The 57671-nt window shown below is 42.7% G+C and carries 44 protein-coding genes and 5 tRNA genes (1 of these 49 only partly in view); 30 read left to right on the top strand and 19 right to left on the bottom strand.

Annotated features, from left to right (window positions below; all coding sequences use genetic code 11):
• The 4 genes in view from PHC76_RS06725 to rlmN are tightly spaced (each overlapping or abutting the next) and all read left to right on the top strand, a layout consistent with a single transcriptional unit that may run on beyond the window.
• Positions 1-992: the 3' portion of a DUF4357 domain-containing protein gene (locus tag PHC76_RS06725; protein ID WP_299971012.1), read on the top strand. It extends 1009 nt beyond the left edge of the window; the window shows 992 of its 2001 coding nt (coding positions 1010-2001); the start codon falls outside the window, past its left edge; the stop codon is at positions 990-992.
• A complete protein-coding gene (locus tag PHC76_RS06720; protein ID WP_299971010.1) occupies positions 989-2233 on the top strand; it encodes an McrC family protein in 1245 nt (414 codons plus the stop codon). Before PHC76_RS06725 ends, PHC76_RS06720 begins: the two co-directional genes overlap by 4 nt.
• Entirely contained in the window at positions 2211-2747 is a 537-nt protein-coding gene (locus PHC76_RS06715) for a purine-nucleoside phosphorylase (RefSeq protein ID WP_299971009.1), read from the top strand. The genes PHC76_RS06720 and PHC76_RS06715 overlap by 23 nt, the downstream gene beginning before the upstream one ends.
• Positions 2740-3834: a 23S rRNA (adenine(2503)-C(2))-methyltransferase RlmN gene (gene rlmN, locus PHC76_RS06710; RefSeq protein ID WP_299971007.1), complete on the top strand. Its 1095-nt coding sequence runs from the start codon at positions 2740-2742 to the stop codon at positions 3832-3834. The genes PHC76_RS06715 and rlmN overlap by 8 nt, the downstream gene beginning before the upstream one ends.
• 170 nt (positions 3835-4004) lie before the next feature.
• Here the strand turns inward: rlmN and PHC76_RS06705 are convergent, their stop codons facing one another.
• Positions 4005-4829, bottom strand: a complete 825-nt coding sequence (locus tag PHC76_RS06705) for a M23 family metallopeptidase (RefSeq protein ID WP_299971005.1) — start codon at positions 4827-4829, stop codon at positions 4005-4007.
• Positions 4830-5013: 184 nt separating this feature from the next.
• Here PHC76_RS06705 and PHC76_RS06700 point away from each other — a divergent pair, with 184 nt between their 5' ends.
• The 16 genes from PHC76_RS06700 (at position 5014) to PHC76_RS06625 (ending at position 19357) form a co-directional block, all read left to right on the top strand.
• Entirely contained in the window at positions 5014-5442 is a 429-nt protein-coding gene (locus tag PHC76_RS06700; protein ID WP_299971002.1) for a PAS domain-containing protein, read from the top strand.
• 79 nt (positions 5443-5521) lie between these two features.
• Positions 5522-7408 (top strand): methyl-accepting chemotaxis protein, encoded by a 1887-nt coding sequence (locus PHC76_RS06695; protein WP_299970999.1) that lies wholly within the window; start codon positions 5522-5524, stop codon positions 7406-7408.
• 6 nt (positions 7409-7414) lie between these two features.
• Positions 7415-8776: a chemotaxis protein CheW gene (locus PHC76_RS06690; RefSeq protein ID WP_299970996.1), complete on the top strand. Its 1362-nt coding sequence runs from the start codon at positions 7415-7417 to the stop codon at positions 8774-8776.
• Complete coding sequence (gene cheB / locus PHC76_RS06685) at positions 8773-9831, top strand: chemotaxis-specific protein-glutamate methyltransferase CheB (RefSeq protein ID WP_299970993.1); 1059 nt, start codon at positions 8773-8775, stop codon at positions 9829-9831. The genes PHC76_RS06690 and cheB overlap by 4 nt, the downstream gene beginning before the upstream one ends.
• A gap of 11 nt (positions 9832-9842) precedes the next feature.
• On the top strand, positions 9843-10469 hold the full coding sequence (locus tag PHC76_RS06680) for a HEAT repeat domain-containing protein (RefSeq protein WP_299970990.1): 627 nt from the start codon (positions 9843-9845) through the stop codon (positions 10467-10469).
• Between the two features lie 4 nt (positions 10470-10473).
• Positions 10474-11304, top strand: a complete 831-nt coding sequence (locus PHC76_RS06675) for a protein-glutamate O-methyltransferase CheR (protein WP_299970987.1) — start codon at positions 10474-10476, stop codon at positions 11302-11304.
• A gap of 11 nt (positions 11305-11315) precedes the next feature.
• Complete coding sequence (locus PHC76_RS06670) at positions 11316-11687, top strand: response regulator (RefSeq protein ID WP_299970984.1); 372 nt, start codon at positions 11316-11318, stop codon at positions 11685-11687.
• A gap of 10 nt (positions 11688-11697) precedes the next feature.
• On the top strand, positions 11698-12072 hold the full coding sequence (locus tag PHC76_RS06665) for a hypothetical protein (RefSeq protein WP_299970981.1): 375 nt from the start codon (positions 11698-11700) through the stop codon (positions 12070-12072).
• A 10-nt stretch (positions 12073-12082) separates the two neighbouring features.
• On the top strand, positions 12083-12454 hold the full coding sequence (locus PHC76_RS06660) for a response regulator (protein ID WP_299970978.1): 372 nt from the start codon (positions 12083-12085) through the stop codon (positions 12452-12454).
• Between the two features lie 10 nt (positions 12455-12464).
• The gene (locus PHC76_RS06655) at positions 12465-15182 is read left to right on the top strand and encodes a chemotaxis protein CheA (protein WP_299970973.1); all 2718 of its coding nucleotides are present in this window, start codon (positions 12465-12467) and stop codon (positions 15180-15182) included.
• Between the two features lie 10 nt (positions 15183-15192).
• Positions 15193-15969 (top strand): chemotaxis protein CheW, encoded by a 777-nt coding sequence (locus tag PHC76_RS06650; protein ID WP_299970970.1) that lies wholly within the window; start codon positions 15193-15195, stop codon positions 15967-15969.
• A gap of 1 nt (position 15970) precedes the next feature.
• Complete coding sequence (locus PHC76_RS06645; protein WP_299970967.1) at positions 15971-16240, top strand: hypothetical protein; 270 nt, start codon at positions 15971-15973, stop codon at positions 16238-16240.
• Positions 16241-16249: 9 nt separating this feature from the next.
• Positions 16250-17023, top strand: coding sequence for a chemotaxis protein CheW (locus tag PHC76_RS06640; RefSeq protein ID WP_299970964.1), 774 nt, complete (start codon positions 16250-16252; stop codon positions 17021-17023).
• Positions 17020-17760 carry a ParA family protein gene (locus PHC76_RS06635; RefSeq protein WP_299970961.1) on the top strand — a complete coding sequence of 247 codons (741 nt, stop codon included), beginning with the start codon at positions 17020-17022 and terminating at the stop codon, positions 17758-17760. Before PHC76_RS06640 ends, PHC76_RS06635 begins: the two co-directional genes overlap by 4 nt.
• A gap of 72 nt (positions 17761-17832) precedes the next feature.
• A complete protein-coding gene (locus tag PHC76_RS06630) occupies positions 17833-18954 on the top strand; it encodes a methyl-accepting chemotaxis protein (RefSeq protein WP_299970958.1) in 1122 nt (373 codons plus the stop codon).
• A 25-nt stretch (positions 18955-18979) separates the two neighbouring features.
• Positions 18980-19357, top strand: a complete 378-nt coding sequence (locus PHC76_RS06625) for a thioredoxin family protein (RefSeq protein WP_299970957.1) — start codon at positions 18980-18982, stop codon at positions 19355-19357.
• A gap of 35 nt (positions 19358-19392) precedes the next feature.
• On the opposite strand, the gene PHC76_RS06620 is transcribed toward PHC76_RS06625, so the two are convergent.
• The 7 genes from PHC76_RS06620 to PHC76_RS06590 form a co-directional block, all read right to left on the bottom strand.
• Complete coding sequence (locus PHC76_RS06620) at positions 19393-20370, bottom strand: cytochrome c peroxidase (RefSeq protein ID WP_299970954.1); 978 nt, start codon at positions 20368-20370, stop codon at positions 19393-19395.
• A 17-nt stretch (positions 20371-20387) separates the two neighbouring features.
• A complete protein-coding gene (locus PHC76_RS06615) occupies positions 20388-20867 on the bottom strand; it encodes a hypothetical protein (protein WP_299970951.1) in 480 nt (159 codons plus the stop codon).
• A 196-nt stretch (positions 20868-21063) separates the two neighbouring features.
• A tRNA-Leu gene (locus tag PHC76_RS06610) sits at positions 21064-21147 on the bottom strand.
• 17 nt (positions 21148-21164) lie between these two features.
• A tRNA-Arg gene (locus PHC76_RS06605) sits at positions 21165-21241 on the bottom strand.
• An 11-nt stretch (positions 21242-21252) separates the two neighbouring features.
• Positions 21253-21329 (bottom strand) — tRNA-Arg (locus tag PHC76_RS06600).
• A gap of 53 nt (positions 21330-21382) precedes the next feature.
• Positions 21383-21459: transfer RNA gene (locus PHC76_RS06595), tRNA-His, on the bottom strand.
• 40 nt (positions 21460-21499) lie between these two features.
• Positions 21500-21577, bottom strand: a tRNA-Pro gene (locus tag PHC76_RS06590).
• Positions 21578-21722: 145 nt separating this feature from the next.
• On the opposite strand from PHC76_RS06590, the gene PHC76_RS06585 reads away from it, so the two are divergent.
• Positions 21723-23111: an amino acid permease gene (locus tag PHC76_RS06585; protein WP_299970948.1), complete on the top strand. Its 1389-nt coding sequence runs from the start codon at positions 21723-21725 to the stop codon at positions 23109-23111.
• Between the two features lie 68 nt (positions 23112-23179).
• Here the strand turns inward: PHC76_RS06585 and PHC76_RS06580 are convergent, their stop codons facing one another.
• The 3 genes from PHC76_RS06580 to PHC76_RS06570 are packed head-to-tail and all read right to left on the bottom strand — an operon-like array spanning position 23180 to position 25918.
• On the bottom strand, positions 23180-23956 hold the full coding sequence (locus tag PHC76_RS06580) for a thiazole synthase (protein ID WP_299970945.1): 777 nt from the start codon (positions 23954-23956) through the stop codon (positions 23180-23182).
• Between the two features lie 19 nt (positions 23957-23975).
• Positions 23976-24530: a phosphoribosylglycinamide formyltransferase gene (purN, locus tag PHC76_RS06575; protein WP_299970942.1), complete on the bottom strand. Its 555-nt coding sequence runs from the start codon at positions 24528-24530 to the stop codon at positions 23976-23978.
• A complete protein-coding gene (locus PHC76_RS06570; RefSeq protein WP_299970939.1) occupies positions 24527-25918 on the bottom strand; it encodes an NAD(P)H-hydrate dehydratase in 1392 nt (463 codons plus the stop codon). The genes purN and PHC76_RS06570 overlap by 4 nt, the downstream gene beginning before the upstream one ends.
• Positions 25919-25961: 43 nt before the next feature.
• Here PHC76_RS06570 and PHC76_RS06565 point away from each other — a divergent pair, with 43 nt between their 5' ends.
• The 3 genes from PHC76_RS06565 to PHC76_RS06555 all read left to right on the top strand — a co-directional run bounded on the left by PHC76_RS06565 (position 25962) and on the right by PHC76_RS06555 (position 29173).
• Complete coding sequence (locus PHC76_RS06565; protein WP_299970936.1) at positions 25962-26930, top strand: KpsF/GutQ family sugar-phosphate isomerase; 969 nt, start codon at positions 25962-25964, stop codon at positions 26928-26930.
• Positions 26927-27907: a pseudouridine synthase gene (locus tag PHC76_RS06560; RefSeq protein ID WP_299970933.1), complete on the top strand. Its 981-nt coding sequence runs from the start codon at positions 26927-26929 to the stop codon at positions 27905-27907. Before PHC76_RS06565 ends, PHC76_RS06560 begins: the two co-directional genes overlap by 4 nt.
• Before the next feature lie 93 nt (positions 27908-28000).
• Positions 28001-29173, top strand: coding sequence for a replication-associated recombination protein A (locus PHC76_RS06555; RefSeq protein ID WP_299970930.1), 1173 nt, complete (start codon positions 28001-28003; stop codon positions 29171-29173).
• A gap of 159 nt (positions 29174-29332) precedes the next feature.
• Here PHC76_RS06555 and PHC76_RS06550 read toward each other — a convergent pair whose 3' ends face one another.
• The 3 genes from PHC76_RS06550 to PHC76_RS06540 form a co-directional block, all read right to left on the bottom strand.
• Positions 29333-30280: a Hint domain-containing protein gene (locus PHC76_RS06550; RefSeq protein WP_300209890.1), complete on the bottom strand. Its 948-nt coding sequence runs from the start codon at positions 30278-30280 to the stop codon at positions 29333-29335.
• Between the two features lie 98 nt (positions 30281-30378).
• Positions 30379-31038, bottom strand: coding sequence for a response regulator (locus PHC76_RS06545; RefSeq protein WP_299970926.1), 660 nt, complete (start codon positions 31036-31038; stop codon positions 30379-30381).
• A complete protein-coding gene (locus PHC76_RS06540; protein WP_299970923.1) occupies positions 31035-32267 on the bottom strand; it encodes a sensor histidine kinase in 1233 nt (410 codons plus the stop codon). Before PHC76_RS06540 ends, PHC76_RS06545 begins: the two co-directional genes overlap by 4 nt.
• A 122-nt stretch (positions 32268-32389) precedes the next feature.
• On the opposite strand from PHC76_RS06540, the gene PHC76_RS06535 reads away from it, so the two are divergent.
• Complete coding sequence (locus tag PHC76_RS06535; protein ID WP_299970920.1) at positions 32390-34894, top strand: DUF4347 domain-containing protein; 2505 nt, start codon at positions 32390-32392, stop codon at positions 34892-34894.
• A gap of 141 nt (positions 34895-35035) precedes the next feature.
• On the opposite strand, the gene metH is transcribed toward PHC76_RS06535, so the two are convergent.
• Complete coding sequence (gene metH, locus PHC76_RS06530) at positions 35036-38533, bottom strand: methionine synthase (protein ID WP_299970917.1); 3498 nt, start codon at positions 38531-38533, stop codon at positions 35036-35038.
• A gap of 100 nt (positions 38534-38633) precedes the next feature.
• Between metH and PHC76_RS06525 the strand changes: the two genes are divergently transcribed.
• Together PHC76_RS06525 and msrA are read left to right on the top strand one after the other, a co-directional pair.
• Entirely contained in the window at positions 38634-41171 is a 2538-nt protein-coding gene (locus PHC76_RS06525; protein WP_299970914.1) for an ABC transporter substrate-binding protein, read from the top strand.
• 153 nt (positions 41172-41324) lie between these two features.
• Complete coding sequence (msrA, locus tag PHC76_RS06520) at positions 41325-41864, top strand: peptide-methionine (S)-S-oxide reductase MsrA (protein ID WP_299970911.1); 540 nt, start codon at positions 41325-41327, stop codon at positions 41862-41864.
• A 31-nt stretch (positions 41865-41895) separates the two neighbouring features.
• On the opposite strand, the gene PHC76_RS06515 is transcribed toward msrA, so the two are convergent.
• A complete protein-coding gene (locus tag PHC76_RS06515; RefSeq protein ID WP_299970908.1) occupies positions 41896-43029 on the bottom strand; it encodes an OmpA family protein in 1134 nt (377 codons plus the stop codon).
• A gap of 164 nt (positions 43030-43193) precedes the next feature.
• Here PHC76_RS06515 and PHC76_RS06510 point away from each other — a divergent pair, with 164 nt between their 5' ends.
• Entirely contained in the window at positions 43194-44141 is a 948-nt protein-coding gene (locus tag PHC76_RS06510; protein WP_299970905.1) for an NAD(P)-binding domain-containing protein, read from the top strand.
• Positions 44142-44637: 496 nt separating this feature from the next.
• Here PHC76_RS06510 and PHC76_RS06505 read toward each other — a convergent pair whose 3' ends face one another.
• Genes PHC76_RS06505 through topA form a run of 3 tightly spaced genes read right to left on the bottom strand, consistent with a single transcriptional unit; the run spans position 44638 to position 48226 of the window.
• The gene (locus tag PHC76_RS06505; RefSeq protein WP_299970903.1) at positions 44638-45489 is read right to left on the bottom strand and encodes a biotin synthase; all 852 of its coding nucleotides are present in this window, start codon (positions 45487-45489) and stop codon (positions 44638-44640) included.
• Positions 45486-46007, bottom strand: a complete 522-nt coding sequence (locus PHC76_RS06500) for a metallophosphoesterase (protein WP_299970900.1) — start codon at positions 46005-46007, stop codon at positions 45486-45488. The genes PHC76_RS06505 and PHC76_RS06500 overlap by 4 nt, the downstream gene beginning before the upstream one ends.
• The gene (gene topA / locus PHC76_RS06495) at positions 46004-48226 is read right to left on the bottom strand and encodes a type I DNA topoisomerase (RefSeq protein ID WP_299970896.1); all 2223 of its coding nucleotides are present in this window, start codon (positions 48224-48226) and stop codon (positions 46004-46006) included. Before topA ends, PHC76_RS06500 begins: the two co-directional genes overlap by 4 nt.
• Positions 48227-48464: 238 nt before the next feature.
• On the opposite strand from topA, the gene PHC76_RS06490 reads away from it, so the two are divergent.
• The gene (locus PHC76_RS06490; RefSeq protein ID WP_300209887.1) at positions 48465-49886 is read left to right on the top strand and encodes a flagellin B; all 1422 of its coding nucleotides are present in this window, start codon (positions 48465-48467) and stop codon (positions 49884-49886) included.
• 389 nt (positions 49887-50275) lie between these two features.
• Positions 50276-57671, top strand: a 7396-nt coding sequence (locus PHC76_RS06485) for a calcium-binding protein (protein ID WP_300209885.1), incomplete at its 3' end; no start/stop codon positions are given.

Here is a 57671-nt window from a genome sequence, read left to right as displayed (position 1 = left end):
TGGAAAATTACACCAAACACAGTAATCCTGTTGCTAACAAACGAAAATTTTCTCTTCATGCTAAAACATTGAATATTCAAGCCGAAATGATCGAAGAAGATGCTAGCACCTACAGAGTATTAAAAGGCTCAAAAATCCGTAAAGGTCAAGCCGCATCATTTGAAAATTACAACTACGTTGCACTGAAAAACAAACTGTTAGAACATGCTAAATTAAAAGAAGAAGCAGAGTTTTATATCATGGAAGAGGATTATATTTTCCAAAGTATGAGTGCAGCATCTTCGGTGATTCTTGGAAGACAATCAAACGGTTATACCGATTGGAAAGAGATTAGCGATGAAAGTAATTTGTTTAAGAAAGATCAAGAAAAACGAAACTATATTCTTATCATCGACGAAATCAATCGCGGGAATATTTCCAAAATCTTCGGAGAACTTATCACTCTGATCGAACCGAGTAAGCGTATCGGTGCGGATGAAGCGATCAAGCTCCAACTCCCTTATAGTAATGAAGAGTTTGGTGTTCCTCAAAACCTCTATATCATTGGAACTATGAATACGGCTGATCGTAGTATCGCACTGATGGATACGGCATTACGCCGACGGTTTCATTTCGAAGAGATGATGCCCGACTTGGAAACGCTAAATGACAGCATGATCGAGGGGATTGAGTTGAAAAAAATTCTCTCAAAAATCAATCAACGTGTCGAATATCTCTATGATCGGGATCACACGATAGGACACGCTTACTTTATTGATGTTAAGAGCAAAGTCGATTTAGACAATGTGATGCGTAACAAGATTTTCCCTCTTTTACAGGAATATTTTTACGACGATTGGGAAAAAATTCGCATGGTGTTAGGGGATGGATTTATTGATAAAATCGAAGTGAAATCGGATATTTTCGATTACAAACCCGATGAATATCTTGAAGATGAAAAACGCATCTATTCGATTAAAGAGAGTTTTGATTACACAAAACTTCAATCATGATAATAAAAGAGTATGACTTCTTACAATACAAAGATGAACTAAAACCTCACTATATCACACCCCAAAATTTTGAAGCGATTGAAAAATTCGTACTCGAAAACGAGCCAACCGCCGAATATCTCAAACTCACCACCAAAAAAGGGTTTGGAAAAGTTTTGCAGGCTCAAAATTTTGTCGGAGTGATCCAAACCAAAGACGGTACAACTATCGAAATTCTCCCTAAAATTTTCCAAAATGATGACCCTAAACAAGCAAAAGAGATTTTATTTAAAATGCTTCGGACACTCAGAAACTCACCTTTTCGGAGTTTTAATTCGGCACATTTGCAGAGTGCTAAAATGCCTCTGTTTGAGATATTTATCACAATGTTTTTGGATGAGCTTGCCAAACTTATCCAGCGTGGGATTAAGAGTGACTATCTAGCCCGTGAAGAGAATCTCCCCTTTCTTAAAGGGAAGCTCAAAATGGGAGAGCATATTAAACAAAACTTTATCCACAAAGAGCGATTTTTTGTTGAATATGAAGAGTTTAGCAGTGATCGTGTCGAAAATCGGCTAATTAAAAGCTCATTGCAATACCTCTACAAGCGATCCACATCCAATCGTAATCAACAACGGATTCGAGAATTTTTGTTTGTATTCGATTCTATTGCGCCGTCAGTGGATTTTAAAACCGATTTCTCTAAAGTAAAACTCAATCGGCAGATGAGGGATTATGAGCAAGTTTTGATTTGGTGCAAAACATTTTTAGAAAACAATAGCTTTAGTCCCTACAAAGGGAATGATCTTTCATTCGCACTTTTATTTGATATGAATTTACTATTTGAAAGCTATGTAGCGGCGTATTTGCGCCGACAGTATGAGCACATCACTACTCAGGATAAAACACACCATTTGGCATATGAAAACGGTTCGGGGAAATTCAGACTCAAACCCGACATCGTTATTTATCACGATGGACAGATGATTATCGCCGATACAAAATGGAAAATTTTAGACGAGGTAAAAACCAATAACGGTGTGAGTCAAAGTGATATGTATCAGCTTTATGCTTATGGCACAAAATACGAGCAATGCAAAGATATGTATCTGATCTATCCAAAAAACAAAGAAGTGAGTGGAAACCATTTCCATTACTTTAACCAATCAACTTGTGAATCAAATCAAGGTCTAAATCTAAAAGTAGTATTCTTCGATTTACTAAATAATAAGGTGTGTGATGATTCTCTGTGCCGGCAATAACGAAACGTTTGATTTTGCGATACCGATAGGGGTGGGGCTGATTGACAGTGCGATCAATCTCACGCGACACTGTTTGGTTCACAAACCCGAATTTCTCCTCTTCGTCGGGAGTGCGGGGAGTTATGGTGAACATAAAATCAACGACATTATCGAGTCTAAAACAGCGGCTAACATCGAGTTAGGATTTTTGGACAAAAGTGCCTATACCCCTATCGATAACGTCGTTTCTGCGCAAACTGAAAACGTCAAAGATGTTATCGTCAACTGCTCCAACTACATCACCACGAGTGAGAGGGCGATGGAGCAAATGAGAGCATTGGGGATGGGGATTGAAAACATGGAGTTTTTTAGTGTTATGCGGGTGGCTCAGGTTTTCGGTATCCCTGCTGGGGGTGTTTTTTGTATCACCAACTATTGCGATGCCAATGCTCATCGGGACTTTATCGCCAATCACGGGTTTGCGAAAGTATTGCTTCGTGAACATCTCAAAGAAAAAGGGTTAATCCATGGCTAAAAAATCTATTTTGGATTACACCAAAGCGGAACTCGCACATCTAGTGAAACCGTCGTTTCGCGCCAAACAGATTTGGGGATGGATTTATCATCAGTATGCGACGAGTTTTGAGACAATGGCAAATCTCCCCAAAGCGATGCGTGAAGAGTTGGAATCTGAGTATGAGATTATGCCCCTCAAAATCGCCCGTAAAGAGTGTTCAACCGATGGGACGATTAAATATCTTTTCGAACTCAGTGATGGCAAAACCATCGAGACGGTGTGGCTCAAGATGAAAGACGAGTCCATCGACGATGAAGGGAACATCGAACATGAAGCTCGCTTTACGGTGTGTGTCTCGACGCAGGTAGGGTGCAAGGTGGGATGTTCATTTTGTCTCACCGCCAAGGGGGGGTTTACTCGTGATTTGAGTGCGGGAGAGATTGTGGCGCAAGTGTTAGCGGTGAAGATGGATAATAATCTCGCTGCTCATCGACGGCTCAATATCGTCTACATGGGGATGGGGGAACCGCTCGATAATCTGGACAATCTCGCGAAAGCGATTACGATTCTCAAAGATGAAGAGGGACTCTCTATTTCAGGGAAACGGCAAACCGTTTCGACGAGCGGATTAAGTACTAAAATCGATAAACTGGGTCAGATGGATTTAGGGGTTCATATCGCCATCTCGCTCCATGCGGTCGATGATGAACTCCGTAGTGAGCTGATACCGATGAACAAAGCGTATAACATCGCTTCGATTATCGAGGCGGTGAAGCGGTTTCCTATCGATACCCGTAAACGGGTGATGTTTGAGTATTTGGTTATCAAAAATAAAAATGATGATCTGACTTCGGCAAAAAAACTGGTTAAGCTGTTGCACGGAATTAAGTCCAAAGTAAATCTAATCTTTTTTAATCCGTATGAAGGGTCGCCTTATCAACGCCCGACGCGTGCCGATATGGTGGCATTTCAGGAGTATCTGATCAAACACGGAGTATTGTGTACTATCCGTGATTCCAAAGGGTTGGATATCAGTGCCGCATGTGGGCAGTTGAAAGAAAAAGAGCTTACCGCAGAGTCATTGCGGACTTCACGTGCCCTTTAGGGTAGATCCGCAATCTAAGATCCTGAATCAAGTTCAGGATGACAGAAAAAATGTTTAAAGGAAAAATATGACCGCAATGGACTGGTTTCAAGTGGGATTTTTGGTGATTGTTGTGGGTGTTGGTCTCGGCGGATTTGTGTGGGCGGTGATGAAAAAGGATTGAACCCTTTTTAAAACACTCTGTTTGGATCAAATAATTTATTGATTTGTGTTAGTAAATCGATTGGGTCAGTTTGAACTCCGTAAATCATAATGCCAAAATGTAAATGGGGACCGGTAATCCGTCCTGTTGCTCCTGTTAGCCCGATTGTTTGAGCTCTCTCTATCCTATCTCCCACTTTGACATCAAATCGGCTCATGTGAAAATAACAACTGTATAACCCCTCTCCATGATCGATGATAACCGTCCCCCCTGCATAGTAACGATCTTTTGCCAATACGACAACTCCAGCATTGGTTGCAAGAATCGGCAAAGGGGTGCGTGCCCTAAAATCAACCCCTCCGTGATAGCTTTTTAGTGTGCCGTTATAGGTGCGTGCAGAGCCGTATTCGCTCGTTGTATTCGAATCTAGCGGGCGGATGAAAGGTTTATTCCAATAACGCGCGGATGTTATCGTGTTATAGATTTTTTCGGCTTCAGCTTTCTCTTCGGCAATTCGTTGAAGCACTTCAGTGGGCGGGGAGACTTTTGAGTTATCTACGGTGAGAACTTCAATAGGATAGGGGGCATTAATGATATTCAGTTCGATAGAGAGATTATCATCAGAGGTTACCCATGTGAGGGTATCAAGTGTCGGATGGGTATAGTAATCGATGGGGACTATAGCAAATCCTTGGGTAAGAGAGAGTGGATGAGGGAGAAGTGGAAAGGTAGAATTTCCCTCTTGTATGTAACCAATGGCGGCAGTAGTGGGGATAAGGATACTTTTCCCGTTTCCGACTTCGAGGGCTAGCAGAGAAGCGATAGAGAGATAAAGAGAGAATAATAGTTTCATACAAGGGTACTTTAGTTAAGAGAATACGGGTTCAAATTTTTGAGTTGACATTATGACAAATCAGACCTTTATCCCCGTTGGCGTTTAAAATGACAATAAGAATAAATAATGTTCTATTCAGTGTATATTTAGAAATCTAACGTTAAGCTACATATGGCTAAGTCTCTTAATGGAGGGAAAAATAATGGTTAAACCCGAGGAAAAAACTCAGAACAATAGGTTAATGTTTATGGATGATGGAGAGGTGATGTATGATGAGCTCTATCTTTTGAGTGAAACCGATGAGAAAGGGATCATCACTTATGCAAACGACTCGTTCTACAACGTTGCGGGATGGGGTAAGGATGATTTGGTAGGGCAACCGCATAACGTGATTCGTCATCCTGATATGCCACGAGCTGCGTTTAGATCATTGTGGCACGATATCCAAGAAAAAGGGTTTTGGACCGGTATGGTTAAAAATGCCCGTAAAGGGGGAGGATTTTATTGGGTATATGCGACTGTAATGCGTTCTATCGATAAAAATGGAAATATTAAATATGCCTCTATTCGGATTAAGCCTACGCGCGATGAGATAAAAAAAGCTGAGGCATTATATGCCAATTGGGAATAAAGTAAATTCAGTGTTTTAGCCGAGTTGCCAATCGAAAGTGCTTTTCGATGGCGTTTGAATAAGTAACGGAGGAAATAACATGGCATTAGTAAGAAGATCAGATAGTGCATCTTTATCGATGAATGGAAGTGTAGGACCCGAAAAACGACGGCAGCGGACGTTAGCAAAACAACAACAAATTTCAGAGAGTATAGCTGGGATTGCCACAACTATTTTGGACAATGCGCAAGAGAGCGTTAGTGCGATTGAACAGCTCAAAAGCTCCATGGAGCAAATCGCGACTGCAGCGGAAGAGAACAGCGGAGCGAGTGAACAAGCTCTTAAAAATGTTCGAGCTATTAGCTCCAATATAACCCGTATGACGAGCAGTATTGATACAGTTATTAGCTCTACGCTGGCAGCAGGTGAGAATATAGTGAGTTCAGTTGGCACGATTAATGCCTCCGTTGATCGTATGGCAAAAGCAGTTCATGTTGCGAAAGTCTCTTCTAAAAAATCGGAAGAGTTAAAGCTGTCGTCCGAAAATATTGGTGAAGCGGTTGGTTTTATTGCCAAAATTGCTGACCAAACAAATCTGTTAGCTCTTAATGCCGCTATTGAAGCGAGTCGAGCAAAAGAACACGGTAAAGGGTTTGCTGTCGTAGCGGATGAGACACGTGCACTCGCGGGAGAATCGGAAAAAAATGCTGAGTTTATCTCCCGTTTGGTTAACAAAATCCAAGAGAGTATCGATGGAATCATTAAAAGTATTAATAGAACTACTAATATTATAGAACAAACGGGTGGTCGCGGAAGTGCACTTAGTCAAAAAATGGAAGAGCTGACCAAAATCGCTACCTATTCGGTTGAATCAGCACGCTCTATGAGCGGGTATACACAAAGCTTGAGCAATTCGATTACTTTTATCAATGATGGTTCAAAAGAGATTGCTGATGCATCGGGTGAGATTGCTAAATCGGTTGAAAAAACATTAAACAGTATCGAGATGCAGAGTAATTCTTTGATACAAACCGAAGAGGATATTAAAGAACTCAACAATCTCTCTGAAGAACTCAAATATTCTACCGATACGATGAAATCCGCCGAAGAGATTGCAGCTTCTGCTGATGCGATCAGCTCTTCAATGGAAGATATTCAAATGTCACTCAAAGAGGTAACGACGGGACTCAATCAAATCGAATCGGCATCGCAAGCGACAAATCATAGTGCCATAGCCAATAAAGAGTTATTTGAAAGCGGTGTTTCAGCCTCCAAAGATATCGCTAAACTGATAGAAATCGTCCGCCGAAATTTTGATTTGCTTAAAATATCGTTTGCCGATGTAAAAGGTCAAATAATAGGGATAGGAGATGATTTTACCGCCTCAATGAATGAAGGTGGAAGTGCGAGCAGTGAGCTTAATGTTATTATTAAAGAGACCCGAAATGTGGATAAAACGGTCGGCAGTATCTCTAAAAGTATTGTTCAGCTTAATATGTTGGCAATTAGTGGATCGATTGAAGCCGCACGAGCAGGGGATTTTGGGAAAGGGTTTGCGGTTGTAAGTAGCGATATCCGTAATCTTGCTAAAGATTCTGAGAGTAATACCGAAAAAATTAACGATACTATCGAATCGATGAATGCAGAGATCGATACAGTTCGCACAGAATGGTTAAAGCTTCTGGTTAATCAAGAGCTAGAAAAGGAACAAATTACTGCCCTTGTTACTGAAATTGACAAAATCACAGCCATGTTGGTTGATTTATTGGATCGTTTTACCGGACTTAAATCAATAAACGATCAAAATATTGAAGGGTTGAACCAAGGTCTTATCGGTATCAGCGAAATTCAAAAAGCAGTAGAGCTATCTGCTCGTAATGCGCAAGAATCTCGTAAAGCAAGTGAACTTATCATTGAAACAGTGAATCATATCTCTGAGGGTGTTGAGGAGCTTGCCGTTATGGCAGACGAGCTTCAACAAGGATAAAGTTTGATGCCTATCGAAGAAATATTGATCATACGGCACGCAGGAAATCCTTTTGGACTTTCTACGGTATTTATTGAGCAAATTCTTCGTGTGCCTGATATTTCTCCTTTGGTATTAAGTCCTATAGAGGTGTGTGGATTATGTGTTGTTGGGGGTAATATTTCAACACTGTTGGATTTGAATAGACTTTTGGGATTTACCCCTTGCAGCGGTGTAGAGGCTAAAAATCGGATTATTACTTTGAATGGACCTTTTCACGGTATTGCTTTTTTGGTAGATGAGGTGAGTGTTTCGGTTTCGGTTGAACCCTCATCTGTTGAATATGCTGATAATAGCGACGATTGTATACTGGCAATTGTCCACGTAAATGATGAGCTGATTCAAGTAGTGGATATAGAAGCTGCATTGCACCGTATACAAAAAGTGGGAGCTATGCCGCGCTCTGTAGGGGATAAAAAAAGATTTGATGCAATCCAATCATCGAGAGAGGATGATTATCAACGCTATGTCGTATTTAGAATGGGAAATGAAGAGTATGCGATTAAGATTGATCAACTCTCTGAAATCCTCAATACTAATACGCCTATAACGCCTATTCTCGGTGCTAATTTTGAGATAGAGGGGATGATTTCACTCCGTGAAGAGTTGATTTTAGTGGCTGATTTGCGCCGCTATTTTCAGTATGAGACGCAATCAAATGATAAAAATCGAATAATAATCTTGGAACGTAATGGAAAAACATTAGGGACCATTGTTGATGAGATTGTCGATATCCGTGAGTTTAGTAATAGTGAACTTGATCTACGCAATGATGATGAGAATCATATTGCAGGGGTTGCCCGATACAAAGAGGAGATAATTTCGCTGATAGGAGCTGAATTGGTTGATACCTTAATTGCGCGAAATGAAGAGTTTATTCCTCTGAATGGCAGTCATGTGGATGATGAAAGAAATAAAGAGATTATGGAAGTAGTGATCTTTACACTTGGGGAAGAGGAGTATGCTTTTCCAATTGAAGAGGTAGCGGAGATTATTGATAGGATACCTTTAACTCCCGTGTTTAATGGACCCGATTTAGTAGAAGGGGTGATTAATATACGAGGACAAATCATCACTATAGGATCACTTTATAAGCGACTGGGAATAAATCCATTTATCGATCATGATCAAAAAATTATGATATGTCAGGGAAATATTGGATTTTTTGTTAACAGCGTGAGTGATGTATTAGGAATCCGTGAATCGGAAATACATCCCGATGAGAGTGGTGAATCGATATTTTCGAATGTATTAAGTCTCAATAATGGAGAGCGGTTGATATTATTATTTAATAAAGAGATCTCAAAACTGATCGGAGTTGAGAGATGAAAAAAGTGTTGATCGCGGATGATTCCGCATTGGTTCGTAAACAGCTCAGTGAGATTATTGCGGAACTTGATTTTGAAATTCATACAGCCCGTAACGGTGAAGAGGCGATCAAGATGGCGATAGAGACGCAGTATGATGTTATCACAATGGATATCAATATGCCCGTTACCGATGGACTTACAGCGGTTCGACGTATTATGGAGGAACGTCCAACACCCATTTTGATGATTAGTTCGCTCACCACAGAGAGTGCAGGGATTACAATGGAAGCACTCGATGCGGGAGCGGTTGACTATATTGCAAAACCGGGGACGATGAATGTCGGAAGAAATGAAAACAGAGAAGATATACTCTCTAAAGTTAAGTCTCTCAGCCGTATCCCTCCCCGCAGACTCAAATCGGTTGCTCGCCGCCCGATTCAAAGAGAACGTCCGCTGAGTGTTAGGGAAAAAGTGCGTGGAACGCATGCTGTTTCGGATGAGGTCACGAAAGTATTGCTTATTGGTGCTTCTACGGGAGGACCGGGACTGATTGAGAAAATTTGTGTGGCACTTCCTGCCGGATTTCCCTATGCGGTTTGTGTTGTTCAGCATATGCCGGAGCAGTTTACTGCTGCATTCGCGACACGTCTTGATCGGGTAAGCACACTCCCTGTTGTGGAGACAAAGGATCACTTGGAGCTTGCGAATGGGGTGATCTTTTTAGCACGAGGAGGGGTTCATCTCCATTTTGCCAAAAAAGTGACCGGAAAAATAGTTGTTCGAGAAGAGAAAAATAAAAATAACCGCTATTTTCAGCCCAGTGTTGATGAGATGTTTGAGGGTGCCCTCAATGTCTTTTCCGGTGATCAGATTACAGCGGTATTGTTAACCGGTATAGGAGATGATGGAGCTGATGGGATGGTAAAAATCAAAAAAGCGGGTGGATTTACGATTGGTGAGAGCGAAGAGACGGCAACCGTATACGGTATGCCAAAAGAGGCGTTTGAACGTGGTGGCGTGTCCCAGCAGCTTCCATTTCCAAAAATAGTACGCTCTTTGCAAATACTACGCTAAAGGGAGATGTAATGGCATTAATAAAAAAACATACTGCACCGGTAGCTCAAAAATTTCCTGACTTAGTATCTCTTGAGGATGCCATTAGGTTTTACCAAGAGAGTGCAGGAGATTTGGATGCACAGCGTTATGCTACCGATAATATTGCACTTTTTGAGGGAGGTGGGATAAAGCTCGTTAGCTTAATGAGCGATGATCCTCGTATCGATAAAGATATGGCGAGTTATATCTCCTCGCTTCTCACTGCAATGGAACCTGATCGTGCACCGATTGAGGCAATCATGGGGCTGTTGAGCGTTCGTAATGCCTATATCCGAAATCTTGGAATTACGACTCTTCAAAGCTATGGGGAGGCAATACGATATTACATTGTTAAGTTTTTGATCGGAGATGATCGGGATCTTCGGATTTTTGCGATCAATGTTTTGGGCGATGTCAATTTTGCGGAATCGCGTGAGATGCTTGTGGAGCTATTAGAAAGTGAGCTTGATATCAATGTCGCTTCGACAGCAGTTGACTATTTATCGGAGATTGGAGAGATTGGAGATATCCCATTGCTGGAGAGTATCAAAGAACGTTTTCATGATCCCTATATTGATTTTGCCGTGGATACCACGATAAAAGCGATTCGGGGGTAGTCAGATGGGTTATCTTTTAACGGGTGTCGATTTTACCAAAATGTCTGAATATATCTACCGTAAAACGGGGATATTTTTAGAAGCTGAAAAACATTTTGAGAAGCTTGCCAAATACATCGATACCCGTGCTAAAGTTATCAAAGCAGACTCTTTTCGAAAATATTTTTACACACTCCGTTTTGAGGATAAAGAGGGGCATGAGTTTCAAGCGCTTATGAATGCTGTTACTGTCAATGAGACCTATTTTTATCGTGAAAAGGAGCAGTTTGAAGTACTGGTAAACCGTATTTTGCCGGAACTGCATGAGAGTAGAGAAAAACCATCTTCGATACGGATATTATGTGCACCGTGTTCCACCGGAGAGGAGCCTTATTCGGTGATTTTACATTTGCTTGAAGAGGGGTGTTTGATCGAAGAGCGCGATATCGAGGTGGTGGGGGTTGATATTGATTCCAATGTCATTGCTAAAGCAAATGCTGCTAAATATTCGGAGCGTTCGGTTCATGCGGTCCCCTCATCCATATTGGCAAAATATTTTAAAAAACATCCATTTGGGTATGATCTGATCAAAGATTTGCATGGAACGGTTGACTTTAAAGTTGCTAACGTATTTGATAAAAATCATATGCGTCAACTGGGAAAATTTGATATTATCTTCTCTCGAAATATGCTCATCTATTTTGATGATGCGAGTCGTAAAGAAGTCGCAATGACATTTTATGATATGCTTAACATCGGCGGGTATGTTTTACTTGGTCATGCAGAGTATATGAGCCGTATTACTTCGGTCTTTACGGCAAAAAAAATTGATTCCACATTAATCTATCAAAAATAAAGGAGTTTAAGATGCCGTTAGTAATATTTGTTGATGATTCAGAGACAGCACTCGCCTCTACTCGGATGGTAACCGACTCGATGCCTATCAGTGTAAAGCAATATTTAAATGCAACCGATGCGCTTCGTGAGATTCAAGGTGGTTTAAAACCTGATTTGATTATTACCGATATGAATATGCCGGTGATGAATGGATTCGAATTTTTGCAGGGGATTCGGGCGCATGCTCCAACGGCGCGTACTCCGGTATTGATGTTGACAACAGAGACTCGCGATGAACTGAAACAACAAGGTAAAGCGCTTGGACTTACGGGGTGGGTGGTAAAGCCGTTTAATCCGACACAGTTGAAGCAAGCGATTTCTCGCGTTTTGCGGTTACCATAAGGGTCACTAGGTGCAATCTTTAGACCTACTGGATGAAGCATTGGAGCATATCAAATCGGTGGAGAGTGAAACGATTGAGTTAACTCGTATAGCAGAATTGAGTATTGTCCGTTATATTGAAAAAAATGGATTGACTCTTGATGATGAGACGTTGGAAGCGATGCAGTATCAAGATATAGTTTCTCAGCAGCTGCATGCGACGATTGAGATGATCGAGAATATTCAAAATCTCATACGAACATTACGTGAAAATGAAGGTAGTGGATTGGAGTGTTTATCGGCAATAGAGGAAGAGTTAAGTAGTGTTCTTCAACAAGCACGAGAGAAGCACTCTGCATTCAGCGGTAAATTTGAGCATCATGATGACGGCGTAGAGTTTTTTTAGGAGAAATAAGATGGCAACAGTAATGGTAATCGACGATTCAAAAACAGTACGTAGCTATCATCGTACTATTCTTAATGATTTGGGAATAAACGTACTTGAAGCAGAAAACGGGATGGAAGCACTGGAGAAGACATTGGATAATAAGATTGATCTTTATCTTGTCGATATTAATATGCCGATTATGGACGGGTACTCGTTTATTAGTGAATTGCGTAAACAGCCTAGCGGCAAATTTACCCCGGTCATTATGATTACTACCCAAGAAGAGACTACGGATAAGCTTGAAGCATTTAAGGTGGGGGCAAATCTTTTTGAGACCAAACCGATTAAGCCTGATTCGCTCAAAAGGTATCTTCAGCTTTTGTTAAAAGCGCAACTTTAAGGAGTTAATGATGGATCCTTTGCTTGAACAATTTTTACTGGAAGCGAGAGAAAATCTCGCATTTATAGATCAACATATCGAAAATATCGGCGGTGAAGATCCTGAACTCCTTAACTCTGTATTTCGGGCTGCCCATACCCTTAAAGGGGGCTCTGGAATCGTTGGCTTTGAATCGGTAAAACGGATAACACACCACGCAGAAGATTTATTGGATATGTTGCGTTCCGGAAAACTTGAATTTCAAGAAGCGATGGTGGAATCGCTTTATAATGCGTTTGATGAGGTGGTTAATCTGATCGAAGCGGCAGAAGAGAGCGGTGAGATAGTGGATGCTGATGAAAATCGTATCGATGAAATAGCGCAGGAGCTGAGCTCGTTGATGGGTAAAACGATTGAAGAAGTAGTGTGGAGTTGCCCCTACGCTATGGTTACGATTATCGGGGATGTCATCAACATTCCAATGCCATTTTTGAGAAGTTCCCCCCAAAAAATTCCTTTTAAGTTAGATGAAATCGATGAAGATTTATGCTCACGAGCACAACTTTATGCAATCGTCTTTGATGTCGATGAATCGTGTATGGTGTATGGCAATGACCCTGTTTATACCCTCTCGTTAATTGCGGATAAAGTGGTCGGTGTCCATTCGTGCATGAGTGAAAATGGAGCGACAGCTCTTTTGTCAGGATTTGATGATACTGATGGATTACTTCTTAAAATACAAATGTGTGCGTTTGTTTACGCCACCTATGATGAGATTGCCGATGCCCTCTTTAACTTTAGTGATGAACTAACTTTTTTGCCGCTTGATATCTCTACATTACTACAGATTGATGAGGGGGAATCAGGACACACCCTCGATGTCCTAAAAGAACTTGGAGCCCAATGCAATACGCTATTAGAGAGTGGAAATGTTTCAGAAATAGCTCAAAAAATAGAGAATTCACTCCCCTTGATCGGTTCTAATACCCTTCAAAGCTATCAATTAAATCGTCTTTTGGATCTTTTAGGGTGGATAAAAGCGGATGATTTGAAACAGTTAAAACCATTTTTCGATATCTTGCCTAAAGGAGAAGCTTTTACCCTTAAAGGTTTATGGATAGAAGAAGAAGCCCCTAAAGAGTCACCTCAGAGTGGCAATATTATTCTTGATGAAGCAGCACAAGAGCGTTTGCATGAGATTTTAATGCAACAGCTGCAAGCTCTCGAAGCATTTGACTCACCAGAAGGATTCGAACGTGTACAATCGATGGTTAGTTATTATCTCGAAGAGTATGTCTCATCCCCTCCAGATGCTTTTAAAACTCGCGAAGGACTTATACACTGGTTACGACAAGAACTCGGGTTGGAGTCGGTAAAAGAAGTCAATATTCAAGAAAATATCTTTGTTGAGACGTTGGTTATTGACGAGATAGAATCTCACCCTGATGTTGTTGAGCCGATAATAAAACCGCTTGCTTCTGAGCCAAAGCATTTGAGTGAAAAAATTGAAACAGAAGATAAAGCTGGAACATCCAAAAAAGGGGTTGTCGGGAAAACGGTAAAAATTGAGCAAGAGTCGATTGATCATTTGATGAATGTCGTGGGAGAGCTGCTAGTAGCGAAAAATTCCCTCCCTTATCTCGCAGATGGTGTCCATAAGATGAGTGGAGATGGGGCAAAACGGGCTATTATGGAAAAATATACGTTTATTAACCGCCTTACCGAACAACTTCAAGATTTGATAATGTCGATGCGGATGCTTCCGATTTCGTATGTCTTTGACCGTTATCCGAAATTGGTGCGCGATATCTCCAAAAATCTTGGGAAAAAAGTGAATTTAACAATGGAAGGGGGAGAGACGAAACTCGATAAAAATATGATTGAGATGCTGGCTGATCCGATGATTCATATCATGCGAAATTCACTCGATCATGGGATAGAATCTCCTGAAATTCGTGTTCAAAAAGGGAAAAATCCCGAAGGTCAGATTACTCTCACTGCCTACTCTCAAAGTGATAAAATCATCGTAGAGATACGTGATGACGGCGCGGGAATAAATATTGATCGTGTTGTCCAAAAAGTGCTGGAAAAAGATCTATTAACATTAGATCAAATTGATGCACTGAGTGATAGTGAAAAAGCGGAACTCGTCATGCTACCCGGGCTCTCTACTGCCGAGGTGATTAGTGAATATAGCGGGCGTGGCGTGGGAATGGATGTGGTGAAAAAATCGATTGAAGCGTTTAATGGAACTATCCGAATCAAGACCATACCGAATCAAGGGACCACGATTTATCTCTCTATTCCGATGTCGCTTGCGGTCACCTCTTTGCTTCATGTATCAATGAATAATGTCCATTACGGGTTTCCGATGGAGAGTGTTTCTGAAACCGTTAAAATCGAATCCAATGCAATCGAATATCTTCAAAATGAGCCGTTTATCTATTTACGCGGGGAAGTAATTCCGTTGTTATTTATCAAAGGGATGCTCGATGAGAAAGGGCTCGAAAAGAGAGCACTTCCAATCGTTGTATTGAATATTAAAGGTAATTTGTTAGCAGTAGTGGTCAATGATTTATTGGGGCAACTCGAAGTGGTTCAAAAACCTCTGGAGGGAATTATGGAAAATCATCCAATTCTTAGCGGTACGGCTTTGCTTGGAAACGGTCAAATAATTATGGTGATTGATCCATTGGGGATGTTGCAAATTTCCCATTTGCTTCAATCACATCTACAGAATGCAAGTTAAAGGGGATAATATGGAAGATTATATTGTATTTACGGTAGGAACCAATTATTATGCACTGAAAGTTGCGAATGTTGAACGAATTATTCAGATCCCATCGATAACCCATATTCCTAATGCTCACCCTTTTATCGATGGGATGATGTCGTATGAGAATCGGGTGACAAAAATTGTCAATTTTCGTAAAATGACAGCGATGGATGAGCATGAAACGGAAATCGCAGCACTTTTTAAGAGGGTAGCAAACGACCATGAAAAATGGGTAACTGCTTTTATGGAGGCGATGGAAAATAATACCGTTTTTGCCCTCACTACCGATCCTCATGCATGTAATCTCGGTAAATGGCTCGATGCTTATACGACACATGATACCGATATTTTAGCGATTCTCAAACTGCTTCGTCCAACCCATGCAAAACTACATGAGAGAGGGCGAGAGATATTGGCATTACGCGAGAGTAACCCGGAGGCAGCATTAGAGCTTGCCAGAGCAGAAATCGTTGCTATTTATTCAACAACCCTCGGGGAAATCAAAAAAATGGGGGATATGTCTTCATCTATATCCGGCTATATGCAAAGGTTATTAATCTATCAAAATGACAATCAGTTTTTTGCCATCAAAGTTGATGGGATTGATGATATGGTTCAAATCGAATCATCGATGATAAAGCCGGTAGAGACGGCAAAAGGTATGGGAAATTTTTTAGAGGTCAGTGGTGTGATCGATATGGATGATAAGCTCGTTAATGTTATCAAATCGGTCTTTATGCCGATGAAAGAGGCGGTGTAAGATGTCTATGGTTATAGAAAATTATCAAGTAACCTTTAGCGGTGTGACCTATGAAGATGAGATCGTCCCACTCCGTGATTACTTACAACTCTCATCCCCGACCTCTGTTTTGTTTGATTTTAGTGAGTGTGATGATATCCATTTGGGAATTTTACAACTAATATTGGCATACAAAAAACTCTATAATGCGGAGTTCTTATTTGGTAGCTATCCAAAGCTATATCAACGCGTTTGTGAGGGGTTTGAACTAAGCGAGACCCATTGCGGATAAAGGAATTGTATGTCTGATTTTATTGTTTTTAGTGTTGGGAATAGTCAGTACGCAATAGAGGTTGATTCTGTAGAGCGTATCGATCAAATCGGTCGTCTTACCCCTCTTGCTAACGCACACCCTTATATTGAGGGGGTGATGAATTATCAGGATTACACCCTAAAAGTACTCAGTTTTCGTCGTCTTAGTGAAACGCAAACACACGAAGAGCAAATATTGCAGCTCTTTAATCAGGTGATAAAAGATCACCAAAATTGGGTACAAGCACTCGAGCTATCGTTGCGAGAGGGGACGCCATTTGCCCTTGCCCTTGATCCTCATCTGTGTCGTTTGGGAAAATGGATATATACATTCAGTGCCCATGATCCTGAAGTGCTTGCGATTATAAGAGCAATTATCCCTGTACATGCGCAGTTACATGAGATCGGTGCAGAACTTTTAAAGCTTGGAAGTAATGAGGAAAAATTGGATCGCTATAACGCAGAGATTGTCAACGGTGTGTATGTTGAGACGATGAAAATGCTTAGTGAGATGGTACGACGGAGTAATGATATTTCGGCCCAATCACAAAAACTACTTATATATCGCTCCTCCAATGGACTGTTTGCCATCAAAGTAGATGGGATCAAAGATATTGTCAGTTTTGATGAATCGCAGATAAAACCGTACAGGCATCAGGTCAAAGTTGGAGAATATTTAGAGACGCGCGGCGTTGTAGAGTATAACAAGTCGTTAGTAGTGGTTGTTAGCTCAATAAAACTTCCTAATGAATCGGTCGCATGAAGACGATTGTTGTTTCTAATCGCAAAGGTGGATCGGCGAAAACGACAACGGCGGTTAATTTGGCGTGTGAGCTTGCTAAGCGGGGTTCGGTATTGTTGATTGATTTTGATACCCAAGCACATGCCTCGATGGGGGTAGGATCATCGAGTTCGTTGGATAACGGTGTTCACTCTATCTTTTTTGGCAAAACCCTTTGTGAGACCTTTGTCCCGACGGTGTTTGATCAACTCACCCTCTCTCCGGCAACCGAGTTTTTCGATGTGTATGAAAACGGTGATTTACGCGGAACTCTCAAAAATCGTTTTGCCAATGAGATGCTTCATGAATTTTTTGATTATGTGGTAATCGATACCCCACCGACGTTTGATGCCCTGCTCAAAAATGCTCTAGAGGTTGCTGATGCGGTGGTTATTCCTTTTGTCCCTCACCATTTAGGGGTCGTAGCGGTTGGACAGATGGTGCGCGCTATCTATCAGCATGCTTCAAATAACTACCAATCTACCCCAAATGTCGGTATTTTACCGGTGATGGTTAATCTGCACATCCCTGAACACCGTGATGCAATTGCCAAAGTCAAAGTACAGTTTGGAGAAGAGAAATTTTTTTCTCCTATCGGGATTGATGTGAAACTTTCCAATCAGTTTGAGGGGGGGAATCCCATTATTGATAATGCGGATCGTTCACGCGGGATAAAAGACTATCATCGATTTGTTGAAGAGTTGCTTCAAAGAATATAATGATACAAATATTATTCATATTGATAAAATAGTCGTATAATATTAGCTTATTTACATCTATCAAGGATAAATATGTTTTATAAGCAACGCTATATAGATCAATCCAAAGAAGTTGAAGCGCTTCATGCGCGTATTCGTGAATTGGAATCTTCCCAAGAGCACTTGTCATCAGAAAATCAGCAGCTAAAATCAGAGGCCAGTGACGCACGAACCGCTCAGGTGATGTTTACCCTTATTCATGAATTAACCGAGGGGTTGGTGCATGGGAGCGAAAACGATCTATCCATGCTTCAAAAAGATCTTATGGGGGATGTGGAAGAGCTTAAAGAGATTGCGGAACTGAATCGCCTAAACCGTGCATCATCTACTGAAATCAATAGTGAAATCAAAGAGATGCTTGCTATCCAACAAACTCTTGCCGAAAATATTACGAGTAACTACGGTTCTGCTGCTCAGCTTACCGGAAGTGTCGAATCAATTAGCACAATTATCGGTTTGATTAAAGATATCTCCGATCAGACCAATCTCTTAGCGCTGAATGCTGCTATCGAAGCGGCGCGGGCGGGGGAACATGGTCGTGGATTTGCGGTAGTTGCTGATGAGGTACGTAAACTTGCTGAGAGGACTCAAAAAGCGACCCAAGAGGTTGAAATAAGCGTTCAAAGCCTCAAGCAAAATACGATGGAAATAGATGAACGCTCCAGTACTATGGAGGCTATCTCTACGGAGTCTAGCAATAAGCTGGGACATTTTCAAAATACCCTTTTTGAACAACAGCATCGAACAGCAGAGATAGATAGTAACAGTACCGATATTTTGTATTCAATTTTTATCGTACTGGTGAAGCTCGATCATTTATTGTTTAAATCCCGAGGGTATAAAACGGTATTTTTGAATCGTGTAGACGATGAATTTGCCGATCATCACGGATGCCGTTTGGGCAAATGGTATGATAATGGCTTGGGCAAAGAGGTCTTTGGCTCTGTCCCTAGTTATAACAAGCTTGAATCCCCTCATAAAATAGTTCATGATCGTATTCATGATGCAATACATTGTGTAAAATCAGGAACATGTGGCGAAAAATCGCACAATGTAATGACCTATTTTAAAGATGCTGAATCAGCAAGTAGAGAGGTATTTTCTATTTTAAATACGATGCTAATCGAAGAGAAAGCGAAAAGATGCGGTCAGTAAATTAAGAAGAGCTATAGGAGAAAAAATGTTCAAGTATTTTGTCGGTTTAGTTTGTGGGGTATCACTATTCGCCGCCAATATTGAAGTTACATCGTACGATAATGTAAAAAAGGCAATTAAAAATTCTTCGAAATATTCCGTTGTCGTTTTGGGTAATGATCCTTGCCCATTTTGTAAAATTACTATGGAATCCGTTAAAAAATTGGACCAAAAATACAATGAAAAAGCGCAGTTTTTTTATATCAATCTTGATTTTAACGAAGAGGCGAGAAGCGACTATTCGGTTTTTGCTACACCGAATGTTCTTTTTTTTAGTGCCGATGGCAAATTGTTAGAGCAAAAAATCGGCGGATTAAATGAGATAGGATTTGCAAAAAAAATTGACTCTTTTGGGTCAAAATAACGTCAATTTTACGAAATTAGAGCCTCCATACTAACTCAGTATGGGCACTCTTGGCTTGGTTTCGCGTATTGTGGATTGGTAATAAATGACGTATCGCTCAGTGTTTGGAGAAATGCAATAATCTTATTAATCTCTTTCTCACTCAATGCTTGATTGATTTTTACATCATGTTTTTGGATAGCTTCGGTGAGTGTTTTAGCGCTTCCATCATGCCAATAAGGAGCAGTTAAAACGGCATTTCTCAGACTTGGGGTACGAAAAAAGTTTTTATCTTTTGGGTTACCGGTGACATCGGATAATCCATTGTCTTTGATTTTATTCACTGCTACTTGATTTTGTGGTTGGACTTGATGAAAATCATCATCACTAAAGAGGGGTGCAGTGTGACAACTGTTGCATTTTGCCGCTCCAAAAAACAACTTTTTCCCCGCTTGGGCATCTTTGGTTGGTAAAGGCTGTTTGCTTTTCATTTTTTGATCATACAAAGAATCATTGGAAATCAATGTTTTTTCAAAACTCTCTAACGCTTTTGAGACAGCACCTAAATTAATCGCACCTTTTTCTTCACTAAACGCGAGTGAAAAGAGTTTTTGATAACAGCTGTTTTGACCTAATCGTTTGGTTATTTCATCCTCATGAGCATTCATCCCCATCTCTATGGGATCAGTACCTCTAATCGGTGCAAACGATTGTTCAGCTAAACCACTAAGATGATTGTGTGCCCATGTCAAGTTTTTATACAGACTAACATTGGCTAATCCCGGAACATTTCGTTTGCCTGGGTCATCCAGCGCTCCGGGATGGAGACTGTTGCCATCACTAAAAGCGCGTCTTTGTTCATGACATGTTGCGCACGACATCGTGCCGTTGATAGAGAGGTCAGCATCGTAAAACAGCCGTCGCCCTAACTCGATTTTGGCTTTCTCTGCTTGGCTGTTACTCGGGGCAGATTGCGAATAAAGCTCTGCACTAAAAACACATATGGCAACAATAGCGTAAATACTTTGTCTCATAATCATCCTCTTTTAAGTTACTTGATTTTTGTGACAAGTACGGCTGAGTTGCTATCCCCTCCAGCGGAGAGTTGCAACGTATATGTCCCTGTTTCTAAAGGGTAATCCACCATTTTTCGTATCCCTGAATTGTCAGGTCCACCGTTATGTGCTATCGATTGAGCCGTTTTCCCCTCTTTAATCACATCAATCCATGAGGCATTCCCCAAAACAACTCGGTAGATACCACTCTCTTTGATATCGAGTTGAAAAAGTCCACCATAGCTTACCGTACCACCCTCTTTGGTAGGTCTTACTACATATTTTATTTTTGGAGTATTAATGAGTCCGACATAGGAAGCTTTATTGAGGGTTAGCACAGCATTCGGCAACTCATCGGCACTTTTTGCCGAACCTACATACGATAAACTTTTCCAACTATTCAACTCAGTTGGTAAATTTGCTTCTTGAGCAAACAGACTAATAAACAAAAGCCCTAGATAGAGTGCGATTTTCATGGTATTTCCTTTGGGGTTAATATCATTATAGTTGTTATGATATAACGGTATTATAGGAAAATTTGCTTAAAAAAATAGCAGTGTTATGCTTGATTGTTGAATAGGCGAAGTTAATAATAGAATCGTAGTAAAAAGTTTTGGACACAATGGAAAAAGTTGGTTGAAGAAGTGCCTGAAATAGGCGTTTATAAAGTGGTGGTGCGGATGAAAAGACTTGAACTTTCACACCTTGCGGCACCAGATCCTAAGTCTGGCGTGTCTACCATTTCACCACATCCGCACATAAAAAGTCTAAGGTGGTACGCCCTAGAGGATTCGAACCTCTGACCGATGCCTTAGAAGGGCATTGCTCTATCCAGCTGAGCTAAGGACGCACGAGTTACTATGGTGCGCCCGATAGGGTTCGAACCTATAACCTACGGATCCGAAGTCCGTTACTCTATCCAGTTGAGCTACGAACGCACAATCGCCTTCTAAAACATCATGTATCAAAGGAGTTTCAAACCAGAAACAAATGGGGTGGAATACGGGTCTCGAACCCGTGACCTCTAGAACCACAACCTAGCGCTCTAACCGACTGAGCTAATCCCACCATAAATAAAAAGTTTGAAATGATACTAAAAGAAAAAACATGGTCGGGGCGAGAGGACTCGAACCTCCGGCCCCTTGGTCCCAAACCAAGTACTCTAACCATACTGAGCTACGCCCCGACCTATCAGCTAATGAAGTGCTGGACTAAATTAGTGAGGCGAAATTATAGTTTAAAATCATGGAATTGTCAAGGAGTATAAGATAGTTAGTTACGAAAGTTAAAATAATGTATAATCGAAGCTTATTTTGGCATAGGGAAATGGGATGAAAGATATTTTTCGTAAAAAAGATATGTCCGGTACTCGTGGAGAGTTCAATCGCAGTTTAGGGCTGATGGATGTCACCTTTATCGGAGTCGGTGCGGTGATAGGGGCGGGGATTTTTGTCATTACGGGTCAAGCGGCGGCAACGATGGCAGGTCCTGCGATTGTATTATCGTTTTTGCTGGGAGCGGTGATGATTGGTATTACCGCATTGATCTATGCGGAGCTTAGTTCCGCATATCCAGTTGCGGGGAGTGCATACAGCTTTACTTTTGCATCGCTTGGAGAAATATTTGCATGGTTTGTAGGGTGGAATTTACTTCTTGAATACGGAGTTGCTACTGCGGCTGTTGCGACGGGATGGTCGGGGTATTTACGGCGTTTTTTAGAAAATAGTATGAATATTCATATTCCGCAAGCTCTTAGCGGAGCGTATAACCCAAGTGCAGGAACGTACATCGATATCAGTGCGTTTGGGATTATCTTGGCAATTTTTGTCCTCCTTGCTATTGGGATTAAAGAGAGTGCTAAAGTGAATACGGCGATTGTATTGATTAAATTGGCAGTTTTGGTCACTTTTGTTGTCGTGGGATTGCCCCATGTTGATTTTCACAATCTTTCCAATTTTTTACCGTTTGGATGGGAAGGGGTTTGGCATGGTGCATCGTTGATTATTTTTGCGTATCTTGGATTTGATGCGATCAGTACGGTAGCCGAAGAGACGAAAAATCCGGAACGTAATATCCCTCTTGGGCTTATCCTCTCGTTAGCTCTCTCTGTGGTTTTCTTTATTTTAGTGAGTTTTACATTGACGGCGATAGTCCCCTATCAAGAGTTGAATGTTCCGGATGCACTTGCTTTTGCTCTGTATAAGGTAAATGAGCCGTTTGCTGCGAATGTTATTGCGCTCGGTGCGGTTATCACGATCACGACCGTTATGATTGTTATGGGGCTTGGGTTCACTCGCGTCTTTTTTGCCCTCGCACGCGACGGACTGCTTCCAAAAGGTTTGAGTGAAATTCATCCAAAATTCAATACCCCTTACAAAGCAACCCTTATCGGCGGAGTGATGTTGAGTATTATGGCGGGGTTAATTCCTCTGAAAACGCTTGCTGAATTGGTTAATATCGGGACGTTGTTCGCTTATTTGATGGTTGCCGTAGCGATTATCGTGTTACGACGGGAGAATATCATACAGCCATCATTCAAAGTCCCTGCATTTAAGATTTTAATGCCGCTTAACTTTATTTTGATTATTTTTATGATGGCGGGATTACCGTTTGAGACATGGGTACGATTTATCGGATGGTCGATTATCGGGATGTTGATTTATGCGTTTTACAGTGCAAAACGTGAAAAAGGGGATTTGGATGGAGAGGTTTTGAAATAAAAGTATAGAAACTGGATTTACCCGCAGGGGGCACAATGCCCGCCTTCGCGGGAATGACGGAAAAGTGGTTAAAACTGTATCATCCCATCAACAGGTGAACTTGCCGTCGCATACGGACGTTTTGGAATCCGTCCTGCTAAATAACTCAAACGTCCTGCAATAACCGCGTTTTTCATCGCTTCTGCCATCATCATCGGATTTTGTGCTTGCGCAATCGCGGTGTTTGTCAAAACGCCATCCGCTCCCAACTCCATCGCTAACGCCGCATCACTGGCACACCCAATCCCCGCATCGACGATAATAGGGACTTTGACCGCTTCGCGTACAAACACGATGTTATATTTGTTTTGAACTCCTAAGCCACTTCCGATAGGGGCGGCGAGAGGCATGATGGCGTGGGCTCCCGCATCTTCGAGACGGCGTGCCATGATTGGATCATCGCTGGTATATGCCATAATGGTAAAGCCATCACGCGCTAACACTTCACACGCTTTGATTGTCTCTAGTACATCAGGATAGAGGGTTTTTTGGGTGTCACCGATCACTTCGAGCTTGATGAGATCAATCCCAGTAGCTTCGCGGGTGAGGCGAAAGAGGGTGATTGCCTCTTCGGCGGTGGTGCATCCGGCGGAGTTAGGTAAAAACTTAACATTCGTCCCCGCAAAGGTATCACGAAGATTTGGTTCGTTGGGGTTGGTAATGTTAAGACGGCGCACGGCTACTGTGATGAGTTCTGAACCGCTCGCAAGGGTAGATGCTTTGGTTGTTTCGAATGAGTCGTATTTACCGCTTCCGACGATGAGACGGCTGCCTAATGTATATTTTCCGATTTGTAATGTGTGCATAGGTGTTTCTCCTTTTGGGTTAGTCATTTAAAATTTTTATTACGCTGAGCGGGAGAATCTCATACTCAATTTCGCGAATTTTAGCCGAAAATTCTTCTAAAGTATCAGAGGGGTTTTTAGTAAAACTTTTTTGTAAGATTATATCCCCTCCATCGAGTTCATCGCTGACCCAATGGACGGTGACACCACATATTTTTTCTTCACTCTCGAAACTCCGCTCAATCGCGCGAGCACCTTTAAACGCGGGGAGCAGTGAGGGGTGGAGGTTGATGGCTTTGGTTTGAGTGGTAAAGATAGGGGTTAAAATCCGCATAAAACCGCATAATACGACTAAATCGGGGTTGTATTCACCGATCAGTTCTACTAAAGCGACATCGTAGGCTTCTCGACTCTCGTAATCACGATGGTCTAAAATCTCTACGGGGATATGGGCAGAACGGGCTTTAGCTATCCCTCCTGCATCGGGATTATTGGTAATAGCACCGACAATCGCACCATGTTTGAGATGGATTTTTTCGATTAAGTTGGCGAGGTTTGTCCCCTCGCCGCTAAAAAGGGCGACGATTTTTTTCATAGAGTAGTAATTCTTTCGATAAGATCAAATGGGGTGAGAGAATAGTTGTTTTTCTCAAATTTTTGGGATGCGAGTGCGTGAGCTAGAGAACCTTGGAGGGTAGATTTGAGCGGATCGTACCCTTGGGCTAAGAGTGAACCGATAAGTCCTGATAATACATCGCCACTGCCTGCTTTTGCGAGGGTCACCGTACCGTGCGGGTTGATGAAAAAATCGCGGTGACGACCGATGATGACGTTGGAGCCTTTGAGGAGCAATACGACGTGCGGATAGGCGGTACAAAAAGTTTCAACATAGAAAAAACGATTTTCTTGGAGAGTTTGGGTATCGATATCGGCAAGGTTGCAGATTTTTAAGATTTGAACAAACTCTTTGGGATGGGGGGTGAGGACGAGATTGGGACGCTTTAGAAGTGTTACAAAGAGGGGATGGATGAAAATATCGGCATCCAACACCATAGGATGGGTATGATCACATAATCGTCGAAGTTCATCATCGTCAAATTCACTCCCCAACCCCATCCCCAGTGCAACGGCGTTAGTGGTAGGGCGCAGAGAGTGGCATTGCATCAGCTCATAGGGGATTGTGAGGTTTTCGTTGCTAATGATGCTTACCAACCCCGATCCAAAACGGAGCGCCGCTGAGGCGGCTAAAACCGATGCCCCTACATGTTCGCCGCAAATAATCGCGAGGTGACCGAAAGAGCCTTTGTGGTTGGAATTTTTGGTTCTATGGGGGAGGCGAAGATCAGACTCTTCCATCAAATGCCAGTACGATGGGATTTCATAATGGGTATGGTGTACCCCTAAATCGGCAACGATAATCTCTCCCACCACCTCTTTTGCCGCATCGCTGAACAAGGAGCGTTTAAGAGCGCCCATCGTGATGGTGAGGTTCGCCTTAAAGGTTTCGTTTTCACAGGTTCCATCGGCGTGTAATCCGCTGGGGAGATCGCACGCTATTTTAAACCCTTCCATTGCATTGAGTGTTTCGAGGAGGGTGCGCGCGTTTGGTTCAAGTGGACGAGAGAGACCGCTTCCATAGAGGGCATCGACGATTACATCGACATGTTTGGGAAGAGGCTCACTTTTTATCTTCAGTGATTCTAACCGTTTGAGCTGAAGTGATGCGAGAGGTGATGTCGCGCCAAAGGGGAGATGGAGGATAACATCATACATCCCATCCAACAGACGTGCAAGCGCTAATCCGTCTGCACCGTTGTTACCGTTTCCGCAAACGATCAAAACGGATGAGTTAGGGGGGAACTTTTCGCGGATGGTGTGCGCACAGCTCAGTGCGGCATGTTCCATCATAACTTCTTCACTAAGCCCAAACTGCTCAACTGTCCGTTTATCTAAAGAGGTCACTTCGCTGTAGAGGTTTTGCATCGTTTTGCACCTGTTTAAAGCCTATTTTAGCTATAATATTTTTATGAATAAAGATTATATCGCAATAGCCTGCAAGACACTTGAAATCGAAGCACAAACATTACGTGATGCAACAAAAACCATCGGTGATGAGATAGTGCGTACGGTGGAACTAATCCTCGCATGTCGTGGAAAACTCATCATTACGGGTGTCGGCAAATCAGGACTAATCGGGGCTAAGATGGCGGCAACCTTTGCCTCTACGGGGACGCCGAGCTTTTTTCTCCATCCGACGGAAGCACTTCACGGTGATTTGGGGATGATTGGTCGTGAGGATGTGGTTATCGCCATCAGCTACAGCGGGGAGAGCCCTGAGCTGAGTGCTATTTTGCCCCATATCAAGCGATTTGATATCCCTCTAATCGGGATGACTCGAAACGGCTCATCAACATTGGGGCGTTACAGCGATGAGGTGATTAATATCAGCGTTGCGGTCGAAGCATGCCCGCTCAATATCGCCCCTACTAGCTCTACAACGCTAACCCTCGCGATGGGAGATGCGTTGGCGGTGTGTTTGATGGAAGCACGCGGATTTAAAAAAGAGGATTTTGCCTCCTTTCACCCTGGCGGTGCATTGGGTAAAAAACTGTTTGTCAAAGTATCCGATTTGATGCAAGCCAAAAATTTACCTATCGTTGATGAAAACACCTCGTTGAAAGAGGCGATTTTGGTACTGAGCGAAGGGCGTTTGGGGACGGTGATGCTCACCGATGTTCATGGTAAGCTCTCAGGATTGCTCAGTGATGGAGATATTCGGCGTGCATTGCTGAGTGATTCCTTTTCGCTTGATGCTAGCGCGTATGAATATGCGACAAAAAATCCTATGGTTATCAACGATGCTTCGATGTTGGCAAGCGATGCACTCGTGTTGATCGAGTCTAAAAAAATACAATTGTTAGTTGTCACCGATAGTGATGGCATTATCCAAGGTGCATTGCATCTTCATACACTCGTGGAAGAAGGTATCTCATGATGCGACTCAATAAATTTATAGCTCACTACTCTACCTACTCACGGCGTGAAGCCGATCAGGCGATTTTGGACGGATATGTTCGTATTGATGGCGAGATTGAAAAAAATCCTGCCATATCAGTGGATGAGCGCAACGCAAATGTGAGTATTAGCGGTCATAAAATCACCGCAACGGATCAATTTACCGTGATCGTTTATAACAAACCGCGCGGGGAGTTAGTTACTAAAAAAGATCCGCAAAACCGTCGAACGATTTACGATACTCTCTCTAAAAATTACAAACATTTTATCCCCATTGGGCGACTCGATTACGCTTCGGAGGGGTTGTTGTTGATGACTGATGCATCACGTGTGGCGACGGCACTCATGACCTCGAAAATGGAGCGTGTCTATAAAATCAAGATAAAAGGTCCCGTTTCCGATGCGATGAAAGTGGCGATGGGTGAGGGGCTAGAACTCGAAGATGCGAGTGCGGGGGCACATGAATATGCTGAGGAAGGGCCGATGAGTTTTGCCCCCTTTTATGCCTATCAAGTCCAAAAAGATCAAGGGGATTATTCCATCCTCAAAGTCGCTATCGGTGAGGGGCAAAATCGTGAGTTACGCCGATTTTTTGCCCATTTCGGTGCTGAAATCGTCGATCTTAAACGTCTTAGCTTCGGGGGGATAGAGCTTAACAACCTCCCTACGGGAAAAGTGCGCTTTTTGGAGCGTGCTGAATATACTAATCTGCGTGAGTTTTTAGATGCCACTGAAAAAGCGGCGAAACAAAAACAAAAAGAGATTAAAAAAGCGGTTCCGAGTGAACGTAAATCTGAAAAGAAATCGGTGAAAAAAGAAGAGACAAAACCTGTTAAAAAAGAGGTAAAAAAACCGACCAAGCGGGAATTTGTCAAAGATAAAAAACCAAAACCGCAAAACGAAGTTTTTGGAACTAATAAGTATAAACCGAAAAGTGATAGTAAATTTAAAAAGTAAAAATATCTCGCTCGAATGAGCGAAGCTTTAGTGCCTTAGTGGCTAGCGTAGCCAAAGGGATGTATTCCTTTGGCGTTCAAATAAAGAGTAATAATGGCTGATTTTACCTATTTACTTCGTCCTAAAACCTTTGATGAGGTAGTCGGGCAGCCTCAGTTGTGCTCACCCGATGCACCGCTTCGTTCATTGTGCGAGAGCGGTAATCTGACACACTCTTTTTTTTACGGTCCTCCCGGTTGCGGTAAAACGACATTGGCTCGGATTATTGCCTCTGTTATGGAACTTCCTTTTTACGAGTTTAATGCCACGTCACTCAAAATCGAAGATTTACGAAAAATTTTTACTCAATACGAAAATTCGCTCACTAAGCCTCTGATTTTTATCGATGAGGTGCATCGTCTGGCAAAGAATCAGCAAGAGGTGTTACTCCCAGTTATGGAAAAAAACAGTGTGTTAGTAATCGGTGCATCGACGGAAAATCCCTATTTTAGCCTTACTGCGGCGATGCGTTCACGCTCGCTATTGTTTGAGTTGTGTGGAATTAACACCGAATCGTTAGCCGATTTGTTAGTTCGTACTTCCATCGAAATGGACGAGGATGCGCGAGAGTATTTGATTGCCAGTTCAGGTGGTGATGCACGCGCCATGCTCAAACTGCTCGAAGTCTCCACCGCATTGAACAAACCGATAACTCTAGCACTCTTAAAATCACTCCGTCCTGCGGCACAAAGTTTGGGAAGCTCCGAAGCGGGAGTTCATTACGACCTCGCATCTGCCCTGATTAAAAGTATCCGAGGTTCCGATCCTGATGCGGCGATTTATTACCTTGCTCGCCTCATCGAGGGAGGCGAACCGCCCGAATTTATCGCCCGACGTCTCGTGATCCTCTCCAGTGAAGATGTTGGCAATGCGAATCCTCAGGCGTTGACATTAACCACTTCGGCGATGATGAGCGTCAAACAAATAGGCTATCCCGAAGCGCGTATAATCCTTTCTCAAGCGGTGATCTATCTCTGCGCATCTCCGAAATCAAACACGGCGTATAACGCAATCAATGCGGCGCAAAATGCCGTGAAAAACGGGGTGATTCTCGATATTCCAGAACATTTGCGCCAACAGCACAAAGGATATTTGTATCCGCACGATTTTGGAGGCTGGGTAGAGCAAAAGTACCTCTCAAAACCTCTCAAATTTGTCGAGTTTAAAAACAGTGGCTATGAAGCGAAGATGGGTGAGTGGATAGAGAAGGTGTGGGGAGAAAAATAATTTTTTTCCGTCATTCCCGCGTAGGCGGGAATCCAGCTTTGTGCTTTTAAGGGGGATAGATCCCCGGGTCAAGCCCGAGTGACGAACTATACGCTGTAATACATCGCCTCTTTATGATAGACGATAAAAGCCATTATATGTTGTTCCGATTGGAGCGCCTTAAGCACTCACACTAACCTCAGAAGCAAAAAGCTCTAACGCTCTTATCTCCAAACGCTCTTTAATCGCTTTTGGAAGTTGACGTTGAGACATAGCACGAGGAAGTGATAGTTCTCCTGTTTGGTTCAAACTCTCATCTGAACCATAAAGGGTTACATATTCTGCATAGTTATGAAACTGTTCTCTGCTAGCATTATCGACAAATGTCTCTGCTGGGGTATTGTTTGCAAGGATTAAAGAGTGATCTTCTAGTTCAACATGATAGTAGGTAAAACTGCTCTCTAGTTCATCTCTGTTTATTCGTACGATAGAGATATCATTGACTAATGCTCCTGCATGGGCAAGTACTCCATCAACATATAAAGCATGATCGCTAGAGAGATAAAGGTCTTCTGATGGGATATTTTCTCCCAATGCCTCTTTACGGACAATAACCGGAAGTTTATTGGTAGGGAGGGTAAATTTATGGCAGTTTTGAACTCCAACCCATTTCACTTTTTGGACAATACCTTCTGTCGTGATTACTTCATCTCCGATACAGAGTGATTCGACATTGGTTGTTCCGTTCGGGGTAGTGATTTGGGTGCCTGAGAGGAAGCAGTAAGCGACAGGGGTGGTGGTGTAGAAATCGATTGCACCGCTTGCATAATGGGCAAGGTTTGCAGAACTGGAGCTAAAAGTATAAATGCCGCTACCGCCGGCATCAAAGAGTAAATCTCCTGTAACACTATCAGTACCGGTAAAAGTCATAGTCATACCTGAATAACTACCATTATCATACAGATAAACGGTATCTCCAAAATTTAAGACACCATCACCGTTTGATCCATCAGGAGTATCACGCATATCATAAGTGGTATAACTATTATCACCAAAAATCCAATTTATAGCACTTCCTGTATCAGTCCCACCTGCATATCCTGCACTGCCTGTTGCTAAAATCGCCATTTTTTCTCCTTTAAGAAATTATATATTATGAAGTATACAGTTCAAGTATAATCAAAGTATCACCAAAGAGACTTAACGTACAAAAGGTACATCTCCTATCAGTTATTAATGTTAGCGGAATATCCCACTCCTTTAATATTTTGGATAGTGATATCGGGGCATTTTCTACGAATTTTAGCAGTGATATTACGTAATGATGCTTCACTCCTTGCATCGCTGTATTCCCCTAAAGTATAAAAAAGTAGCTCATAATCTACATTTTGTCCCAAATGTTTAAGTAAAAGTGATAATACCAACCGTTCACTTTTCGACAGTGAAACGAGATGTTGACCTTTGTAGATGAGACCATTGGTGGCAACAGTATAGGTTGGGGAAGGATTGGCAGGTTTTAGTAGATCTAATTTGTTGATAGCTAAGATAAAAGTAGCCATCAGGTTTTCGGGTGTTATCGGTTTTATCATGTACGAGAGAGGTGCTAAATCGGTCGCTTCTTTTATAATATCTAGATCTTTGTAAGCGGTCAAAAAGAGAGATTCTACCCCGATGTGTTTTAGTTTTGTTGCTGCTTGTACTCCATCAATACTCCCTTTGATGTTGATATCTACAATTGCAAAGTCGGGGTGAATAGTGAGGATAATTTTTTCCGCTTCTGACCAACTATCGGCAATCCCTATCACCTCAATACCTACACCTATAGCAATCTCTCTAATCATCCCTGCCACCATTAGGTTGTCTTCTATAATCAGTAGTTTTTTCATAAGTTAAACGTAATCACTAAATATTTCCCCTGTGCAGTAGAGATTGCTCGAAGTTGTGAAATTAATGATGAAATCATAGACCATCCGATACTTTTTTTAGTGTTTGAAATCATTGAAAAATTATTTTCTTCATAATCGGTAATTGTGTCCGAATAGTTTAGTGTGACTTGATTTTTATGGATATTTAGGTTTATTTCGATAGTTCCCTCCTCTAATGTGAAAGAGTGTTTTACTGAATTGGAGATGAGCTCGCAGAGTACGAGCCCTAGCGTAATGGTACGCTCCATAGAGAGAATAATATCGGCTTCGAACCTAATATCGAAGGTGATATGGGGGTAAAGTTCATGAAGGGAATCAAGAATTGTATGAAGGTATTTTCCAGTATCTAAAGCAGATATATCGGGTTGTGCACAGAGCGTTTCATGAACCGTTGCGATAGCAGAGATTTGTGACTGTAATGAGATAAGTGTCTGTTCTGTTTCCGGTGAAGAGCCTGAACGTTTTGACCATAAAAGGGTAATGATAAATTGGAGATTGTTTTTAACACGATGGTTGAGCTCTTGCATTAACAGTTCACGTTGTGATAAGAGACTTTTAAGTTCTTTGGCATGGAGAAATGTTTGTCTATGAAACTTATTGATGATCAATGCGCTTAACAAGCCGAACGAAAATGAAGCAAACATCCATATAAAATGAAGATGCAAAAATTCTTGTGGTATTTTGAAATAAATTTGATAGGCTACACTGCTCACGAATGTTACAGACGCGCTGATTAACGCATAGTTAAAACGAATTCCTGATACCGTAAAAATCCAAATAATAATTAAATAGATTTCAGGTAAATATATTTCTTCTTGAGAGGCAAAAGAAAAATGCAATAGAGCACTTAAATAAATATTTCCTGTACTCGCAAGTATAGGGGATATCGCTAGTGAAAGCATCATCACTTTGTAAAGTTTTTTGGAATAACTCAGCAATGCAATTATAAAAAGGAAAGGGGGAAGAAAAAAAAGGTGCAAGAATGTTGCGAATACAAGAGGTTGTGCTGACAATATTTCCCAATCAATCAAAGAGTAGATAATATACAGCAATCCTGTCAATGTTGATATTGCACGTATTTGAAGGGTTCGAGAACTTTTTTCCCACTCTTCGAATTCTCTTTTGAGGTGTTTGGGTTTGTGGTAAAGCGGATCCAAGAAAGTGGCAAAAGTATGAAAATAATGAAACATCCATTTCCCTTCTTGGCTTTGTATAAGGTTATTCGAATTATACCATTGAAAATTTTGGCGATACTTTGGCGATACTCGTAGTGTAAGATTTTATCATTAAAATCATACTCGGAGCCCCCCCCATGCCAACCCCCCTTTACATCATCGACACTCAAGTAACCGATAAAGAGCGAATAATCGCAAGCCTAGAGAGTGGTGCAAAGTATTACGTATTAGAAGCCGATAAAAATGGACTAGAACAAATAGCCAATATACTCAGCGGATACAATGATGTAGAGAGTTTGCATATCATTTCACACGGAGAGAGCGGAAGTATAACACTGGGCAATGTAACTCTCAATCAGACGAATATAGATGGCTACCAAGAACAACTTCAAACAATCGGACAATCCCTCAGTACTAAAGGGGATATTCTACTGTACGGATGTGATGTAGCCCAAGGGGAAAAAGGGGAGCAGTTCATACAGACACTCTCAACCTACACCAATGCAGATATAGCAGCATCTACCGATCTCACAGGTTTAAAAGGAGACTGGAACCTAGAGGCAACTACAGGAACTATTGAGAGTAATACCCTAAGCGTTGAACACTATACCTCAACACTTTTAAATTTAACCGCAAGTGCCGGTACCACAAACGAAAACCTAACCGGAAGTAGCCTAAGTGATACCCTAACCGGAAATAGCGGAAATAATACCCTAAACGGTGGGAAAGGAAATGATACCCTAAACGGTGACGCAGGGAATGATACTCTTATTGGTGGAGCCGGTAATGATATACTCGATGGAGGAGAGGGGATTGATAACGCAAACTACACTAATGCAACAACAGGAGTACATGTAGACCTAACCATCACCACCGCACAAAACACCCTAGGAGCAGGAGTAGATACCCTTACTAATATCGAGAACCTAACGGGAAGTGCTTATAACGATACCTTAACCGGAAACAGTGGAAATAATACCCTAAACGGCGGAGTAGGAAATGATACCCTAATCAGTGGAGCAGGTAATGACCTCTTGTTCGGAGGAACTGGCGATGATATCCTCGATGGAGGAATAGGAAATGATACCGTAGGATATGAAAACATCACATCAGAAATTCATGTAGACCTAACCATCACCACCACACAAGATACCCTAGGGGGAGGGAGAGATACCCTAACCAATATCGAAAACCTAAGAGGAAGTGCTTATAACGATACCCTTATCGGTAATAGCGGAAATAATATCCTTAATGCAGGTAAAGGAGATGATACCCTAAGAGGTAACGGAGGAGCTGATACCCTCAACGCAGGAGAAGGTAACGATACCTTTATCATCACCCGCAACTCCGATATGAGTACCTCAATCATTAACGGAGGAGTAGGAGCTGATACCCTCAAACTCGAAGGGGGAAGTATTGCACTTGACCTAACAAAAATAGCCAATAGCCGAATCAAAAATATCGAGACTATCGATATTACCGGTAACGGAAATAATAGCCTCAAACTCTCAACTATCGATATTCAAAGTATGAGTACCCTAGAGGGTGGATACTATAGAGTAACCATCAACGGTAACACCGGAGACACACTAACCCTCACCGATGGTACATGGTTACGAACCAATGCACCATCAGGATACATCACCTATACTGATGAATCCACCCATACTAAGATAATAGTTCAAGAGGGGATAACTGCTCAAAGTGCTAATCACACTATGGACTCTGCGGATACTACAGCCCCAACCATCACATCCCTCACTACCGCAACAACAGCTGAAAACGTTGCTACCACCACAGTGGTCTATACCGCAACGGCAACTGATGCATCGGCACTTACCTACACCATCAGCGGAACCGATGCGGCACTCTTCGACATCATTGCTACCACAGGTGCCGTGACATTCAAAACCTCACCCGACTTCGAGATCCCAACCGACACGGGCACAGATAACACCTACAATTTCACTATCACTGCCACCGATACCGCAGGTAACTTTAGCGATCAAAATGTCGCTCTTGATGTCACTAATGTGAGCGAATCACTAGCAGGTCAAAGTGTCATCGATCTGGGCACCTACGGCAAACTCATCGCCCCCGTACAAGTAGATGGCAAATGGTTCTACGCTTGGGATATGAACGGAGACGGCACTCATGACTGGCATCGGGATGCTAGCGGTCAGTACAACTATGATGGTAGTGTCGCTAACGCTAGCGGGAGTGGATATCAGTACGACTACGCCTCTCATGACGTTCTTGATTCGCTTTTTAACCACGACAGTAATGGAGTTACGAACACGACAGTAGCAAATGTCGATGGACTCTTCGGTACGACGAACGATTACCGCTTTGCTACACTAAACGGTGTCAATGTTACTCTTCCCACCACGGGGACAGGATTAGCTAACGAGGGGTGGTACTACCTAAACGATAACCAAACCTACACCGATCTCGCTGAGATATGGGACAGTTCTAACACAGGTTACCAAATGAGTGGAACGCCAGCAGGGTGGCAGGTTGACGGTTACTGGTCTGCTACGCCGAGTGACTCCGGGCACGCCTTTGTGAGTACTAGCGACGGAAGTGTCTACGGCATCTACGGCGACGTCAACGTTACTTATGTCGCTTTGCAGGTGTTGTAGCGCACGAGAGAGACCCCGTGACCCTCGAAGAGGTCCTCGTGCCCTATAGGGTATGCAGGGGTGGATTTGAACTTTTCTTCCGTTTGTGGTGAGCTTGTCGAACCATGAATTCACCCTTCGACAGGCTCAGGGCGAACGGCGTTAAATACTATAATAACTCGCCTCTTTATGATGCACGACCAATGCCGTCGTACTCTGTTCGGGATGGATTTGGAACGTCTCAGAGAGGGTAATACCGAACTCTTCGGGTTTGAGCAAATCAAAAATAATCCGACTCGGTTCCAAATCAGGACATGCAGGGTATCCGAAGCTGTATCGTGCCCCCGCGTAACGGTTTAGGCGGACATCGCGCAAACTGAACCCTTCATCTGCACTCGCGATATTCAAATCCAAACGGATCTGTTTGTGTGCCACTTCGGCAAGCGCTTCGGCAAGCTCGACCCCGAACCCGTGTACCAGATTGTATTCTAAATACTCATTGGCGGCGTAAAGCTCTTTTTCATACTCGCTGAATTTATCTCCGACACTCACACAAGTAAGTGGCAATACATCATCGCGTGTATGGGTGAAAAAATCACTCAGTGCACGGTGGGGTGCTTTGCGCTGGCGCGGAAATTCAAACACATATTTGGCATTCCCGATCACCTCTTCGAGGTTTTGGCGGTTAGCATTTGCATCGATATTCCATCCGCAACTCTCATCGAAAATCAATAGTTCGTGGTCGCTGCTTCGGACAGGGTAGTATCCATAAATCACCGTCGGATCAAACAATCCCCGCTTGATAATTTCTGATTTAATACGCTCATAGGCAGGGTAGACTTTGGTCTCTAAAAGTTTTTTATACTCTTCTACCGGCATTCCTGCGCGTTTGTATCCCCAGTGCATTTTAAAGAGGCTTCGTTTATTGATCCATCCGCACACCATCTCAAAATCGAGTTGCTCTTTACGCAAAACTCGTCGTCCCCAAAACGGAGGAGTCGGAATTTTCACAACGCTTGGCATTTTTATCTCTGCGTATGGCGGGATCACAATATCGATCACCTCTTTGAGCGGTTTTTCAATCATATCACCGCCTAAGCGCGGGTCAAGTCCCACACTCGGGTCGGCGTTGTATTTTTCGATACGGCTCATCGCGATAACACCGTCAAACGCGTCGCGGCAGTAAAAGATCGCTCCACCGTAGATCGGTCGGCAGAAGTCATCGACGAAACTTCGGGTGAGTGCCGCACCGCCAAGTAGAACAGGTGTTGTAATCCCCTTGGATGTCATAATTTCAAGATTGTCTTTCATCACTTGGGTCGATTTGACGAGGAGTCCTGACATCCCAATGGCGTGAATATCATTCTCTTTCATAACATCGAGATACTCTTCGAGTTCGGTTTTAATCCCGATATTGATCACCTTGAACCCGTTGTTGGAGAGGATAATATCGACGAGGTTTTTCCCTACGTCGTGGACATCCCCTTTGACGGTGCCGATCACGAGGGTGGTATCGGTATCTTTTTCCTGTTTCGAGAGGTAGGGGTTGAGATAATCGACAGTCGTTTTCATCGTCTCGGCACTTTGCAATACAAACGGTAACTGCATTTTTCCCGATCCGAAAAGTTCACCGACCACTTTCATCGCATCGATGAGGATCTCATTGACGATACGGTCAGGATTGATGGTGTGACGCGCTTTTTCTACCAACGGAATCATCCGCTCTTTGTCCCCATCAAGAAGAAGTTGGGCAATTTTTTCCTCATCACTCATCGCCTCATAGGCTTCGTCGTTTTTGCCGTTATCAATAGTTTTATCACTGAAATGACCGATAAATTTAAAGAGGGACTGATCATCGGGATGGAACAGTAGCTCTTCACAGATAGATCGATCTTCCTCTGACATTTTGGCAAGCGGTACGATGTGTTTGACATTGATGATGACCGAGGTCATCCCCGCTTCGATACAGTGGTGTAAAAAGACGCTGTTCAAAAAGACACGGGCGTTCATGCTAAGACCGAACGAGATGTTGGAGAGTCCCAGTGTCGAGCCGACGTTCGGATATTTGGCATGAAGTTGACGGATCGCTTCAAGGGTTTGGATCGCGGCATCACGGTACTCCACATCACCGCTTCCCACCGTAAAGGTGAGCATGTCGAACATCAGGTTCCGTGGATCAATCCCGTGGCGGTTGACACACAAATCATAGATACGATCCGCGATGCGCATTTTATCCGCCGTCGTTTTTGCCATCCCTTTTTCGTCGATAACGAGACACACGAGCGCCGTTCCGAATTTTTTGGCGAGAGAACAAATAGCGTCTAAACGCTCTTCCCCGTCTTCGAGGTTGACCGAGTTGATGATCGGTTTACCGCCGATACATTTGAGCGCCTCTTCCATCGTGTTGACTCGCGTCGCATCAGGCATAAGAGGGAGGGGGATTTTTTGGTTGTAGAGTCTCATAACGTGTGCCATATCGATGGCACCATCACGCCCCGCAAACTCGACGTTGACATCGAGACAATGGGCCCCGTCGCGCACTTGGGCTTGACCTACGCTGAGAGTCCCCTCGTAATCACTGGCGATGATGAGCTCACGAAACGCTTTTGATCCTGTGGAGTTGGAGCGCTCTCCGATGAGGAGCGGCGAGGGTTCTTGGATCAGCTCTACTGTGTTGAAGAGCGATGCGATAGAGGGCTTCATTGCTCCGCTTGGCTTTTTAGGGGCAATAGATGAGACTTTGTTCACGAGGGCGCGGATATGCTGAGGGGTGGTTCCGCAACATCCGCCGAGGAAGCTCACTCCGTCGTAGTTTAAAAAGTCGCATTGCAACTGGGCAAACTCATCGGGTCCCATTGGGTAGTATGAAAAACCGCCGCGATTTTGAGGGAGCCCCGCATTGGCGTGAACGGAGATAGGTTTTCCCCACACTTCGGAGAGGGTACGAACGTGTTTGCCGTACTGCTCAGGGCCCGTACCGCAGTTAAAACCGAGACTGAGGATGTCGAACGGCTCTAAAATAGTCGCGATGGTTGCCGCATCGGTTCCGATGAGCATAGAGCCTGCGAGCTCGATGGTAACGGAGACCATAATCGGCAGAGTCGCTCCTCGCTCTTTGTTTGCCGCTTCACACGCATGAAGGGCCGCTTTGATCTGGAGCGGGTCTTGGCAGGTCTCTAAGAGGAAAATATCACATCCGCCGTCGATGAGTCCCAAACAACACTCCAAATATCCTGTGAACATTTCATCATAGTGGATGTGCCCTAGAGAGGGGAGTTTGGTTCCCGGTCCGATGGAGCCCAGAACATAACGGGGGTGTTCAGGGGTGGAAAACTTTTCGCACTCTGCCTTACAAACGGCAGCTCCCGCACGAGAGAGCTCATACGAGCGATGTCCGATCCCGTATTCATCGAGTACCCAGCTAAAAGAGCCGAAGGTGTTGGTGGTGATGAGATCCGCGCCCGCCGTGAGGTAAGCATGAAAAATATCGCTCATCACTGAAGTCGCAGTGACGTTGAGAAGTTCGTTACACCCCTCTAACCCTTCCCATGCACTATCGGGGATTTTATCGGCACGTTCTTGAAGTTGAGTTCCCATCGCACCGTCGATGATGAGGGGTCGGCGGGAGAGTGTTTCAAGAAGTGTTTGTTTGAGGGACATTACAGAGACCTTGTGTAATAAATAGTGTCGCGATTTTATCCAAAAGGAGCATAAGCTTCTCTAAGTATGAAAATATAATTTTTTTGCTACACTCTTCTGCATGAAAAAATTATTCTTATTATTTATTATTTTTACCAGTTTTTTATGGGCTCAAGAGAGTATTACGCTACAGCTACCGTGGCTCCACCAGTTTCAGTTTGCCGGATATTATGTCGCGAAAGAAAAAGGATATTACTCCGATGCGGGATTGGATGTGTCACTTCAAGATGCACGCACTAAACTTACTGCCCCTGAAGCGGTTTTAAGTAATAAAGCCCAATATGGGGTAGGGCGTTCATCGCTGATTGTCGATTATGCTCGCGGAAAACCTTTTGTCCTTATGGCGGCTCCTTTTCAATCTTCCCCTATGATGCTTTTAGTTCGAGCAGACTCTGGGATTAAAACAGCCAAAGATTTGAGGGGAAAACGTATCATGCTCACCGATGATACGATTGAGGGTATTGAGATACAAGCAATGATGAAAAGCGTTGGCTTGAACACAAAAGATTTACAACTGCAACCCCACTCTTATAATCCGATGTCGTTAGCGCGCAAAGAGACCGATGCAATGGTTGCCTATCTCTCTAATGAACCCTATGTCCTCAAAAAAGCAGGGATAGAGACCCAAGCCCTTTACCCAAAAGATTATGGGTTTGACTACTACAGCGATTTTTTATTTACCACCAAAGATGAGACTATTAGCCACCCTGAACGTGCGCAAGCGTTTTATGATGCATCAATACGGGGATGGTTATGGGCGTTTGAGCATATCGAAGAGACGGCTGCTATCATTTACAGAGATTATAACCCACAGCATAAATCACTCGAAGCCCTTATTTACGAGGGAAAAGTTCTTAAAAAATTAGCATTTAAAGATAATGTCCCTTTTGGGACGATAGATCCGGTGCGACTCGATATGATTGCGCAAGGGTACCGCTTGATGGGACTGATTGATCATCTCCCCTTATTTAAACCGTTGATTTTTAAAAATAGTAATTTACAGCTTAATGCTGATGAGATGAAATGGTTGAGTGAACATCCGATTATTCGCGTCGGGGTGGATAAAAATTGGCCCCCTATGGAATCGGTAGATAGTAACGGTGAATATTTTGGAGTGAGTGCTTCGTATTTAAAACTTTTAGAAAAACGGCTAGGGGTCAAATTCGAGATCGATTTTAACCATCCAAAATGGAGTGATTCATTAAGTGCGGTAGAAGATAAAAAACTCGATATGCTCGCGTGCGCCGCAATCACCTCTAAACGGCAAAGTAAGCTGAAATTTAGTCGTTCATACATGAAACAATCGATTGTTATTGTGGCTAATTCGGATGTCGGATATGTGTATCATCTCGATGATTTACGGGGTAAAACGATTGCCGTCGTCAAATCGTATGCAACGGAAGAATTTCTCAAAAAAAATTACCCTGATATTCAGACGGTTGTCGTGAACTCCTCTTTGGAAGCATTACAAGCGGTTAAAAAAGGGAAAGCGTACGCCTGTTTAGAGGGGCTAAATGTTGTTAGTTACTTGATAGAACGGCATGACCTTAAGGGGCTAAAAGTAGTCGGGGAAACACCTTATCAATACGATTTGGCATTTGCATTTCGAAACGATTGGGGGATGCTTGCTAACATAACCGATAAAGTACTCTCCACGATGACCCCTCAAGAGTATAAAGAGATACATGGACAATGGTTGGTAATGAAGCATCAAGAGCCAACCGACTATTTTTATGTTTGGACGTCGGCATTGGTTCTTGCAGGTATCTTTTTGTTGATAACGTATAAAAATCGACAGTTGGATGAACTGGTACGCCGACGTACCGATGAGCTAGAAGAGTTTAATCAGCGCTTGCAAGAAGAGATTGAGAAAGCGGTTGAAAAAAATCGGACACAAGAAAAAATATTGATGCAACAAGCAAAAATGGCCGAAATCGGTTCATTGGTAGAATCAATCGCCCATCAATGGCGTCAACCTCTCAATATTTTAGGTCTTTCCATGACAAAACTTAGTTTGGGATTTGGGTTTGGTCGTTCAGCAGAGATAGAAAAAACAATCGAAATAGTAGAACAACAAATTCAATATATGTCGCAGACTATTGATGATTTTAGAAACTTTTTTAAACAAGATCGTGTTCAAAGCCAAGTGAATATTTCACAAATCATAGCGGATGTTGAGACATTGCTCGGTCCATTGTTATTACGAAAAAAGATCACACTTGTTCGCACTATTGACCCTTCAGTCAGTGTAAAAGTCTATCCTAACGAGCTAAAACAGGTACTTATTAACATCGTCAATAATGCACGGGAAGCGATTGAGCATAGCAAGCAAAAAGAGAGAACCATTAGCATCTCTTGTGAGGATAACCAAAAATTTTGTACGATTGCTATCGAAGATAGTGGTGGCGGAGTACCGCTTCATATTATTGATAAAATTTTTGACCCCTATTTCACAACAAAATTTGAATCCCAAGGGACAGGAATCGGGTTGTATATGGCGAAGATGATTGTCGAAAAGCATTTTTTAGGGAAGTTGAGCGTCCATAATACGATTAATGGAGCGTGTTTTGAGATTCGAATAAATCATATCCTTAGTTAACCATCCAGCAAGCACGGCGAGATTGACGTAGTTTTTTTAGAAGCATTTTTTCTAATGAACTCATTCGTTGCATAATTTTCTCCTTTAGCTAAATTTTTGAAAGTATAGTTATGAGCGGTTACTGTATTGTTACAGAAAAAGATGGGAGAAGATATGGCACAGGTAGAAAAAGCTCTGTTAGGTGGTGGATGTTTTTGGTGTATAGAAGCTGTATATAGCCGTGTAATCGGAGTAAAGAGTGCCATTAGCGGTTATGCAGGGGGAATGCGTCCTCACCCTACGTATGAGCAAGTGTGTACAGGGGTTAGCGGTCATGCTGAAGTGGTTGAAGTAACGTATGATCCCTTGGTAATAACCTATGGAGAAATTTTAGAAATTTTTTGGACTATACATAACCCTACAACACTCAATTCCCAAGGAGCTGATCGTGGGACACAATACCGTTCCGTAATTTATTATTATAATAGTGATCAAAAAGAAAATGCATTGATCTCGATAGCAGAGGAACAAAAAAATTGGAGTGATCCGATTGTGACAGAACTTTTGCCTGCACCTGAGTTTTATCCGGCAGAAGGGTATCATCAAAATTATTATAGTGAACATCCGACGCAAGGGTATTGTTATGCAGTGATAGCACCAAAATTAGAGAAATTTATGAAGAAATTTGGAGAGAAGATAAAAGAGCAAGTATAGGCAAAGGACATTACTCCTTTGTCGTAATCAATTAGCGTGTAAGTTCAACTTCGATACGGCGGTTGTCAGCACGACCTTCTTTTGTTTTGTTTGTCGCAACCGGTTGAGATTCACCTTTACCTGCTGTTGCAATACGATCAGAAGCAACACCAGCTTTTACAAGCATATCTTTAACGCCGGCAGCACGTTTTTCAGAGAGTTTTTGATTAGAATCGGTAGACCCTACATCATCGGTATGCCCAACGATAGATGTTTTGTATGCTGGACTTGCTTTTAAGAACTCTGCAAACGCATTGACTTCAGCAGTCCCTTTTGCATCCACTGTATTTGAGTTAGTAGCATAGTTAAGGTGTAATGTCGCTGTAAGAGGACAACCGTCTGCATCTACTTTAAAACCGACTGGAGTATTAGGACATTTATCTTTAGGATCTAAAACGCCGTCTTTATCGCTATCAATCGGAGCAACAACAACCGGTTTTTGAGCAGGTACAACCACTGGAGCTGGTATAACTACTGGTGCAGGTACAACAACCGGAGCTGGAACAACAACCGGTTTTGGAGCTGGAACGATGACAGGTTCTTCAACCACTACTGGTTTAGGAGCTGGAACAACGACTGGAGCTGGAATAACAGGAGCAGCTTTTTTGTCAAATGCAAAGTTAAGCCCAGCCATGATGAGTAAACTGTTGTCCCAATCAAAATGGTTAAATTTCAACATTTCGATAGCTTCGAGTTTAAGGGCGATTTGATCGGTAATGCCCATTTTTACACCGGCACCGACATCAGCGAAAGCACCGTTATGGTTTAGATTATCAATTCCGTTTCCGCGATCAGTAATGTGTTCATAGCCAAGACCCGCTTTGGCAAACGGTGTAATATTATTACTGGTTTTATAATCATAGACACCATTGATAGCTGTACGCCAAATATCGGTTGCATGCGGTCTGATATATTCGTAATCGGCATTACTCCAAATTGCAGATACTTCCGGTTTTAAAAGTGAATCAACATCATTGTATTGAAATTCTCCACCAAAAGCAGTGTGATTATCGAGACGTTGCCCTGATGGGTATACATAACCTGCCATTGGAGTGATTTCATAATTATAGTCACTTGCGCTTACAAGTGTAGCGGCGAGCAACGCTGAGAGAGCGAATTTTTTCATGTTTGAGTCTCCTTAAGACTTTGCTAGATTTGTGAAAGAATAACATACGATTGTGATTGAATTGTTACTATTTTACGTTTAACCATATTTTTTTATCTTATTTTCGTTTTTTTTCTCTCTCTTTATGATAGAGTATATCTACGAGATTTTTTCGAGGAGTCAAAATGGAACATCTGTATCAATTAGCGATTATTGGAGCTGGACCTGCTGGAATAGCTACGGCAATTGAGAGCTATGCATTAGGGATGCGTGACATTGTTTTACTGGAAAAAGATGAAAATCACAATGCGACGATTCGAAAATTTTATAAAGATAACAAACGTGTCGATGTTGATTGGAAAGGGCAAAAAATTGAGTTGGACGGAACGATTTATTTCGTCGATGGAACCAAAGAAACAACACTTGATTTTTTCGATCAATTGCTTGATAATGAGGTTATGGAGCTTCGCACCCACACCGAGGTACAAAAAATTGTGAAAACAGATGAGGGATTTGAAGTATTTATTGCCGGAAGCTCCCTCCGTGCGAAATACGTGGTTGTTACTATCGGACGGATGGGTAAACCCAATAAACCCGATTATAAAATTCCTCCATCGATTAAAAATCAAGTTCATTATACTCTTGATGCATGTGGATCGGGAGAAAAAATTATGGTTGTCGGCGGCGGGGATTCGGCTATCGAGTATGCCGTAGAGCTGTGTGATCGTAATGAGGTTGCGATTTGTTATCGCAGAGGGACTTTTAGACGGGCTAATCCTACGAACCAAGCCGATATCGACCGTGTCGTTTCTGATGGCTTAGTACGGGCAATGCTCAACACAGAGATCGTCGAGCTTGAGAGTGAGGGTGGACAAGTAAAAGTTATTTTTGGAGATGGTGAATCTGAGCTGTTTGATCGACTGGTCTACGCTATCGGCGGAACAACGCCGAGCGGATTTTTGCAAAGCAGCGGAATCCGTGAAGAGGATGGAAAACCTGTCCATAATGAAGACTATGAGACCAATGTCGAGGGGCTTTTTGTCGCAGGAGATATCACCCAAGAATCGGGTGGCTCTATCGCGTTAGGATTGAATCACGGTTTCGCGATTGCGAACCATATTATGAATAAATAGTCTATTTATCGTCTGGCGTTAATGCAATCTCTCGCAAACTCCTCTTTGGGAGGGTATAGCCTTTTAACATATTATTTGTTATCTGCATTCCAACGAGGACGTTGGGAGTTTGTTGGGAGATTGTCGCGATTTTTTTTGGTTTTTACAACTTGTGAAAAAACTTTACCCCTAAATCAACTGTTATCTTATCCCCAATTTCAATTTTATTTCCTATATATTTTATTAATTATAAATTTTATGCACTATATAAGGCATAATCATTGCTATTGCTATTAGAGTCCCAATAGCAATACTTATCCAAACAATTAATTTCCAGACTAACTGCATTATTTTTTTCATTTTAACGTTCTCCCATCATTCATTGTTGAGTAATATACAACTCTCCCAAACTCCTATTTGGAAGTGTATAGCCTTTAGTTACTAAACTTTTACGCACCCTTTATCTGACGTTATGCATTCCCAACGAGGAGAGATTGGACGAGGAAAAAGGAATAGCCTATTTATCGTCCGGTGTTAACGCAATCTCAAACCCCATCTTTTGAAGCATCTCTAAATCAGCATGGGCTTCTCGTCCTGCGGTGGTGAGGTAGTTTCCGATTACGATGCTGTTTGCCCCTGCTTCAAAAATCTCATGTTGACGCTCTTTAAATGTGATTTCACGTCCTCCTGCAATCATAATCCGATCCGTTGAGTCTAAAATAGTGCGGGATAGACGGACTAAATTTAGGGCATCATCGATACTAAGAGGGCTAGGATTTAGCGGTAATGCTGGATTATGGTGGTAAAAGTTCAGTGGTACAGAGACGGGATTGAGTGCTTTCAGTGAATGGAGCATACTAAGATGGTCATTATCCGTTTCTCCCATCCCGAAAATACCACCACTGATTAGCTTTAACCCTACCGAGTTGACGTTTTCACACGTTTCATACCGCTCTTCCCACGGGTGGGTGGTACAGATTTGGGGATAAAACTCTCGACTGGTCTCCAAATTATGGTTATAGGCATGGATACCCGATTTTTGGAGCTCTTTGAGCTGATCGACACTTGCCGTACCGTTGCAGGCGATGAGCCGTAGTCGCGGCACTTCACGTCTGAGGGTTGAAGCGATGTTACAGACAAAGTCGAGGGTTTTATCATCCAACCCTTTTTGGGCAGTGACGAGACAAAATCCGAGGGCTCCAAGTGCTTCGAGGCGGCGAGCTTCCTCTAATATTTGATCCAATGGCTTTTGTTTATACCGTTCGATATCGGCTTTGTATTTGACACTTTGAGAGCAAAATTTGCAATCTTCGTTACAGGTTCCGCTATTGATGTTGCAGATAGAGCATAAAAATATTTTTTTGGTCATTTTTTGGATCTCTCAAAGGTATAGTGGGTCTCTTCAAAGATTTCGCTTCCGATAGCTCTGGAGTATTGGGTAACCACAAAAGAGATGTCGGTAATCTCTAACATCGCACACGATGAAAACGGCTCATCGCGCGCGCACGTCTCTCCCGGATTGAGGAAGAGGGTGTGGTGTTTAAAATCACACTCAAAGACATGGGTATGTCCAAACAGTATCACTTCGGCATCGGCATTCATGTAAAACGGTAGGTGCATCAGTTTGCATTTGGTGTTGGCTAATGTAAAATAGTGAGGCTCTTGGACAAGATTGTATTTGGTGTGAAACTCTACCAATCGTGCATCGTTGTTACCATAGACTGCCATGTATTTCAAACCGCTTTGTTTCAGCTGTTCTAAGATTTCAGGTTTGACGATATCTCCGGCATGGATTAGAAACTCTGCCCCCATTTGCTTGAGGTGGTTGATTGCTTTTTGAGAACGTCCAACTTTAGAGTGGGTGTCGGAGAGAATACCGATTTTCACTCACCACTCTCTTCTCGCGGTGTACGATCTTTACATTTGACACACTCGTAGACCTCTTTGTTACGGTAAGTACGTGGTGCGAGTGCACCACCACATCCGACAACCTCACATTTTTTATCACTCGGTTCAAATTTGGAGATAAATTTACATTTCGGATAGTGCTCACATCCCCAAAACGCTCCACGGCGAGATTGTCTCCATTGCAGTTTTCCGCCACAATCAGGACAAGGAACTTCGGAAAACTTGGTCTCTTGGTTGAGCGTTTTGGTATTTTTACACGTAGGATATCCGCTACAAGCGAGAAATTGTCCGTTGCGACCGTTTTTAATCACCATCGCACTTCCACATTTGTCGCACACCTCTTCGCTTGCTTCATCCGCTGTTGTCGGTGCCGCTTTTTGGTTCTCTTCGGTTTGTTCGGTGTATTTGCATTTCGGGAAACCGCTACAGGCGATAAACTCTCCGAAACGACCTGAGCGCAACAACAATTCACTGCCGCATTGTGGACAATTTCTCCCCAACGGTTTCGCCATTTTGAGGCTCACGATATCGGTTTTGCCCGCGTCTACTTTTGCCATAAACGGGTGATAGAAATCGAGGAGGATTTTTTGCCACGATTTCCCCTCTTCGCCGATTTCATCGAGGGTCTCTTCCATCGTTGCGGTAAAGTTGGCATCGACGATTTCGTTAAAATGTTTCTCTAACATCTCAGTGACGGTAAAGGCTATCTCGGTCGGGATAATGGCACGTTTTTCAATATCAATATAGTTACGTGCTTGGAGGGTTGAGACGGTTGGTGCGTAGGTCGATGGACGTCCAATCCCTTCTGATTCGAGTTTTTTAATCAAGCTCGCTTCGGAGTAGCGTGATGGGGGCTCGGTAAAGTGTTGCTCGGTTGAGATGGTTTGGATGTCGATTTTTTGACCTGTGGTGAGGGTCGGAAGTAGTTTGTCTTTGTCATCACTTCCCGTTACACGGTAAAATCCATCAAATAAGAGTTTGCGTCCGGTAGCACGAAACTCGGCCTTTTCGCTTTCAAAGGTGATGCTTTGTTGCTCAAAGCGGGCATCGTTCATCTGACACGCGATAAAGCGGTTGTAGATGAGACGGTAGAGTTTAATCTCATCGGGTTTTAGGTACGTTGCCGCTACCTCTGGGGTAAAGCTGAGCATCGTAGGGCGGATCGCTTCGTGCGCCTCTTGCGCCCCTTTGGATTTTTTCGTATAGACTTTTGGATTTTCAGGGAGATACGCTTTGCCATAGCGATTTAAAATCAGTTCGCGCGCCGCATCGACCGCTTCGGTAGCGAGGTTCAATGAATCGGTACGCATATAGGTGATAACACCGGAGACACCCTCGGGAGTTTTTACCCCTTCGTACAACGCTTGGGCTACCATCATTGTTTTCTTCGGAGAAAAGCTCAACGAGGAACTTGCCGCTTGTTGCAGAGTGGAGGTCATAAACGGCGGAGGGGTAGAACTTTTACGCTCTTTGGTCTCGATCTCTCCTACGGTGAAACTCTCTGCTTTGAGGGTCTCAACGATTTTTTTGGCGTTATCTCCTGTTTTAATAGTCAGTTTTTCGATTTTTTCATTCTCAAATTGGATGAGAGTTGCATCGATATCGGTTTTAAAGAGGGTATCAATGCTCCAATACTCTTCGGGGATAAAAGCACGGATTTCCCGTTCACGATCAACGACTATTTTAAGCGTTGAGGATTGAACCCGTCCGGCAGAGAGCCCTTTTTGGATTTTACTCGCGAGCAATGGCGAGAGTTTGTACCCCACGATACGATCCAATAAACGGCGTGCTTGTTGGGCATTTACACGATCCATATTGATAGTGCGTGGAGATTCCAATGCGTGCATGATTGCATTTTTGGTAATCTCATGAAACACGATACGCGGTAGCGACTCGGGGTCTTTGCCGATAGCATGGGCGATGTGCCAGCCGATAGCTTCTCCTTCGCGGTCCTCATCGGTCGCGAGGTAAATGGTCTCTGATTTTTTAGCGAGCTCTTGAATCTGTTTGACCGTTGCGGTACTGTCCTCACTGATTTTGTACTCAGGGGTAATGGTTTCGTTATCGATTTTGATCCCGAAGCGCGCTTTAGGCAAATCACGGATATGCCCTTTGGAAGCGATCACTTCATAGTCGTTGGTGAGAAAGTTTTTTATGGTCTTGGCTTTAGCCGGAGACTCTACAATGATGAGTTTCAAAAAATGAATCCTAAACGTTTATTTTCTGCCTCGTAAGAGGCAAGCTTTAGTAGCCTAAGCGGCAAGCGTAGCTAAAGGGGCTTAGCTCTTTTGGCGTACTATAATTAATGTATTTGTGAAAGTGTAACAAATTTTTTTGCAAAACCGTTAAAGTTTTATTTTTATCTCCCGATATAGTCTGTAACAGCAAGGATGCTGAATAACTTCAGAGCATAGCTCTAACGATAAAGGATTTATCATGGGATTTAAAATCAACACAAACATAGCGGCATTAAATGCTCACAACAACGCGATGATTAATAACCGTAGTTTGGATAGTTCTCTCTCTAAACTTTCAAGTGGTCTTCGTATCAATACAGCGGCGGACGATGCATCAGGAATGGCGATTGCGGATTCACTACGATCACAATCAAGTGCATTAGGACAAGCGATATCGAATGCGAATGACGGAATTGGTATGATCCAAGTTGCCGATAAAGCAATGGACGAACAACTAAAAATTCTTGATACAATTAAAACCAAAGCGACTCAAGCGGCACAAGACGGTCAAACAGCCGATTCTCGTAAAGCACTCCAAAAAGACATTACACGTTTGATTGAGAGTTTGAACACTATTGCCAATACCACTTCGTTCAACGGTCAACAAATGCTATCTGGTGGATTTAGTAATAAAGAGTTCCAAATCGGAGCATACTCAAACCAAACCGTTAAAGCGAGTATCGGGTCAACCCAAGCAACCAAAATCGGTTCAATACACGTAGAGACAGGTGCTACTGTAACAGCTTCAAGTAATCTTGCAGCCGTGATCAACGGTGTAACACTAGAGTCTGTAAAAATCAGTACCAGTGCAGGGAGCGGATTAGGTGCTCTTGCGGCTGTTATCAACAAAAACCAAGATCAACTTGGTGTTCGTGCGACAGCAAATGTTGAGCATTCAATGACAGCATCCCTAACAGCTGGAGATGTTGTTAGTCTTTCTATTAATGGTGTTAAAATCGGAACGATCAGCGGTGTACAAACCGGAGATAATGACGGACGTTTGGTGAATGCGATCAATGCGGTTAAAACGCAAACCGGAGTAGAAGCATTTACCGATACACAAGGTCAATTGCATTTGCGAAGCCTTGATGGACGCGGTATTGTAGCAACTGCCGGAGCAGGTACCTTCTCAGGGGTTACAACGTACGGACGATTGACATTGACTCGCTTGGATTCACGTGATATCACAATGACAAGTGCGGGGATGGCTAATTCAGCAAATACAACTGTCAACTTGAACGATGTTATCAATTCTTTTGATGCCAATGTTGCGAGTGCAGCCGGAGCACATGTTCTTTCAAGTGCAACTAGCGCACTCGGTACGGGTGTTGAGACACTTCGCGGAGCGATGTTGGTTATGGATATTGCTGAATCAGCACAAAAATTGCTTGATTCTATCCGTTCGGATCTTGGTTCAGTCCAAAATCAAATGGTATCAACGATCAATAATATCTCTGTAACGCAAGTAAATGTTAAAGCGGCAGAGTCGAATATTCGTGATGTCGATTTTGCGGCAGAATCTGCGAACTTCTCTAAATACAACATCCTTGCTCAGTCTGGCTCTTATGCTATGTCTCAAGCAAATGCTGTTCAACAAAATGTTCTTAGACTACTTCAGTAGTCTAAATAAAGCAGCGTAAGCTGCGAGGGCATTTCCTCGAAAGTGTTCTTGGTTTGCTACAATAGTAGCAAATGATATTGCCGCGTAGCGGTGCACATTTCTTTAGAAAACGTATTGAGATTGTTACAATAGTAACAATCTCATATAGCAACCTTCGGGTTGCAATCTTTCATAAATTCTCTTCAATTTCCTTTTTTTTGTCTTTTTTTATCTATGGTACACCTTTTGCTTTTTACTAAAAAATTCTTAATTTTAGTGTGTAATAATTTTTTTGCTTACTCGGTTATAGATTTGAGTTATAATAGGTTACAGAATTTTTTGAATACGTCGATATTTATGATAGATAACTCCACCTAAACTGCAATAAGGCAGAACCAAAAGGATTGACAATGGCAGCAACAGTAGTAATAGCAGATAAAGCGCATACTCTTGGTACAGCAAGTGATTATATTGATGGTAGTGCTAATCTAAGCACAGGTGCAACGTTTAGTACCACAGCATCGGCAGGATTGGTTAGTGGTGATACCCTCACAATCAGTGGATTATTGCAATACGATACGATTGCAATAGCAACAGGAACAGCAACGTCTCGGGTTCAGTTTGTAGCGGGTAATAATAGTATCCAATACAGTAGTGACAGTGGAGCTACATGGGCAACGATAGGGAATATTGATCCAATCAATATTTCTACGACAAAAATTACGTTTACCCAAACAGTTACAGATGTAATTGTTCAAACGTTGTTACGCTCATTGACTATCAGTACAAATACTACGACAGGAACTGTTGTTGATACAAGAGCGTTAAGTTTTACTTTTGCAGGGAGCCAGGCGGGAACGGATGCTTCGGCATTGAGTATTGTAGGGAGTGCAAGTGCTGATACTATCCTTTATACTGCGGCAGCAAATGGATTTGATCCTCTTGGTGGGAATGATATTTTAAAAGTTGATACCGGTATGGGGTCATTGACGCTCGATATGAAAACGGCATCAACATTAGAAAAATTTGAAGTTCTTGATGCTACTAATGCTAACTCTGCTATCGATCTTACTCTCGGTGGAACGGTAAAAACCGTTACGTTGGGTTCAGCCGTTGATACGATCAATATTGCAGCTTCTACCGATATGGGAACGGTGAGTGTAAATGGTGGAGCAGGACGCGACGTACTCAATGCAACCGCAGGGGTGACATTGATCGGTACTGATTTGGCAAAACTATCCAGTGTTGAGATTTTGACTCTCTCAAATAATGTTAATAGTGTAACTTTAGGTGCGACTGATAGTATTGATACTATTAATGGCGGGAGTGCGGTAGATACAATTGATGCGAGTGCTCGTACTGTTAATGTAGCAGTCTCCGGTGCCTATGATTTGTACATCAATGCAGGGGATGGTAATGATGTTGTCAAAGCAAGTGCGGGAAATGATCATATCGATTTAGGAAATGGAAACAATACCTTAACGGTAACAAGTACTAATCTTGATTCAGATGATACGATTATTGGAGGAACAGGAACCGATAAAATTATCCTCAACGGTGCGACGATTAGTGATGTGGCATTTACCCATATTACATCTGTTGAAACAGTTGAGGGGATTGCAACTACTACAACGGTTACATTAGGGGATAAAGCAAAAACTGCCGGTATTACGAAAATCGATTTGGCAACCACAGCGGCGACAGGTGCGGCAGTGGTAGACCTATCGTCGATGACGAGTGATGGTGCTTTTACGGTTTTAGCAGGGACAGGGGGAACGACGGTCAAGATGACTGCTACTAATGTCGCGGTTGGAAATGATACTCTTACGGGCAATGCTACCTCGACTGCGGATATTTTAGAGGTGACCACGGCGGGAGCATTGGGAACGGTGGCGGGTACGGTGACCAATATGGATACACTACTCCTTTCGGCGGCTACCGGAGATTCAAGTGTGACGATTGTAGATGCTAATAATTTTAAAGCCGTTACTGCAACGGGTGCAGGCAATACTACGATTGATGCCCATTTAGAATTGGACGTTACGGGTGGAATTACGATTACAACTGCAAGTGGCAATGATACGATTACGACGGGCGCGACCACCACAGGTGTAGCGATCAATGCTGGAAATGGTAATAATACTATTACTGTAGGAACAGCAACCAATAGCATTACGACAGGAAGTGGTGATGATATCGTTAATCTTGGAGCGGGAATAGATGCTGTAAGTCTTGGGGGAAGTGGTGCTCTCATCAACAGTGCCGATACCGTCAAAGTTGCGTATGCTGATTTTACCATCGCTGATACAGTTACAGGGACGGGTAATGTAGTTTTGGAGTTTACGACAGCAACGGCTGAAAGTGATAGCAACTCTGATAATATTATGGATACCAATACGGTAGAATCCAAAATTAAAGCGACAGGGAATGCGATCGATACTATCAAGCTTGATGCGTTAGGTGCACAAAGCGTTACCCTTGGGGCAAATACTAAAGCAGCTGGAATTACTGAGCTTGACGGATCGGCACTTACCGGTTCATTGACCGCTGATTTGAGTGTGCTGGCACCGACAAGCGGAACCTTTACGGTCAAAGGGGGAGATGTAGCGGATACAGTCATTATGAAAACTGCTGATCTTACTGCCACAACATCGATTCAGGGTGGAAATGGAAGTGATGTCCTCAAGATTATTGATGTTGCTACGGTTGTGGACAGTGATTTTACCCTCTCTACAAATCTTGAGAACCTTGTCATAGCCAAAAATGGTGCACACAGTATTACATTGGGTGATGCTGCCAAAACAGCTGGAATTAGAATTATTAACACGTCGATGGATACGATTACGGTTCCTGCTACCCCTACGCTTCAAACTACGGGATCCACTATCGATGTTTCAAGTATGGTTAATGATGCGAATTTGACAATTACAATGGGAAGTGGTATTGATACCATTAAAATGAACAGTGCACAGCTTACCAGTGGTGATACTATTAATATGGGAGCAAACATTAGTGGAGGTGATACGTTAGAATTTACCGATAGTGCCGATATTTTAGATACTGCGTTTACGAATGTGTCGAATGTTGAAATTGTCAAATTACATGCAGGAACGGGACAAAAACTGACGCTTGCTGCTGAAGCACTGGGTGCGGGGATATTAGAGATCGATGCAGCTGCTGCAACGGCGAGTACCATCGATGCTTCTGCAATGGCGGCTCTTGGATTAAGAATTACAACGGCCGCGGGAGATGATACCGTTTCTTTAGGAAGCGGTGTTGCGAACGTTGTCACCGGTGTCGGTGATGATACTGTTAAAGTAACTACGGCAAACTTGACTGGAGCGGACAGTATTGATGGTGGTACGCATACGATTGGAGATACCCTTGTAATTACCGACGCAGCAGCTTTAACAGATAGCAGTTTTGCAAAAGTGTCTAATTTTGAAGCGGTCAAACTTTCAGATTTTGGTGGACAGACGGTAACGCTAGGGTCTGCCGCAAAAGCAAAAGCGATTGCCAACATCGATGCATCGGCATTAAGTACAGGTCATGCTGTGAGCGTAACGCTTGATAGCAGTTATGATGCTTCAACCGTAAAAGTAACGGGTGGTGCCGGAGATGATGTTCTTAATGTGTCACATGGAGTTGTAACCAGCACATTAACCTATATCGGAGGAAACGGTACGGATACTCTTCAATTGAGTGATAATGCATCGATTGTTGATACTGATCTTGCTGGATTGCAAAGTATTGAAAAAATTAAATTAGCAGACTCATCAACAGCACAATCAATCACTTTGGCGGCTAATGCCAGTGCTGCAGGTATTAGTATCATTGATGGTAGTGCATTAAATGCAAATGGTAGTATTACCATTGATGCTTCGGCGATGAGTACTAATGTCAATATCTCGACTGTAGGAACGGTGAATCGAACGGGAGGAGCAGATATTATTACTGCCGGACATGGTAATGATACGATCAATACTGGTGCAGGGGATGATATTATTAAAATATCGAGCGATTATCTCAATAGTGGAGATACGATTGATGGAGGATCTCAAACAACACGAGATACATTGGAGATTACTTCTTCTTCAACAAACATTAGTGATGCGGCATTTACGAATGTTTCACATATAGAATTGATTCAATTGAGCGGAACTGGTCTCTATAATTTAACACTTGGAACTATCGCTGGTGGACAATCGTTGAGTAATGTTGACGTTATTGGTACAGGCGGTGCTAATATTACCCTCTCTGCCCTCACTGCTGCTGCTCTTATCAACGGTGGAGCAGGTATTGAGACTATTACCTTAGCTGCAAATGCACAAGCGAATACATTAAATCTTGGTGGCGGAGATGATGTGATCAAAATCGATGCTGCAGAATTGACTGCGGCGGATAGTATTGATGGTGGAGGAAATAGTGATACTATAGAGATCACTACTGCTACAAGCGGGACACTTACGGATGCTGATTTTACATTGGTACGTAATGTTGAAACATTAAAACTAGATGTTAATGCTAATCAAGATGTGGCACTTGGAGATAAAGCACTCAATGCGGGAATCCGTACCATTGATGCGACTATTATGGGTACAGGAAAAACGTTAAGCATTGATATGAGCGGTATGGCAACTGATGTTGGGATGACTATTAATAGTGGTTATGGTGATGATACATTCAAAATAGCTGCGGGGGAACTCACAAGTGGTGATACTATTCATGGGAATCTCGGAAATGATACAATAGAGTTTGTCGGTGCAGTGACATTAGTCGATAGCGCATTTACAAATGTTGATAGCGTTGAAATTATCAAGTTGGGTGCGGGGAATGATCAATCTTTGACATTGGGAAATTTGGCCCGTCATGCTGGAGATGGGATTAAAGAGATCAATGGGGCAGCTGCAACAAATGTAACAGTGGATCTTTCCTCTATGAGTAGTGATATGGACCTAAAGTTTACGGGAGGAACCGGAGCTGATACGATTAAAACGAAAGCGGCACAGCTGACAGCTAGCGATACATATATCGGGGGTAATGGAACCGATACGATTGAATTTATTGATCAGGTTAATTTGGATACAAGTCTCTTTACGGGAGTTAGCGGTTTTGAAAAAATCAGTCTCAATGATGCTACAAAAACTGATGCACAAACATTGACACTAGCCAATAGTGCAACATTAAATACCGTAGATGCATCCACAATTACCGGTGTCGTTACCGTTGATGCACATACGTTTACCAATGCGTTAAATATTACAACAGGTACAGGTGCCGATATTGTTACGATTGGAAATGGTGTTAATACAATCGATATGGGTGGAGGTAATGACAAGGTAATTATGACTAGTGCGGCATTGGCGGATGCTAATGCTGATACACTGGTCGGTGGTGCCGGAACCGATATTCTTGAGGTTACTGGTACAACTGCTATCACAGATGCGAAACTCACAGCAATAACCGGTTTTGAAACGCTCAAATTGAGTGGCACAGGTGATAAATCGGTTACGGTTGCAGATACTCATGCAAAAGCCAACGGTATTACGACCGTGGATGCTTCTACAACTACAGGTTTGAATACAATCGATGCTGGTGGCTATAGCGGAGCCATTACTATTAATGGAGGAAGTGGTGTCGATACGATCACCGCAGGTACTTCCAATAATACGATTAGTGCTGGTGATGGTAATGATGTGATATATGTTAGTGCCGCAACACTTAATTCCGGTGATACGATTGATGGCGGTATCGGAAATGATACTATTATTTTGAGCGGTTCAGCTAGTTTGCTCGATGCGAATTTTACCAATATCACTAATGTAGAGAAAATAATACTTGCTGATGCTAACAACCAAAGCATTGTGATCGGTGATGAAGCTATCAATGGGGGAAGTGGAATTACAGAGGTAGTTGCTGCGCTCACAGGAACCAATAAAGTGACAGTAGACCTTTCACAAGCAAGTACGAATGCTAATACAAAAGTAACAACAGGTGCCGGTGCCGATACAATCAAAATAAAATCAGCAGATATATCGTCAGCTGATCTTATCAATGTGGGTGGTGGAACGGATGTCTTAGAACTCACAACTGCTGCAGGATTAGTAGCGGGTGACATGAGCGGACTTACCGGATTTGAAACGTTGAAACTTGCTAATGTTAATGCAATACAAACGGTGACATTGGCAGACGGTAAATTTAATAGTGTTGATGGTTCAGCAATCACCTATGCTCAAGCAGTAACGGTTGATGCAACGTTGCAAGCGGGGGCGTTAGCGATCACTACTGCTGGAGGGAATGATGTTCTTACTTTGGGAAGTGGAGCAAATACGATAAATAGTGGTAGTGGAGCAGATACGATCAAAATCACAGCGGCTAGTTTTACTAGTGGAGACGCTATTAATGCCGGAGACGGAGCGGATGTCCTACAAATCTCAGGTACAGCGACAATTATTGATTCACAATTTAATAATGCTGGCACGCTTGGGATTGAAACACTGAAATTAATGACGGATGGCACCGGTCAATCGGTAACAATCGCAGCAAATGCATCATTAGCCGGGGTCAATACGGTAGATACTACTGTACTTACCAATGGTGCAACAATCAATGCCACTGGCATGACAACAGCAGTAACCGTCAATGCAGGAAGTGGTGATGATACGATTAAAATGGGGCAAGGGATTGATACGATCAACGCTGGAAGCGGAAATGATACTATTGAAATAGCGAGTGGTTATTTGACCGGAGCAGATCATATCAATGGGGATGGAGGAACTGCAGATGTTCTTAAAATCACCGATACTGCTGCAATCACCGATGCAATGCTTGTAAATGTAAAAACGATTGAAACAATCAAATTGAGTGATAGTGCAACCGACCAAACGATTGCACTTGGTGCTAACGCAAAAGCGAATAATCTTTTGATCGTAGACGCTACGGCATCAGTTGCTACCCATAATATTTCGATTGATATCGGCGGATTAAGTGGAAAAGATGTAACAATCAACGGTGGTGCTGGAAATGAAACCGTTGTTATGTCTTCTGCTGATTTGAGTGCTACTGATTCTATTGCATTGGGTCTAGGAGGATCGGATATATTAGAGTTCACAGATGCCGTGAATTTAACAAACACGGCATTACAAGCAGGTCTTAGCGGAATCAATACGATCAAATTGAGTGATAATACTAACGTATTAACGGTCGCTAATGGAATTGGAACAGATGTAACAGTAAATGCGACTGCCGCAACAGGTACGAAAACATCGACAATCGATGTAAGCGCTATTACGAGCAGTGTTACAGTCAATACCTCAGTCGGAAATGATACTATTACTCTCGGTAGCGGTGTGAATACGGTAAATGCTGGATTGGGCGATGATATTATTATCATATCTAATACGAATTTTACCAATGCCAATACAGATACTATCGATGGTGGTGTAGGGACAGCGGATGAGTTAAAAATTAGTGGTGTTGCAACGTTGGTAGATGCCAATTTCGCTAATGTGACGAATGTGGAAAAACTAACGTTGACCAGCACAGGCGCACACACATTGACCCTCGGAGATGAAGCGATAAAAACAGCGAGCGGAGGATATATCCGAACCGTTAATGCATCTGCTGCCGGGGCAAATGCTGTACAAATTAATCTCTCAACTGCAACCGTAGATGCTGATATGAGTATCACGACCGGAACCGGGGCGGATACAATCACAATGCGCCAAGCAGACTTGGCATCAACCGATACAATTGCTGTAGGGACAGGGGCGGATGAACTCATCTTGACCGGAACAGGAAGCGTTG

This window comes from Sulfuricurvum sp. (assembly GCF_028710345.1).
In the GTDB taxonomy this organism is placed as follows: Bacteria; Campylobacterota; Campylobacteria; order Campylobacterales; family Sulfurimonadaceae; genus Sulfuricurvum.
Note: the sequence above shows the minus strand (reverse complement) of the source record. Positions and strands in the feature narration are given on the sequence as shown.

Excerpts from the sequence above, each read along its gene's own strand:
- PHC76_RS06550 (WP_300209890.1), bottom strand. The coding sequence starts at position 30,280 with ATGGCGATTTTAGCAACAGGCAGTGCAGGATATGCAGGTGGGACTGAT.
- PHC76_RS06515 (WP_299970908.1), bottom strand. The coding sequence starts at position 43,029 with ATGAAAAAATTCGCTCTCTCAGCGTTGCTCGCCGCTACACTTGTAAGC.
- PHC76_RS06715 (WP_299971009.1), top strand. The coding sequence starts at position 2,211 with ATGATTCTCTGTGCCGGCAATAACGAAACGTTTGATTTTGCGATACCG.
- PHC76_RS06570 (WP_299970939.1), bottom strand. The coding sequence starts at position 25,918 with ATGCAAAACCTCTACAGCGAAGTGACCTCTTTAGATAAACGGACAGTT.
- PHC76_RS06670 (WP_299970984.1), top strand. The coding sequence starts at position 11,316 with ATGCCGTTAGTAATATTTGTTGATGATTCAGAGACAGCACTCGCCTCT.
- PHC76_RS06585 (WP_299970948.1), top strand. The coding sequence starts at position 21,723 with ATGAAAGATATTTTTCGTAAAAAAGATATGTCCGGTACTCGTGGAGAG.
- PHC76_RS06680 (WP_299970990.1), top strand. The coding sequence starts at position 9,843 with ATGGCATTAATAAAAAAACATACTGCACCGGTAGCTCAAAAATTTCCT.
- PHC76_RS06535 (WP_299970920.1), top strand. The coding sequence starts at position 32,390 with ATGCCAACCCCCCTTTACATCATCGACACTCAAGTAACCGATAAAGAG.
- PHC76_RS06630 (WP_299970958.1), top strand. The coding sequence starts at position 17,833 with ATGTTTTATAAGCAACGCTATATAGATCAATCCAAAGAAGTTGAAGCG.
- PHC76_RS06615 (WP_299970951.1), bottom strand. The coding sequence starts at position 20,867 with ATGAAAATCGCACTCTATCTAGGGCTTTTGTTTATTAGTCTGTTTGCT.
- PHC76_RS06580 (WP_299970945.1), bottom strand. The coding sequence starts at position 23,956 with ATGCACACATTACAAATCGGAAAATATACATTAGGCAGCCGTCTCATC.
- PHC76_RS06625 (WP_299970957.1), top strand. The coding sequence starts at position 18,980 with ATGTTCAAGTATTTTGTCGGTTTAGTTTGTGGGGTATCACTATTCGCC.
- PHC76_RS06700 (WP_299971002.1), top strand. The coding sequence starts at position 5,014 with ATGGTTAAACCCGAGGAAAAAACTCAGAACAATAGGTTAATGTTTATG.
- PHC76_RS06545 (WP_299970926.1), bottom strand. The coding sequence starts at position 31,038 with ATGAAAAAACTACTGATTATAGAAGACAACCTAATGGTGGCAGGGATG.
- PHC76_RS06705 (WP_299971005.1), bottom strand. The coding sequence starts at position 4,829 with ATGAAACTATTATTCTCTCTTTATCTCTCTATCGCTTCTCTGCTAGCC.
- rlmN (WP_299971007.1), top strand. The coding sequence starts at position 2,740 with ATGGCTAAAAAATCTATTTTGGATTACACCAAAGCGGAACTCGCACAT.
- PHC76_RS06525 (WP_299970914.1), top strand. The coding sequence starts at position 38,634 with ATGAAAAAATTATTCTTATTATTTATTATTTTTACCAGTTTTTTATGG.
- PHC76_RS06655 (WP_299970973.1), top strand. The coding sequence starts at position 12,465 with ATGGATCCTTTGCTTGAACAATTTTTACTGGAAGCGAGAGAAAATCTC.
- PHC76_RS06635 (WP_299970961.1), top strand. The coding sequence starts at position 17,020 with ATGAAGACGATTGTTGTTTCTAATCGCAAAGGTGGATCGGCGAAAACG.
- cheB (WP_299970993.1), top strand. The coding sequence starts at position 8,773 with ATGAAAAAAGTGTTGATCGCGGATGATTCCGCATTGGTTCGTAAACAG.
- PHC76_RS06690 (WP_299970996.1), top strand. The coding sequence starts at position 7,415 with ATGCCTATCGAAGAAATATTGATCATACGGCACGCAGGAAATCCTTTT.
- PHC76_RS06645 (WP_299970967.1), top strand. The coding sequence starts at position 15,971 with ATGTCTATGGTTATAGAAAATTATCAAGTAACCTTTAGCGGTGTGACC.
- PHC76_RS06720 (WP_299971010.1), top strand. The coding sequence starts at position 989 with ATGATAATAAAAGAGTATGACTTCTTACAATACAAAGATGAACTAAAA.
- PHC76_RS06650 (WP_299970970.1), top strand. The coding sequence starts at position 15,193 with ATGGAAGATTATATTGTATTTACGGTAGGAACCAATTATTATGCACTG.
- purN (WP_299970942.1), bottom strand. The coding sequence starts at position 24,530 with ATGAAAAAAATCGTCGCCCTTTTTAGCGGCGAGGGGACAAACCTCGCC.
- PHC76_RS06660 (WP_299970978.1), top strand. The coding sequence starts at position 12,083 with ATGGCAACAGTAATGGTAATCGACGATTCAAAAACAGTACGTAGCTAT.
- PHC76_RS06490 (WP_300209887.1), top strand. The coding sequence starts at position 48,465 with ATGGGATTTAAAATCAACACAAACATAGCGGCATTAAATGCTCACAAC.
- PHC76_RS06640 (WP_299970964.1), top strand. The coding sequence starts at position 16,250 with ATGTCTGATTTTATTGTTTTTAGTGTTGGGAATAGTCAGTACGCAATA.
- metH (WP_299970917.1), bottom strand. The coding sequence starts at position 38,533 with ATGTCCCTCAAACAAACACTTCTTGAAACACTCTCCCGCCGACCCCTC.
- PHC76_RS06560 (WP_299970933.1), top strand. The coding sequence starts at position 26,927 with ATGATGCGACTCAATAAATTTATAGCTCACTACTCTACCTACTCACGG.
- PHC76_RS06540 (WP_299970923.1), bottom strand. The coding sequence starts at position 32,267 with ATGTTTCATTATTTTCATACTTTTGCCACTTTCTTGGATCCGCTTTAC.
- PHC76_RS06510 (WP_299970905.1), top strand. The coding sequence starts at position 43,194 with ATGGAACATCTGTATCAATTAGCGATTATTGGAGCTGGACCTGCTGGA.
- PHC76_RS06555 (WP_299970930.1), top strand. The coding sequence starts at position 28,001 with ATGGCTGATTTTACCTATTTACTTCGTCCTAAAACCTTTGATGAGGTA.
- PHC76_RS06565 (WP_299970936.1), top strand. The coding sequence starts at position 25,962 with ATGAATAAAGATTATATCGCAATAGCCTGCAAGACACTTGAAATCGAA.
- PHC76_RS06505 (WP_299970903.1), bottom strand. The coding sequence starts at position 45,489 with ATGACCAAAAAAATATTTTTATGCTCTATCTGCAACATCAATAGCGGA.
- PHC76_RS06675 (WP_299970987.1), top strand. The coding sequence starts at position 10,474 with ATGGGTTATCTTTTAACGGGTGTCGATTTTACCAAAATGTCTGAATAT.
- msrA (WP_299970911.1), top strand. The coding sequence starts at position 41,325 with ATGGCACAGGTAGAAAAAGCTCTGTTAGGTGGTGGATGTTTTTGGTGT.
- PHC76_RS06620 (WP_299970954.1), bottom strand. The coding sequence starts at position 20,370 with ATGAGACAAAGTATTTACGCTATTGTTGCCATATGTGTTTTTAGTGCA.
- PHC76_RS06695 (WP_299970999.1), top strand. The coding sequence starts at position 5,522 with ATGGCATTAGTAAGAAGATCAGATAGTGCATCTTTATCGATGAATGGA.